Origin of the sequence: Limnobacter thiooxidans, from assembly GCF_036323495.1 — a bacterium.
Taxonomy (GTDB): Bacteria; Pseudomonadota; Gammaproteobacteria; order Burkholderiales; family Burkholderiaceae_B; genus Limnobacter; species Limnobacter thiooxidans.
This window is the reverse complement of record NZ_AP028947.1, coordinates 1260442-1318112: the sequence shown is the minus strand read 5'-3', so window position 1 is coordinate 1318112 and position 57671 is coordinate 1260442. Positions and strand designations below refer to the sequence as shown.

Here is a 57671-nt window from a genome sequence, read left to right as displayed (position 1 = left end):
TGTCATTGGACTGCTGGGAAATGGTGGTTCCTGCAGCACTTTGGTTGGCCACCTCAACGGCCTCCTCCTCTTGTTGAGCTTGCTGTTGCGCAGTGGGCGTGGGTGCTGTTGAACCCGGTTCGGTGTTGTTGGGCGGAGGGGTAAAGGCCTGGTTCAGGTTTTGGCCCACAGCGGAGTCAGCGTCACCTGTGGTTTGAATGATGGTTGAGTCTGGCAATGGGGTTGGCTCCACGGGTGGAGGAGGATTCAATGCAAATGTGGAAGTACTCATTTGCTGCATCGTACTGACTGGCATCACGACCGGTGGTGTGAAAGCGTACGATGAACTTGCTGGTGAATAAGACACGCTGCCAAACGAACCATTGATCGCGTTGGCTTGCAGGAAGGCATATTGACTTCCTGGTGCCAAACTTCCATTGGAAATGTCGATCAGATTCAACTGACCATCAAGGTTGGCTGAACCACCCACGACGATACAATCGAAATCCACGCCAGGCGTACCACCGTTGCCCTGAATTTCAATATCAAGGACACTGTTCGCATTCAACTCCAGGTTGCCGGTAACAGTCATCAAGCCTGGCGAGGCACCCGGCATAATCTGACCACCCTGTGCATTCAAGTTACCGTTGATGTTTGCAAAACCGCGTAAAGCACCACCATTGATATTGACGTTGCCCGTAAGCGTTGTACCCGGCTGCACGGTCAGGTTGCCACCCGTTTGGTTAAAACCAAGTGCGTTGAAGGTGAATACACCCCCATTGAACAGAACATTGGATGAGTTGCTGAAGGCGCCAGCAAACTGGATATTCTGATTCTGCCCGTTGAAATTCAAGACCCCCGTGCCGCCATTGGCGATTGCGTTCTGGAATAGGCCTGAACCAGTCAAATTGAAAGTGCCATTGTTGGTGAAATTGCCTGTACCGGAGAGCACACCACCAAAGGTGTAGTCGCCCGAATTGCTGAGACTGCCGCTGTTGACAATAGCGTTGGTAATCAAGCTGCCTGTGCCGTTGCTCAATACCAATGTACCGCTGTTGTTCAGGGTGCCCGTGCCGCTAAGCAAGCCACTGAGAGTGTAGTTGCCCTGCAATTCCAGTTCGCCATTGTTCTGCAAATCATTGGCAATGGTTTCATTCACCACGTTCATGCCCAGACGGACGGTAGAGCCCTGCGAGTTGACCAGTCTCTTGCCACTGACCAAATCGGCAACGGTGACGTTGTTCACGCCTTGCATGAACACAATTTCATCAGGAGTAGTCACCGCGAACTGCAAACCTGTCAAATTGGCACCTGCAACAAAAGCCACGCCGCTATTGGCCAGCGTAGGCTCTGGTGCACCCAAGCTGCTCATCACCATGCCGGAGAATGTCAGGGATTGTGCAACATCAAACTTGACGCAGAAGTCGTTGACCACGCAATTCACGGCATTCGGGTTGATGGAATCAGGTGAGCCATCAATCACAAAAGACGGATTTTGAAAACCTGAAAGGACCGTGGTCAGCGGAGTCGAGAAGCCACCAAAGTCGTCATACTCTGCAATGGCCACCGCCTCGGGGGTCAACTGCCCCACCAAAAACACGGGTCGATTCGGAGCTGTTATTTGCTGCAGCGAGTAATACAATGCCAAGCCCGGCGGCAAGCTGGGGGTGTTGCCCGTGACGTTCAGTCGAATGCCAGTGCCCACATTCAAGGTCATTGCATCAGGTGCCACTGAAACACTGTTGGAGTCGAACACACGTCGACCAGCCAAAATCAGGTTGCCTTGATGACCAGAATTGATGCTGGCGGTGCCATTCAAATTGGCAACACCGGCTGAATCAGACTCCACCACCAGAAATGAATCGCCACCCATGTTGATATTTGTGTTGTTCAATACCACGGGCGCAGTGGCAATACCATTTTCATCCTGTGCGCCAATCATCAAGGCGGCGGTAGGTGCCAAATCAATGGTACTTGTGACCTCCAGTATGGAAGGAGCTTCGCCTGTACTGCTGCGCAACAAGAGAAAGCCGTCGGGGGTCACTTTCAATGCATTTGAAGTGCCTGCACTGGACAACAAACCACCTGCAATTGTGAGGTCATCGCCGATGGTGATATCCCCTTTGGACAATGGGGATGCAGTAGCCACATTGCCTGAATTGACCGCGCTGTTGTCCCAAAAACCCTCTGCACCCAATCGACCACCCATGGTGCGATTCACAACCTGGAGATCAGCCGTGGTAAACCGACCTGCCAGCGTAATTTGGGAATTTGGTCCATTCACAGTCAAGTTGCCACCAGTAGTTGATACGGCAGCTCCTTCGAGACGGGCAGTTCCGCTGTTGACAGTCAAGGTGCCATTGAAGTCCAGATCCACCGTGGGCAATGAACCAAGGCCGGATCCACCCGACTCCGGACCGGGAGAAATCGAACTGACAAACTCCCCGATGCGCAATGCCTGCCCTTCACCACCTGAATTCACGCGAATGTCGGCAGCCTGAATGACCAGAGTTTCAATGGGTGTAAAACCCGACTCCGACCTGAAATCGGAATTCTCTGAGAATGTGGAGATGGCATTTGCGAATCCGTTTGACTCGATGATGATCGGGGCATCAAGTCTGCCATCCAACCCTGTGACATCCAGCCTTGCCCCACCAAAAACTGGAACAGTCACGCTTTGAGCAGCCTGAATGGGCGGCGGGTTGGAAGCGAGCGGTGATGCAGCACCGTTCAGCACAATTCTGGCACCCTGCTGCGCAACGAACTGCCCATTGGTACTGGACAACATGCCGCCTTCCAGTTTGGGCGTCACATCCACGGGCCCCAAGGAGGAACTGAACGCCCGCCCCAGTGCAAGCATGCTTCCTGTGCCCACCTGAATTTCAGAACCAGCAGTCATGCCCAACGATTGCAAATACACGAAATTGGAACCTGAGCTGATGTTGATCGAGCCATTCAAATCCGTGTCCACGCCATCAAGGAAAAATCCACCCCCATTGTTCGCAGCCATCACATTGAATGTTCCATTCAAACTGGCGTGTCCATACTGCATGTTGGCACCATCAAGATTGATGGTACTGCCTGACTCTGCGGTGATGTTTTGTACGAGGTGGCTATTCGAAGAGACCAAGGCCACCTCGGCGTTGTTACCAAATGTGAGTGTTCCGGCATCCACCAGCACGTCGGTGATGCTGCTGAAACCGCCGTTCAGAGCAACCGTTCCACTGGTCTGCAGCTTGTCCAGAAAAGTACTGGGGCTGATTTCAGCTGGATTGCCATTGGGTATGACACGGGTGAATGTGGACACTAAACTGCCAGCATCAACAGTCAAGGATTTCGCTTCCATGATGTTGTAGGACAGTTGACCTTGAACAGGTGCAAGTGAAACACGGTTGTCCGTTCCAACACGTACTTCACTTGCTGGTGAAGTCAAAGTCTCAAACGCATTGATGTGATTGACCTTCAGGTTCGCGCCCAACACGTTCAATTTGACCGGATTGGCCGGATCAACAAACAAGGGTTCCTGACCTTGACCAAAAGGATCAGTGGCCACCGCTGTGCTGACATTGATTCGGTTCAAGACCAAAGGCTCGCTGGAACCTTCAATGTTCATGCCGGATAAAAAATTCACGCCATCCAGCGGAAGCTCCCCGGGCGTATTGATCGGAAGCTGGCTGCCTTCAGGGACTTGATAGGGTGCCAAAGTCAGGTTGCCGTTGTTGCCCAAATACAAAGGCGCGTCAATGTACACAGGTTTCGCAATGTCATAACTCATCACTAGATCGAAACCGTCAAATGCCGTTTGACCTGGCATCAAGCCTACTTCTGCATTGATATTGATTGATCCCTTGGCCTCCAGTAACAGCCTTGGATTAAAGGATATCTGGCCGAGGTTTTGGTCGATCAGCACCGCGGCATCAATGGTCAAATTGCCATCACCAGATTGTGTACCCGAGGTATAAATTTCTACAGAGCCGTTGCTCTCGAGCCCCGACACCACGGTGCTGGCCAACAAGAATGAATCGGTCGGAGAAAACGAGGCTGAAATGTCATCGGTTGAAAAAACCGGGCCGCTGGATGTGTTGCCAAGGTTATTTTCCCCAGAAGGAATTTCATCCACAATGGTGAGGTTGGCCGGGTCGATCAGCCAAAGCCCCGACTGCCCTTTGGGTGCTGACGTATTGGCTGCTACATTGACTGCCAGCGCCTGCTTGCCCGACGTTTCAACACGGCCACCGTTTCCGCTTTGCGCGCCACCTTTGGCTTGTACCTCGGAATTCACCACAGTGCTACCGTCAGCCCAAACCACCACTTCACCGCCATCGCCATTTTGCGTGGCATTGGCCGATATCAGGGTATTGGCTTGAACCACGGTTTGCTTGGAATTGGCAATGCTTTCATCCTGACCTTTCCAGCCGCCACCCACATGCACGGTTCCACCGCCTGTTGCACCATCAGCAGAAATGTGTGCGCCGCTCAGTACCGCAACACGCTTGCCGGTGATATCAATTTCACCACCTTTTCCATCAGCGCTGTCCGCCTTGATCTGACCACCTGCAATCGCATCACCTTGTGCAACAAAGCGGATCACACCCCCCTTCCCAACTTGCGCGCCAGTGGCTTCTACAATTCCACTGTTTTTCACCAGGTGTGAAAACACGGACGCATTTTTGCTGACGATCTGACCCAGGTTCACAGCCTGCTCACCGTCTTTCACAACAACAGTGAGGCCAATGGTGGGGTGCTTCAAATCGACAATCGTGACACTGTGACCTGCAGCCAACAGCACTTCACCGTCCGCGTGAATAACTCCACTGTTTTCGATACTCGGTGCCAACAGTACAATCGAACCGCCAGAATGCGTAGTCAATTTGCCCTGGTTGACAATTGAACCAGCATTGCCGTTTGCATCCTTGAAACGCAGGTGACCATTCAGCAAATCGGTGTCAGAAGCCGCCAGTGTGCTGGCCAGAAAACCGGCCGTATCAATAACCGCACCCTGACCAAAAAACACGCCAGCCGGGTTGATCAAAAAAACCTGCCCATTGCTTTGCAATGAACCCAGAATTTGGGATACATCACCACCGGTAACCCGGTTGAAAACCTGGCTTGCCGCATTTTGCTGAATGAATTGGGTGGTTTGCCCCACATCGATATTGAACTGCTGCCAGTTCAATATTGCACCTGGCGTATTGGTAATTTGCATCAAATTGCCGATGGCTTGCGAAGTGGCTTGCCCGGCAACCACGGACAGGCCGGTGGGGTTTGCATAGACAGGGCTGGCAATGGCCATGGCCACACCAAAAGCCACGGCTTTGCGGCGAAACTGGAAACCAGCCGTGTTGTGTGAAAGACGATTCATATTCATGCTGTCTTTCCTTACAGAGAGGTGGCGAAGCTGACGTGCAACATCAGGTCACCATGGGGTTGAATGGGCACGCCTGAAACCACTTTGGCCAGGTCAACGCGAAACTGGTGCTTGGGCGAAAAGGCAAACCTTGCCCCCAGCCCATACGACATCAAATGGGGCTCGACAGGGTTACCTGCCACGGGGTTGTTGAACTTCAATTGCGCGGCATCCACGAAACCGACAAATTGAAAGCGCTCCAAAAAACCCGCCAAAGTTTTGGCTACATTCGGACCCATCAATTCAAGTGACTGGCGAAACCCGCGATCCCCTGAAATAACACGTTCCTCAAAGCCACGAACCGAATACACGCCACCTGCACCAAACTGTTCGCCCGGTATCAATGAATAATCGGTGTGTTGCGCATCCAGCTGTGCGGTCAAACGCCAACCAGGCGCCACTTGCTCGGACCAGCTGGCATTGGCTCGAAGAACATCAAAATTTGCCCTGGCTGCCGCATTGGTCATTTGGTACTGAGCAGTGGAGTTGTTGCCACCCGTGACATAATTCTTGAAATAGGCAAGCTGAAACGCGCGCTGTCGGGAGTCCTGCGCTTCAGACAGTGAATAGGACACACCAACAGGCCGACTTTCCAGAGCAGGGACCAGGCTGGGCCCAAACCCGTTCAACTGAACCTGGCTGACAAACTGTTTGATCTCATGCGAAAACGTCACCCTTTGATCGAAACCGGCAAGTCGGTCCAGCAGCTTGACCCAGCGTATCGCAGCGGTCGTACCCGCACCGGCTACCGACACCGAGCCCGCACCCACGCTCAAGGTACCTGCATCCACGTTGGAATCGCTGTAGGCCAATTCCAGCAATGAATTCTGCGAATAAAAAGGAATTTTGTAATTCAGGCCAAATACTTCAACATCTGACCAACGGCCGGGTGAGGTCACATACTGAAACGACGCCATGTGCCCTTTCTTGAAAGCATCGTTGTGTTGCAGGGCCACACCCATGCGGAAGTCACCGGTTGCATTGGTGCCCGAGTTATCGAGCGTGACATAGGCGGCCAAAGGATTCTGATCAGCAACCTGTACTTTTGCATCCACCAACCCTGGCTTGTCGCTGGGCTCCAGGCGAACCCGGACGATCTTCGCCGGGTTGTCATTGACCAGGCGAAGGTTTTTGTCCATTTCCACCGTGTTGATCAAGGCACCGGGCTGCAACACAACCAGGCTTTGCTGAATGGACTCGGCCGTGAAGTAATCATTGCCAGCCACGGTAACGACATCAAGCCGGGCATCTACAATTTGCAGCTTGAGCTTTTCTCCTGGTTGAATTTCCTGTTCCGGGATCAACACCCGCACCACTTCAAAGCCCGCCAGCGCATGAAGCTGTTCCACCGCGGTCGTGGCAGAACGCAAATCTGAAAAAGTGATTTCACGGCCTGCGAATCCGTTCAGGACAGACATGACCTGATCACGCGGCACCAATTCAGGCCCAACAACATCAAAACCCGACACATTGAAGCTGGGCTCTTGGTAACTATCCCCTCCCGAAGCACCCGGCGGTGTTTCCGGAGAAATGGATTGAGCATAGGCTGGGCGCAAGGGTGCGTTGACCAACAGCAGTACTGCACAAGCGACTGCGGAAAGCTTGAGTTTCATAAATTATGGGTACAACCGATTAGATGTTAAAAATCATTCCGGCCGAGAGAATATGCAGCGGCTGGCTTCCAGGATACTGCTGTAGTTCCTTTTTAATCTGGTGAATTTCCCTGGGTTTCAGGTGGCTAATCCAGATTTCACATGCTGCATTTAATTTTTGAAGCTCCCCGAACAACAAACTGGGGCACAGGTGTTTTGCCAAATCGGCAAGCCATTTTTCCTGATCAGGAAAAGCAGCCTCAATGAAGAAATAATCTACTTTTTTAGACTGGTTGATAAGTTCAAACAACCGGTCTGTCTGATGGGTATCACCCGAAAAGCACCAACCCCCGGTGGGCGTGAATAGAAACACACCCACAGCGGGCACCGTGTGGTCAACATCCACCGTAGTAATCCGGCGTTCGCCCAAAATCAGCTCTTCTTCGGGCTTGATCTCAACATACTCCATTACTGCATTTTCTGCATTTGGAATTTTTGAGAAGTCAGGCCATATTTCCTCATTAAAAATATGCTGCTGCAAGGCCCTGATTGTGGGGAGGGTGGCATAAACCTTTAATGGCTTTGCACGCCCTACACCAACGGTATCAATGAGAAATGGGAGACCACAGATGTGATCAAGATGGGAATGAGTGATGAAGACATGCTCGATTTGTTCGAGGCGAGAAAAATCCAGTTCACACAGGCCGGTGCCCGCGTCAATCAGAATGTCATTGTCAATCAGAAAGCAAGTCGTTCCTTGCCTGGGAATACCGATACTGCCGCTGCAACCCAACACCTCTACAGTAGAGTGTTTTTGCATCAAAACCTCGCAAGTATGACGACTGCATTGTTATGTATTGTTCTGAAGCATGGTCAGTATATCCGGTATTGCCTTCGACCCGGCTTCATACCCCAAAGCAATGATCTCTTCGCGCCGCTCGAACTCCATCAGACCGATTTTTTCGATGGCCGGCTGCACATACAGATCACTGATCACACGGGCCTGCCGTGATTTTTCAATTCCGCCAAGTTCGATAACCCGCATCAGGGACTTCATCATGGTGGGCATCTGCACGCTGCTGTCATCGAGCATGTGAGCAGTAATGTCCTCTTCCTGCCCAACATCGACAGTGAGAATTTTCCGCGCACCCTTCGCACGCATGCAGTCGACCGGCACATTGTTGACCAGCGCACCATCCACCATCACCTGTCGACCAGCCATGAAAGGCTCAAAAAACACCGGAATGGACGTGCTGGCGCGAACGGCTTTCCACATTGGTCCCTGCTCGAACAAAAACTGATTGCCAGTAGTCAGATTGCAACTGACCGCAAAAAACGGAATGGGCTGATCTTCGATCAACAGTTCACCAAAGGCATTGCGATACACCTCGTCCACGGCTTTGCTTTTGACAAATCCGTGTTTTGGAATCCAGTAATCCTTCAATTTGAAGGGCAGACCCTTTTTGAAACTCGTTGCAAGTGCCGTGTTGACCTCAAGCGATGTGCGACCCGATGAAATCAAGGCACCAACCAAAGCGCCCATGGATGTGCCCCCCACGGTATCCACCACAACTCCAGCCTCCTCCAGCGCCTGAAAGAAACCGGCGTGTGCGAAGCCTCGTGCACCACCGCCCCCCAACACAAGGCCCAAAGTCAAACCGAGAACATGGCGCACAGCACGGGCGTTGTCGGCATGGTGGCCTCGCCGAATGTGCAACAGGCGGAATCCTGTACCAAAGGTATCTCGAATGCGTTCTGCCACGGCCTGTTCAACCCACGCAGCCTCATGAACCAAAACCAACCAAACGGGCAAATCATCATCAGCCGACTTCAGTTGCGATTTCAGCAAACCACAGCTGTGAGAGTCGCCCAAGGTGCTGGCGCAGATCATCACCACCATGCAGTCCAGTTCTTCGACAAGGCGGTCGTCCAAGGTTTCAAGGGGCTGAGGCTCGATCATTTCAACCACCCGACTGGCCAAGGCGGCAGGTGTAGTTTTGGGGATGTCGCTCAAACTTTTCCAGCGTCGCAATTCGCAGTGGCGGGCCATGGCGGACTGAAAACCTTCAACAGCCTGTTGGCTGAAACCTTCCGGCCTGATGAGTGATTGAAACAGAATGAACTGATGCTGCTTCAAAGGACCGCTGTAACCCAATTCGCGCTTGAAACGGGATACCAGCATGCGAATCAGGTGGTGATAAACCGAACGGCTAAACTCGCCAAATTGTTCAAGGGCCGCTTGGTCAATTTCCAGCAGAATGCTGTCACGCCGGGCAGATATGGTAAGGGTGCGCGCAGCTTGGTCAAAAAAACCAAGTTCACCAATCATTTCACCGGGAAAAAAGGAAAGCGTCAGGTCGAGATAACCATCAGGCCGAATCCGCTGGCCCTTTAACTGCCCTTGCAACAGCATGTAGAACTGCTGACTTGAATCACCTTGGCGAAACAAGGTGTCGCCCCGATTCAGGTGGGTCAGCTTGGCCAGGCGAATCAACTGCTGGGCTTCTGCTGGCTGAATTTCAAGCTTCCTTGAAAGAAGCGCCACAGCGTAACTCAGCTCGATCAATGGCAAGTCGGTAGATTCAGACACACATTCACCATGGTGGGAGCAGACCGAATCGATGGTAACAAACTATTGCACGAGAGGGGACAACCCACATGGAGGTTTGCGAACCCCTGCCCCCTGGTGTTGATTGACTACACAGCTTGCATATCTGTTGCCTGGCTGATTTTACTCCACACGCTCGGACCCTTGGCTGCCTTTTCAATGTCAGCCAGATAGGCCTGGTGCAAGGCCAGTTCCTCTTCTGTGGGCTCTGGCTCTGGCAGACTCAAGGCGCTCAGCTTGATGCGCTCAACGCCATCGTCATCATGTTGCGCATTCAGGTCTATGACCAGGCTGTCCTGTCCACGGGTCATGGCCAGGTAAACTTCCGCCAGAATTTGTGAGTCCAGCAAGGCACCGTGCAACTGGCGGTGCGCATTGTTTACACCCAAACGGTCACACAATGCGTCCAGGTTGTTGCGCTTTCCGGGAAACATCTCGCGGGCCATACCGAGTGAATCGATCACCCCGTCGACGTAATCCGCCATCCTGCCCAAATTCAGACGGTTCAATTCACCGTCGAGAAAACCGATGTCGAAAGAGGCATTGTGAATAATCAGCGTACTACCCTGCACAAAGTCCAGAAAATCTTTGGCAATTTGCTTGAATTTCGGTTTGTCGGCCAGCATGTCATCTGAAATACCGTGCACCTGGAAAGCCCCCTCGTCCACCTCACGTTCAGGATTCACATACTGATGGAAATGGTGGTCGGTCACCTGCCGGCCATTGACCTCAATGCAGCCAATTTCGATGATACGGTGCCCCTGGCGCACTTCCAGGCCCGTTGTTTCCGTGTCCAGTACTACATATCTCATTGCTCACTCACCATTCAATTACCCTATCCATCACACGGTTCAATCCACTTTCGCGGCCATGGCCTTTTCCACACCCTGATTGGCCAATGCATCGGCCTTTTCATTTCCGGGGTTACCGGAATGGCCTTTCACCCAATGCCAGCGCACCAGGTGACGCACACTGGCTGCATCCAGGGTTTGCCACAAATCCGAATTTTTCACCGGTTTTTTGTCCGATGTTTTCCAGCCGTTCAGTTTCCACTTGGGCATCCATTCCAGCACGCCTTTGCGCACGTACTGCGAATCGGTGTACACGTCGATGCTGCAGCGTTTTTTCAAGGCGTTCAAACCTTCAATGACGGCAGTCAGTTCCATGCGGTTGTTGGTGGTATTCAGTTCGCCGCCGCACAATTCTTTGGCATGCTCTCCGGATTGCAGATAAACACCCCAACCACCGGGTCCCGGGTTGCCCTTGCATGCCCCATCGGCGTACATGATCACGCTGGCAATTCTCTGTTCTGTCAAAATCAAATCCTGTCGGGCTTATCCACGGTCGCCTATTGTAGGTGTTTTATTCAAGGCCTTATTGGCCACAGGCTTCAGTTGGTGTGCCGACATTTTTTTGTCCTTGAACGCAGGCCCAATCAAGCGCATTCCACGCACCCGCTTCACGGCGCAAACATAGTACACACCACCACACACCGGCCACCACCTGTCGCCCGCATGCTCCATGAAGCCCATGCGGCTGAGCCCTTTTTCAGTGAAGGAGGGAAATCGGTAACAACCAAAGCGGCCAAACTCTGGCTCACAAGACAGAAGTTTCAACCAGTCTTTCAGACGGCTCAAGTGAATGGGTTCGCAACCCTGCGGCCATACAGGCGCCCAGCGCTTTAATGCAGCATGGCGCAGGCCCCACAGTGACATGGGGTTGAAGCCAGTGATGACCACGCGGCCCTCGGGCATCAACACCCGTTCCACTTCACGCAGTAACTGGTGTGGATCTTGCGAAAACTCCAGCACATGGGGCAACACAATCATGTCCAGCGACTGGCTCTCGAATGGCAGTTCCTCAAACTCTGCGAAACAATCCGGACTGACCACCTCCAGGCCATCCGGTTTGCTGGCGACCAGGCCTTGTTGCACATATGCCCGGTGAGGAATGCGGCTTTCTTTCAAACCATCTACCAGGCGAGTGCCCAGCTGCACGGCCCGAAAACCGAACAGATCGGGCACCACGCTGTCGATCCAGGCCTGTTCACGGCTGGTGAAGTACTGGCCTGCCGGCGTTCTAAGCCATGCATCCAGTGCTAACATTTGAGCCTGTTGTGGTCTCAGGTCGTTCAGGGGTTCAGATGGAATCATTCAAGTCTTCTCAAGTTTCAAACTGGTCGGTTTACGGCATTCCGGCCTTTCAGGACAACTACCTTTGGGCCATTGTGCACGAGCCAAGCAAAGCCTGCATGGTAATAGACCCGGGTTGTGCAAAATCGGTTCAAGCTTTCATGGACGCGAAGGGCTATCACCTGGCTGGCATTCTTGTGACTCATCACCACATGGATCACGTGGGTGGCATAGACGCATTACTGAGACTAACCGGAAAAGACATTCCTGTGTATGGTCCCGCAACTGGGCGTGTGCCCCAGGTCAACCGCCCAGTCCGTGAAGGGGATACGGTTGATGTGCATTGCCTGGTGGCCCGTGTAGTGGAAGTACCGGGGCACACCAGCGACCACTTGGCCTATCTCATTGAACTGAAGGAAACCATGCAAAGTGACGCCGTGTGGATGTTCCCTGGCGACACCCTGTTTTCAGGAGGCTGCGGCAGGCTGTTCGAGGGCAGCGCCGAACAAATGCACACCTCCCTCCAAAAACTCGGTCAATTTCCTGCGCAAACACAGGTTTACTGCGCACACGAGTACACAGAATCCAATCTCCGATTCGCTCGGGCTTACGCGCCGGAATTGCAAGCTCTTGTACTTCGCGAACAAGAGGTTAAAGAAATTCGCAGTCGAGGGTTGAGCACCATTCCCACGACGCTGGAAATCGAACGACTATCAAACCTGTTCTTGAATGCCAAAAGTGCCGAAGAATTGAAATCAATCCGAACAGCCAAAGACAATTTTTGAAATAGCAGCTGGTTTTTTCCGGTTTCACTGGTTTGCTGGAATAAAACAACTCGGTGGGTATCACTACAACGGGGCGTGACCTAACCCTCAATTGACCCCCACTCAAAGTTGGTCATAGGATGCATTTTTCTCTGGCATTCAGCCCGTTCGGGCCAAGCAACCATTGACTGCTACTTTATCCAAGAACTTATTCAAACGAAAAACCAGATTCAGCCTTTTTAGCTGGCAACAGTGCGCGTGGTCTCTCCTTTTGGGCACTGCCCTACCCTCGCCAGCCGCTTGGGCGATGGCCCCTCACGAACAAATTGCACTGAATGCGTCAAACCAGCAACTTGACCTGTTCAACGTGACCTCACCCGACCCCGGACTGGTACTGAAAATGTCGGGGCCATCCGAGTTACTGAAACTTCAACTCGACGAAAAGGTTGAAGAAGACGTGTGGAGCGACATTCGCAAAAGCTTTGCAATCCCTGACCTTGAATCCAGACACGTCAGGGTTCGCGAACAGGCATTGCTGAAAAACACGCGAATGGTGAACGCACTGCTGGAGCGGTCCGAGCCCTATATCTACTTCATTGCCCAAGAGTGCGCCAAACGCGGCATGCCCGCAGAGCTGGCCTTGCTTCCATTCGTGGAAAGTGAATTCAACCCGCATGCCCGGTCTTCAGCAGCCGCCGTGGGCTTGTGGCAATTTGTTCCCAGCACGGGGCGACAATACTCCCTGAGGCAGAACAAATGGGTGGATGAACGTCGAGACCTTGTAGCCTCGACCCGCGCAGCACTGGATTACCTCGGCTACCTGTACAACATGCACGGCGATTGGCACCTTGCCCTGATCTCCTACAACTGGGGCGAGGGTTCTGTGCTCAAGGCCATGAAAAAAGCACAGAACGCGGGCCTTGCCCCGACTTGGGCCAATCTGGATTTGCCGCAGGAAACCAGGCAATACATCCCCAAGCTTCAGGCCCTGAAAAACCTGATTAAAGACCCACAGCGTTTTGGCATGACCTTGCCCGAATTTCCCAACAAACCTTATTTTGAAGAAATCAAGCGTAACGCAGATGTTGATCTGCGCGAAGTGGCGCGAATGGCGGGCGTTGATCTTGGCGTCATTCGGGAACTGAACCCAGGTTTGAACCAGCCCGTACTGTATGCGGCATACAGCAACAGCCTGCTGGTACCCGTTCAATATTCCCGGAAAATTCAAGCGGGTTTGGCGCATTACAAAGCCCCGAAACCCCTTCGCCAGTACACGGTCCGGAAAGGGGACACACTGGGTGAAATTGCAGAAAGATTTGACGTGAACACAAAAGACCTGGCTTCAATCAACGGGCTGGGCCAAAAGAAAGTCATCAAACCCGGTATGAAGCTGGCCATTCCAGCCTCACCCAAGGCAGAAGACAATTGGGCTGCCTTGTAAGCTCAACCTCTCCGGAAAAACTCACAGCATGGGCGCTGCGTTGATCAATTGACGCGTATAGGCATGTTGAGGGTTTGCAAACAGCAGTTCCGCCGAGCTTCGCTCGACCACCTCACCGTGCCGCAACACCACCACCTCGTCAGCAAGGTATTGCACTACAGCCAGATTGTGCGTGATGAATAACATCGCCACACCGGTTTCATTTTGCAAACGCTTGAGCAAATTCAGAATTTGAGCCTGAACAGACACATCCAGTGCAGACGTAGGCTCATCACAAATCAGGATTTTTGGCTCAGACACGAGGGCCCGCGCAATGGCAATGCGTTGGCGCTGCCCACCTGAAAACTCGTGCGGAAAGCGAGCCAAGGCTTCAACGGGCATGCTGACCTGTTCAATCACTTTTGCAATGCGCGCCTGGCGCGCTGGCGCATCCAGGTCAGGCCGCAAACTGATCAATGGCTCTTCAAGAATTTCCGCAATGCGGTGGCGTGGGTTCAACGAGGCAAAGGGATCCTGAAACACAAACTGAATGCGGGAACGCCACCCGTGTGGCCCACGTTCCGCCCATTGGCGAAGCGGCCTGCTTTCCATCAGCACATCACCGCCTACCTTGGCATTGCTGCCCAACAAACCCAACAAGGCGCGCGCCGCAGTGGTTTTTCCGGAACCTGATTCGCCAACAAGCGCCACCGTGCGGCCTTGCAACAGGGTCAAATCGAGTTTGTTCAACACCGGCTTGAATGATTTCTGAAACACGCCCTTTTTCTCAGGGTAAGCAACCGAAAGCGAGACAGTTTGCAATACCACTTTGGCTGCGGCAGCTGAAGAGATTGAATCGACAGTGGGCACAGCATCTGCGCCTGGCTTTTTAAACGACAAATCAGCGTGGTAAAAGCACCGCACGGTGTGGGTTTCGCTGGCTTGCAACAATTCAGGGGTGGTGACGCTGCAGTTCTCTTGTGCGTGAATGCAGCGGGCTTCGAACCGGCAACCCGGCTTGGGATTCACCAGCGAAGGCACCCGCCCCTCAAGCGCATACAGTGCATGACCGCGCTGGGCCTGGCTGGGCAGCGACTTCACCAAGGCGTGCGCATAAGGGTGCCGGGGGCGTGCAAAAAACTCGGCCACGCTGGCTTTTTCAACCAGTTGACCCGCGTACATCAAACCCACGGTGTCGGCCATTTGTTTCACAATCGCAAGGTCGTGTGTGATCAACAACATGGCCATGCCCTGCTCACGCTGCAGGGTTTTGAGCAAATCCAGAACCTGCGCCTGAATGGACACATCCAGCGCGGTGGTGGGTTCATCGGCAATCAGCAGGTCTGGCTTGACGCTCAAGGCCATGGCAATCATCACCCGCTGTTTTTGGCCGCCCGACATTTCAAACGGATACTGCTGCAAACGCTTGGCTGGTTCAGGAATACCAACCCGTTCAAGCCACTGTGCGGCTTCCTGCAAGGCCTGCTGCTTGCTTGCGCCGGTGTGCAGGCAAATCACCTCAGTCAGCTGATCACCCACTGTCATCACCGGGTTCAAACTGGTACCCGGTTCTTGAAAAATCATGGCAATGCGCTTGCCGCGCAAGGTGCGCATGGCGGTTTCGCTGATGCGCAACACATCGGTGCTTGTCGTGCTTGTTGAGCTTGAGCCTTCGCCTAAACAGACCCTTCCGGCGACAATCGCACCGCTGTCAGGCAACAGGCGGGCAATACTGAGTGCAGTCATGGACTTGCCACAACCCGATTCACCCACCAAGGCAAAGGTCTGACCTTTTTCAATGGCCAGGGACAAATCATCCAGCGCATGCACCCAGCCAGCCTCACTGGCCAAACGCGTGCTTAATCCATGGATGTCGAGCAGACTCATACGCTTACACCCTCACCAACGATTGTTTCAACTGGCGTGCCCGGGGATCGAATGCATCACGCACGGCATCGGCAAACAGGTTGGCCGACAACACCAGCAAGAGCATGAACACGAAAGCGGCCACAAGGCTCCACCACACCACGGGGTCGCGACTTAGCTCAAGCCGTGCGGCATTGATCATGGTGCCGTAGCTGAAGGTGCTGGGGTCAACACCCACGCCCACGTAACTGAGCACAGCTTCAGCCAGTACCAACCCTGAAAAATCCATGACCATGGCAATCAGGATCAGGTGCATCAGGTTGGGCAACAAATGCGAGAACAGAATTTTCACACTCGACACGCCACTGGCACGCGCAGCCAGAATGTAATCCTGTTCGCGCATCTTCAGCACTTCTCCGCGAATCAAACGGGCCAAGCCTGTCCAGCTGGTCAAGCCCAGAATGGCGCACAGGAAAAAGAGCCGCAAGTCAGCCTTTTCAACCGATGAGGCAAATGCGTCCGGGTTGGCATCCAGTGCCACCTGCAACATCAGCACTGTGGCGGCAATCAGCAACACAGAAGGAATGGAATTCAGCGTGGTGTAAATGTACTGAATGACATCATCAACCCACCCACGGAAATAGCCCGCCGCCAAACCCATCGCAATGCCCACCGGCAGGGTCAACAAGGTGGTCAACAGGCCAATCAACATGGCTGTGCGCAAACCTTTCAAGGCAATGTAGAACACATCTACACCCACCTTGTCGGTACCCAGCACGTGATAAGCCTCAGCCCATTTCGACACCACACCGCCAAGAATGCACAGCACGAACAGAGTCCACACCACCGCTTGGTAGGCACCGCTACCCGTGAAAACACCAATGCTGTTTTGCGCAACTGCCGGTGCCATGGCACGGCGAATTACCCACAGTGCAGCCAGAAAAAACGCCCACAACACAGCCCCACCCAAAGTGCCCTGATAGGCACGCAGAAGCAGGTCTTGAGCCTTGTTGCTTTCATCGCTCAAATGCACGCCCCCGAACTTCAAACGGGGGTAATCGCGAACCGGTTTGCCATCCACTTCCATGGATTCCTTGCTCAGGGCACGGGTCGCCAAGGGCGCTGAATACGATTTTTCACGCTCATAGGCCAAGGGACCCAGTGCCACATCCAGCACTGAAATAATGGGGCTGGCATAACGGCTTTGTTGCTCGGAATTCAAACGCAAGTGCACACTGTCGAGCAAAGTGATGACCACAGCCAACAGCAGCACCACCAAGCTGGCGCTGGCAATTTTTGATTGAAACACCAAGCCCCACGAGGCACGGGACAAGGGGTTTTTGATGACGGAACGGGCATAGGCCAACAGGCCGAACACCAGCAACCAGATCAATGCGTCAGTCAGTAAAAGTGTAGGCATCATGCTGGCTGGCGCTCCTCAGGCCAAACGGACCCGGGGGTCCGCAATGGTGTAAGCAATGTCAGTCAAAATCAGCCCGACGAGGTAAAGTGCAGAGCCAATGAACACCATGGCACGCACCACACCAAAGTCCTGCGACTGAATGGCCTCGATGGTGTAACTGCCAAGGCCGGGAATGCCAAAGAAGGATTCTGAAATCAGTGAACCCATGAACAGAAGCGGGATGACGGTGACCGAGCCAGTCAAGATAGGAATCAAGCCGTTGCGCAACACATGCCGACCCAACACCTGTACTTCCGACAAGCCCTTGGCGCGCGCAGTGCGAACATAATCCTTGTTGATTTCTTCGAGGAAAATGGTGCGATACCAACGCGTGCCACCACCCAAACCACTCACCACGCCGATGATGACCGGCAGTATCAAAAAGCGCCAGGCTTCAACACTGGCGTCATATCCGGAAATTGGAACCAGTGCCAGTGTTTTGGAAAACAGGTATTGTCCGCCAATGATGTAAAACAAACCTGAAATTGACATGGCCAACACGCACAACACCACGCCAGTCAAATCAAGGTAAGTGCCCCGGAAAAAGGTCAGCAACAGCGACAACACAATGTTCAAAAACAGGCCGAGTATGAACACAGGCACGGCGAGCGCCAAACTGGGGCCTGCACGCTTGGCGATTTCACCAGCAATGTTTCGACCGTCGTCTGAACTGCCAAATTCACCCACAAACATGGGCACGGATTTTTGAAAGAAAATAGTTTCGCCTAACTTGCCAACACCTTCTGCCTGGCTGTTGTAGAGCAATGGCAAATCGTAACCGCGTTCGCGCTTCCATTGATCAACTGATTCCTGTGCCACACGTTTGCCACCCAAGGCCATGCGCGCCATGTCGTCAGGGCTGTTGACCTGAAAAAACAGCACAAAGGTAATCAGGTTGACACCCAGCAACACCAACAAACCGTACAACACACGGCGCACCAAATAACTGCTCATCAGCGGTGCCCCCCTGCGACGTCAGCCAGTTCTTCACGAATTCCAATCGCCTGTTCACGGCGTTTCCACGCAGCCCATGCAGGCCAGATGAACAAGGCCAGGGCCAGCAGCAACACGGGGATGGGCCACCAGTCCGGCTTGTTCCATTCATTTCGCGCAGCGTCTCGCTTGGTGGTGTCAATGGTTTTGTACTTGATGCTGTTGCGGGCCAAATCGTTGGGCTTCACGTTGCCATGCCAGTCGTGAATCAAACCGAACTGCTTGGGCACGAAAGCAAACAACCACGGTACGTCGTCTTGCACCAGGTCAGTCATGGTTGAAATGATCTCCGCACGCTCGTCGTTGTTGGGCATGGTTTTCATGCGTTCAAACAGGGCGTCGTATTGCGCATTGGAATAGTTCGAGGCATTTTCACCCGCAGTTTTGGCGCGGCTGTTCGGCCCATACAGCAGGAACAAGAAGTTTTCCGGATCGGGGTAATCGGCATTCCAGCCCAAGAAGAACAGTTGCGCGTTGCCCTTGCGAATTTTTTCCTGAAAGCGGTTCCAGTCAGTGGCGCGAATGTCCAGCTGCATGTTCAGCTTGGCAAACTGTTTTCGATACCAGTCAAACCGGGCCTTGTCGCCGGGGCCGCCGCCAGTGGTGTCCAGTGCCAAGGTCAAGGGCTGACGGGTTTTCGGGTCCATGCCGTTTTCATAGCCCGCCTGTTTCAGCAAGGTCAGCGCCTCTTCAATCGGTTTGCGAACAGGCTTGCCATCCACAATGTTGTACACCTGCGTGTTGTAACCGGCCTCGCCTTCTTCGAAACCGAACAGGCCGGGCGGCACCGGGCCATGCGCGGGCATGGCGCGTCCATTGGTGAAAATTTGCGAGAATTCTTCCCAATCCACGGCAATGGCAATGGCCTGCCGAAGCAACTTGGCGCGGCGCGCTTCCTCCGGCGTATTTCCGGGCCCAACCACCGGGTCAAGCCAGTTGAACCCCAGGTAAAACAGGCTGGTGGCCAGTGAAGTTTCCAGGCGAATTCCCTTTTCTTCCATTTCCGGGGTCAGGGCGGCGTCACCGTCGGTACTGGCGCGAATGGCCTGGTCAAACGTGTCGGCGCTAACGCCCGAAGTGTCGTAATAGCCCTGCAGAAACTTGTTCCAGTAGGGAATGCCCTCTTTCTCGCGGGTGAACACCACCCGGTCTATGAATGGCATGGTTTTGCCCGCATCAGCCAACAGACCGCGGGCCACATCCTCGGGCTCGCCCTCAGAGGGATAAGGTTCACCCCGGTGATTCGGGTTACGTGACAGCACCATGCGGGAATTCGGATCATTCTCGGTCAGCATGTAAGCGCCGGTGCCCACGGGCCACCAGTCGAGTACCAGGTTGTTTTCCACAAAGCCTTTCTGGCTGTAAAACGCATCTGCTTCCCAGGGAATCGGGGCAAAAAATGGCATGGCCAACCAATAGACAAACTGGGGGTATTTGCCGTTGACTCGAATTTCCAGTGTGTGGTCATCAATTGCTTTTGCGCCCGGCAAATCGAACTGGCGCAAATCAAGCCATGGCAAGTCAGATGTGGCGGGCGGGAATGCACTGCCTGTGTCTTTCTGAATCTGCGCCTTCAAAGCTTTGTCGTGTTCTTGCAGGGTTTTGGACAGTTCGCCCAAGCCCACCACGTAATCACCCATGTGGCCGAGAATTGGCGACACAATGCGTGAGCTGGCCAGTCGCTTGATTTCGTACACGTAATCGTGCGCGGTCAGTTCACGGGTGGCTTGAACCTCAAACTGCATGGGGCTGTTGAACTTGCGCGCCTCGTCATCACCCAGCTGGTGGTAAAGAAAACTGCCCTGCCCGTCTTTCGCAAAAGCCGGGTGCGGCTGGTACCTGATTCCGGGCTTGAGTTTGATGGTGTAAACGCTGGTTTTGACCGAATCAATCGGGGCGTCCTCGGGCAAGGCGTTGCCCTGGGCATCCAGATACACTGGCACTGGCATTTCTGCGGCAGCCAAGGGCTCAAGCTGGTAAGGGCGTTTCAGGTAGTGGTATTGAAAAAGCGGTTCGTACACCTGATAGGTGAACTCGGCTTCATCAGAGGTGTAGGACTGTGCGGGGTCCAGGTGTTTCGGGCGCGCAGTAAAAGCGGTGTAGAGGGTCTTGGTCTGCTGGTCAGCCGCAGTTTCAACATAGGGGTTGTTGGGCGCCTTGCCACACGCAGCAAGTGACAGGCACAACGCTGTTGCGATGGTGAATTTACCCGCCTTGTAAGCCAACCCTGCCGATTTTGCGAAACGCTGGAAAACTGCCAAAAAACCACCCTCGCACTGTTGCTTTTTTAGATGGCTTTATTTAACCACGCCATTTGCGTTCCGGGCCAGTGTCTGCGTGAATCCAGCCACCTTTTGCACCCACGCGGAAATAGAAGCCTACCCCACCCGTGCGGAAACCTTCAACCAACTCACCCAACACTTTGGGGTGCAAGCCGGGCAAACGGAAATCAACCGCTTGGCCCTTCAGGTGCAGGGAATTGCGCGCGGCGGGCAAACCGGCCTCGATCAGGCGTGCATTGGTTTTCGGGCTGCGGTAACCCGATGTGATTTCAACAGGCGCAGAGAACCCGTAGCGGCGTACAAAGGCTTGGGCTGCCCACAGGGTGTCGATAATCTGGGTGTCCATGCGGAAAACCTGATTTGCTTGCACGTCTCGAAGCAAACCACAAATCTGTTCATACGCGATTGGGTTAAGATGTCCGTCTTTCCAGTAGGTAATGCTCAAGCGCTCGCCCGATTGCGGACGAACCATTTCCAGGGTGCGCGGCTGCAGCCAGAAGGTCAGGTCAACCAGCCCCGGATCAAACAAATCTGGGGGTGGAACCAGTTCAGACCCTGCGGCCAGCACGCCACGGTTCAGGAATGTATCCACTGAGCCAATAACGGCCAAAGTGCTTACTGCCTTGATGAATGATCGCCGGTCGAAGTTGTGCATTTCCATCACTTAAGAATTTACTCGAACTTATAATAAGAGTTCTTTGAAAAAAAGTCACTAATCCATGTCTACAGATCCTAAAATCCGAACAGTACGTACCCGTTTTGCACCCAGCCCCACTGGCTACCTGCATCTGGGAGGCGCCCGAACTGCCCTGTACAGCTGGGCATTTGCCCGCCACAACAAGGGGCAATTCATTTTGCGGGTTGAAGACACGGATGTTGAACGCTCCACCCCAGAAGCAGTTCAAGCCATCATGGACGGCATGGCCTGGTTGAACCTGGAATACGACGAAGGTCCTTATTTCCAGATGCAGCGCATGGACCGCTACAGGGCCATGATCGACAAGCTTCTGGAAAAAGGCGAAGCCTACCTTTGCTACTGTAGCCAGGAAGAAGTGAATCAAATGCGCGAAAAGCAACGGGAAAGTGGCCAGCGCATTCGTTATGACGGCACCTGGCGGCCAGAACCTGGCAAGGTATTGCCCACACCACCCGCAGGTGTTGCCCCGGTTGTGCGCTTCAAAAACCCGTCAACAGGCGTGGTGACCTGGGATGACCTGGTCAAGGGCCCCATTTCAATCAACAACGAAGAAATGGATGACTTGATCATTGCCCGGCAAGACGGCACCCCCACATACAACTTCTGCGTGGTGGTGGACGATTGGGAAATGGAGATCACGCATGTGATTCGTGGTGACGACCACATCAACAACACGCCACGCCAAATCAACATCTTGAAGGCATTGGGTGGTGAACAACCCATCTACGGCCACATTCCAATGATTTTGGGGCCAGATGGCGAAAAACTGTCCAAGCGCCATGGTGCGGTCAGCGTGGTTCAGTATCACGAAGAAGGCTTTTTACCCGATGCGATGATCAATTACCTGGCCCGCCTTGGCTGGAGCCACGGTGATGACGAGCTGTTCAGCCGTGAACAACTGATTCAATGGTTTGATTCCACCAACCTGTCGAAATCAGCTGCGCAGTTCGACCCTGAAAAATTGAAGTGGGTGAATGCGCACTACATGAAGCAGGCGCCAAAGGAATTGCTGCTTTCTGATTTGCAAAGCCGCCTGAACAAGGCGGGTGTAGATTCTGCAGAAGGCCCTGAATTGGGCGATGTACTTGATGTGGTACTGGAACGTGCTTCCACACTGGTTCAACTGCGTGATGAAGCCGCCCTGTTCTACCGTGTGCCACAGGTGAATGGCGAAGAATTGGCCCCGATGCTTGAAGAAGCGGGTGTACGTGCAGCCTTGGCAGAATTCAACGAGGGCTTGAACAGCGTGGAATGGAATGTGGAAGCCCTGAATGGTTTGGTGAAAGCCACCATCAAGAACCACGGCCTGAAAATGCCCAAACTGGCCATGCCTTTGCGATTGATGTTGACCGGCATTACGCAAACGCCTTCCATTGACAAGGTGATGAACCTATTGGGCAAGCACACTGTACAAACTCGCATTGCGCAAGGACTGCAATCATGAGCAACAAGAAACCCAAAGCAAACCCCGCGGAATGGGCCACAGCAACACAGGCCATTCGCGCCGGCAGCCACCGCACTGAATTTGGCGAACATTCTGAAGCAATGTTTCTGACATCCAGCTTCGTGTTTGACAGCGCTGCGCAGGCGGCCGCACGCTTTGCAGGCACGGAAGAAGGCAATGTGTATGCGCGCTTCACCAACCCCAGCGTGCAGATGTTCGAGCAGCGGCTCTCTGTGCTTGAAGACACCGAATACTGTTTGGCCACATCAAGCGGCATGGCGGCCATTACCACGGCCTGCATGGGCCTGCTGAATGCTGGCGACCACATCATTGCGTCGAAGGCCCTGTTTGGTGCAACCGTTCAGTTGTTCGTGAATATCCTTTCGCGTTTTGGCATTGAAACCACCTTCGTGGACGGTACCAGCATGGACGCTTGGGAAAAGGCAATCAAGCCCAACACCAAGCTGTTTTACAGCGAAACACCGTCGAACCCGCTGACCGAAATTCTGGACATGCGCGCACTCAGCGATCTAGCCAAGAAGCACGGCATTTATAACGTGGTCGACAACTGCTTCTGCACACCCGCGCTGCAAAAGCCGGTGGAATTCGGTACGGAAATCATTATTCATTCCGCGACCAAGTACCTGGACGGGCAAGGCCGTGTGCTGGGTGGCGCCATTTGCGGCCCCAAAGACCTGCTGAAAGACAAGATTCTGCCGGTGCTGCGCACTGCAGGCCCTACCCTGTCGGCATTCAATGCCTGGGTGCTGTTCAAAGGTTTGGAAACACTGAACATTCGCATGCTGGCGCAGTCTGCAGCAGCGCTTGAAATTGCCACCTGGCTGGAAGCCCACCCAGCAGTTAGCAAGGTGTACTACCCCGGCTTGAAAAGCCACCCACAACACGAATTGGCCATGAAGCAGCAAAAAACTGGTGGTGCCATTGTGTCGTTTGAAGTGAAAGCTGGCAGTGAAGACGAAGCCCGCGCCAAAGCCTGGCAAGTGATTGACAGCAGCCAATTGATGTCCATTACGGCCAACCTGGGTGACACGCGCACCACCATTACCCACCCTGGTACCACCACGCACGGGCGCTTGAGTCCTGAAGCGCGTGAAGCGGCAGGTATCAAGCAGGGCCTGATTCGGTTGGCGATTGGGCTGGAAGATGTGGGTGACTTGAAGAAAGACCTGGTACGCGGATTGGGGTGATTGGTTGCAAGGCAGATGCCTTCTTTGTTTGCAAGGCGCATGACTCTTCTTCGTTTGCAAGGCGCATGACTCTTCTTCGTTTGCAAGGCGCATGACTCTTCTTCGTTTGCAAGGCGCATGACTCTTCTTCGTTTGCAAGGCGCATGACTCTTCTTCGTTTGCAAGGCGCATGACTCTTCTTCGTTTGCAAGGCGCATGCCCTCTTCCGCCAGAAAGCCTGAATACCCCCTTTTTGAAGTTCACACTGACTCACCGGGGTTCGGCAAAAAGGACGGCCGAACCCCGGTGTCGGCTGAACGCCGAACGTTGCGTGTGAATTCAAAACGGGCAGACTTTCTTGAATGGCGGTGCGAGGGCAATGCAGCCTATGCAAACTCGAATGAGCTATGCCTGAAGCTCACGACCTGCGACCTGCGACCTGCGGCGTTCATTGAGGCATCAGCCCTTCACCGCGCAAGTTCGCAGCCTTCGAGGTGTTCGTTTGCTGCATCATCTTGCCGATTCAGGGCAAGGCTTCCCGGCTGATTCGCAGCGCGGGGCGATTGCGCCAGCAATCGATGCGGAGGCGCTTAAGCGTCCTCGCATGCCCCAAGCCAGAATCAACTAGACGGGAAATCAGCCTTGGCCAAGGCGAGATGAGCAGTAACGAACCGACCCAAAGGCCTGCGATACGAAAGCCGTGATGAGCAGCAACGAACGCCGACCCCAAAGCCTGCGAAAAAAAACCGCTGCTTGTATGCACAAGCAACGGTTTTTCGTGTGGCGTACCGAAGGGTTAGATGCGCATCTGGTCTTCAGTCAAACCCTTGGACAATGCATCTTTCATCCAGTTTGGGCGTTTGCCACGGCCAGACCAGGTCAAAGAAGAATCCTGAGGATGACGGAAACGAACCGGGGCTGGGCCCAACTCACGTTTGCCTTTGACTTTGCTGGCGCCCATTTCGGCAAACAGTTCTTCAAGCTTCAAACCTTTGGAAGCCGCCAGTTTCTTGACTTCTTCAATGGCTTGCAACTTTGAACTGCGATCAGTCAGTTCTTTCTCAATCTCTGACTTCAATTGTTGAAGTTCAGAAGCACTTAAAGCAGACAAATTCAATTTTTTCATATTATCTTTCTAAAAAATATTATTAACAAACCCTTGAAGTGTTGGTTTTAAAACCAATCGTGCTTTTAAAATAAATCGTTTACTTAATCAGGTCAAGTGCAAATTTGAAATGCTCATTTTCTGCACCCTCAAGCCACTCAAAAACAACCATTTCAGTAGTGACCAATTCGGCACCATTACCGGCCAATCGATCAAATGCGGCATCGCGATTCCTTTCCGTTCTTGAACCGCATGCATCGGTTACAACCCAAACTTCCATTTCATCATTCAGCAAATCCAATGCTGTTTGAAGTAAACACACATGGGCCTCGACACCTGCAATAACAATACTGGGTCTTTCGGAGTCCTGATTATTCTTTTGAAGGTGCTTAGGCAGGCTTCGTGCATTACCAGCCGGTGCTTTACTGGTCAGCAGATCCACCAAACCTTCTGGGCAGGCGCTAAACTGGGTTTTACGCATGGTGCCTTTGCACAAGGCAGCCAATTCAGGAATAAAGGAACCAATCTTCTCGGGTACATGTTCTGTGGCGTAGGAAGGGACGCGCATTTTCTTGGCCAAAGTCGCCAGTATCAATGCATTTCGATAAACCTCATCAGCTTGATGAATGGCTGGCATCAATTTCTGCTGGTAATCGACCAGGACGAGTTGGCTGGATTCTTGATTCAATAACATGTGTTCACAAAGCTCAGGTTGAAAGCTGAAGCATACTCGGTAATTCCCACGGATGGCACAGCCTGCCAACCAACAGCAGCCAAGATTGAATTAACACGATATGAACGTTCCAGTCTTCCCCAACTTATTGCGATTACCTCTGCAAACCTGGGGAATGATTGGCAAATGAGTTATTAATAGTAAAAAATCAACTATTTTAAAAGATAAAAAAATAAAAATTACACTCAAAACAAGCGATCCTTATCCCCCGAAAAGGTTAGATTATTTGAGGAATCCAAGACCACATAAAACGTTAATAATTTTCCAAAACAATTTTTAACAAAAGTCAATTGGACATTATGACCACATTCAGAATGAAGGGCTGAATCAACAAACGTTCTGCATGTGTACAATGTACAAAACACCAGACTACTTCGGACGATGACTTTCTTGTACAGAAACACTCGCATTCAGACCCCATCGATTTGCTCCCCTTTGAATATTTCTGGTATGTCCTAATGCTCGGAATTCTTGCTCTGGGTTTACTGATCGGTCTGATTATGGCGCTCACCGGCGCAGGTGGGGGTGTATTGGCGGTTCCATTGCTTGTGTTCTCCACCGGCCTGGCTGTGCAGGAAGTTGCGCCCATTGGTTTGCTGGCGGTTGGTTTGGCCGCAACCCTGGGCGCTGCCTTGGGTTTACGTGCAGGGGAAGTGCGTTACAAGGCTGCCATGTTGATGGGTTTTGTGGGTCTGCTTTTTTCGCCCTTGGGGTTTTGGATAGCCCGGCAAGTGGATACCCGAATTCTCGGCCTTGTATTTGCAACGGTTCTGGTCTGGGTTGCGTTCAATGCATTCCGCGGCAGCAACAATTCAGCACTAAACGCCATTGATGCCCCTCCGGAAGGCGCAATCAGCAATTGCCCCTGCGTTCGTAACCCATCCACAGGGCGTTTCATCTGGACATGGCCTTGTGCGCGGGCATTGATCGTATCAGGTGCAATTGCCGGGTTTCTGTCGGGATTGCTGGGTGTGGGAGGCGGCTTTGTACTGGTGCCAGCCTTGCAGCGCTTCACCAATCTAACCATTCAATCGGTTACGGTTACCTCTCTTGCCGTCATCGCGATTGTTTCAGCCGCAGGCGTGCTGAACAGTGCAGGAGCAGGCGAATTCAATGCTGAGATCGGTATCACATTTGCAGCTGCAGCTGCGATCGGCATGCTGGGCGGCCGGTTGATTTCAAACAGGTTGCCGGGCGCCCACCTGAAAAAAGCATTTGGCTTGATGTGCCTGGTGGTTGCCGTGTTGATGGTCATCAAAAATCTGTAGTCAGTCTAAAACTGCAGATACAAAAAAGCCCTCGATTGTGTTGAATCGAGGGCCTTGTTCACTGCGACCAGTCGTGTAGTAACGCAACAACCAGTTTACAGCGACCGGGCAATAATCTCTTTCATGATTTCACTGGAACCGCCGTAAATGCGCTGTACGCGCGCATCTGCATACATTTGTGCAATCGGGTATTCCATCATGTAGCCATAACCACCGAAGAACTGCAAGCACTCGTCGATCACCTTGCATTCCAGTTCGCTCAAGTGCAGTTTTGCAATGGAAGCCGTGGCTGCATCCAGCTTGCCTGCCACCAGTTTTTCAATCGAATTGTCGATAAATGCACGGGCTACAACAGCCTGTGACTTCAACTCAGCCATCTTGAAACGGGTATTCTGGAAATCAAAAATCGTTTTGCCGAAGGCCTTGCGCTCTTTTGTGTATTCCAGCGTGATTTCAATAGCCATTTCAATGGCGGCCATTGCGCCAACACCCAGCATTAAACGCTCGTAAGGCAATTCAACCATCAACTGCATGAAGCCCATGCCTTCCGCGCCCAGTACATTCTGGGTTGGAATGCGCACATTGTCGAAGAACAATTCGCAGGTGTCTTGCCCTTTCTGACCGAGCTTTTCCAGAATGCGGCCAACCTTGAAACCTTCAGCCTTCTTGGTTTCCAGCAACAGCAAGGTAGTGCCTTTGGCGCCAGCTGCAGGGTCAGTTTTGGTAACCAGGATGATGACATCGGCCAAGTAACCGTTGGAGATAAAAATCTTCGAACCGTTGACTACGTAGTGGTTGCCGTCTTTCACAGCGCTGGTGCGAATACCTTGCAGGTCTGAACCGGCGCCTGGCTCGCTCATGGCGATAGCACCAATCATTTCGCCGCTGGCCATTTTTGGCAAGAAGTACTGTTTTTGCTCTTCTGTACCGTGGTTCAGAATGTACTGGGCCGCAATCGCGTGCACATGCACACCGAAGGAACGATCGCCACTGTAAGCCAGTTCTTCAAACAGCACAGCCATGTGGGTGAAATCGCCACCCGCGCCACCGTATTCTTCAGGAATGTCAGCAGACAGCAAACCCATCTCGCCAGCCTTGTTCCACAACTCGCGATCCACGTGCTGCTGTTTGGCCCACTTGTGTTGGTTTGGCTTGATCTCGGTTTCCACGAAACGGCGAATATTTGAACGGTACAGTTCAAGGTCGGAATTCATCCAGCTTGGCTTGGGGTATCTCATTGTCTCTTCACACTCTCAAAGTTATAGGTCAACCGACCGGTTGCAGTGCATTGATTATAGGTCACATGACCGGTTTGTCAACAATGAGATCAATAATCAGGTTAAAGTAACGCCCATGAACACACACGCCACCACCGACAAGGGACAAATTCGTTCACAGGAAATTCTGGGGACAGCACAAGCCATATTGGCCAGCGAAGGCTATGCGGGTCTGAGCATGCGTGGGGTAGCTTCCCAGTTGGGAATCTCACTGAGTACCGTTCAGCACTACTACACCAACAAGGAAGCACTGGTTGAAGCGCTGTTGACCTATGTGATGGACAACTACCAAACCGCCGTGGCGCAGGTCATGAACGCCATGAGCGACAAAAGTCAGCTTGAACGATTTAAAACCATTGTTGATTTGATACTGATCGAGATTCGTCGGCCTGACACTTTCGGTGTACTGGCCGAGATTTATGCCCTGTCAAACCGTCTGCCATTTGCGGCCCGACTAGTGGAAGAAGTGTATGCGCGGGAAAGAAAGGAAATTTTCAAGCTGATTTACGGGCTGGAGCCAAAAATCAGCAAAGTAGAATACAAACTGCGGGCTGCCATGATCGTGGTGCAAATTCACGGGCTGGTTTCGCAGCTGGCGCAAGACAATGATCCAAGTCTTAGCCGCAAACAACTGGAACAAGCCGCGCGGCAAAGTTTCATGATGTTGGCCACGAAGGCCTGAAAACTAAGACCTGAAAACCAAAGCCTAAAAACCAAAGTTACGCTGCAGCAGCTCGAAACACAGACTCAAAGGGTGATCAGGTCAGGCATAAACATTCAGCTTGGTGCCTAGGTTACCGCTGCTTGCCAGTGGTGGCGGCTGGGGAACCGATTGAATCAACTGGGCGATCGAAGATTCAGCAATGTCCATTGACTTCTTGAACACAGCAATTTGACCCTGTTGCAGCGTTTGGGCCTGCTTCATTTGTACCGTGGCATTGACCATGGCGGCTGGGGAAATGTCCATTTTGGCGCTCCGTGTCGATACAAACCTTAACGGCAGCAAAATGAGAAACTTGAGTCTCCGGAATTCAAGTTACCCCGAACTGAAGCTGGCCAGAAAATTTCCTTTATTTCCTCGGAAACCCTGTCAGCGACCTTTTTTGGCCCTGTTCAAAATCTGTACGACCAGCTCGCTGCGAATCTGCTCCCCCTTTTCCACGCTTTGAGCATGCAGCAGCACATTTTCTTCAATCAGCTTGGCCATTGAACTGAGTAGTACGTAAAGCAGGTCTTCGGCCTTGAATATTGCCGCATTTTGAAGAATGGTCAGCGCGCCAAGACAACAGGAATGGCGCAAGGCCATTTCATCTACCGGCAGGTCGCCGTAATCCAGCGGATCCTCCTTGGCAACTTCATTGACCAACATCACAAGGGTGTTCAAATCAATTTCAATTTGATGCGTTGTTGCCATGGTGTTTCTCCGTGAGTTACACACCTTCGTTCTACCACGGTATGGCCTGACAAACCAGCACTGCAACAGGTGGGACTGAAGCATAAAATTACAACTATTTGCGTTTTTTACTATTTTGAGTAATTATGTTTCCACAATTCGCAGATCAGTCAGGAGCAAACGCTTTGAAAACCGCCAAAGAACTTCACACCACGGCCAGCATTGGCGAAACACACCGCGTGCACAATGTGGCCAGCGAACTGCACAGCTACAACCTGTTCACAACCGACGCGGCACTGCTTGAAGGGGTGAAACGCGAGGGTGGCGAGTGGGGCTTGGGTGAAATTTCTGCATTTGGCGACAAATGCGGCAAACCCGAATACCTCGAGCTTGGCTTTTTGGCCAACAAATACACACCGGAACTGGACACACACGATCGGTTCGGCAACCGGGTGGATGCAGTGCGCTATCACGGTGCCTACCATGAACTGATGAAATCGGCCCTGGAAGAAGGTTTGCACAGCCAGCCCTGGACCAACCCGCGGGAAGGTGCCCATGTGGTGCGTGGCGCCAAGGCTTTCATTCAAAGCCAGGTGGAAGCAGGCCACGGTTGCCCGGTGACCATGACCTTTGCGTCCATCCCCAGTTTCCGCTTGCAGCCCGAAGTGGCTGCAATTTTTGAATCGAAAATCCTGAATCGCGGTTACGACCCGCGCAATGTACCCTTTGATGAAAAACTGTCATTGACCGTGGGCATGGGCATGACGGAAAAACAGGGTGGGTCTGACGTGCGCGCCAACAGCACGCAGGCCACCCCGGTGAACCAACCCGGCGCGGGACAAATGTATTCACTGGTGGGTCACAAGTGGTTTCTTTCTGCCCCAATGTGCGATGTGTTTTTGATTCTGGCCCAGACAGATGCTGGCGTGTCGTGCTTTGCTGTACCCCGCTGGTTACCCGATGGCACCAAGAATGCATTGAACGTGATTCGCCTGAAAGACAAGATGGGCAACAAATCCAATGCATCGAGCGAAGTGGAATTTCGCGGCGCGCAGGGCTGGCTGATTGGCGAGGAAGGCCGTGGCGTGCCCACCATCATTGAAATGGTCAGCTTGACACGCTTCGATTGCATGGGTGCGTCAGCAGGCCTGATGCGCGCGGGCCTTGCAAATGCCATTCACCATTGCAAACAGCGGGGTGCTTTCGGTGCCAAGCTGATTGATCAACCGCTGATGCAGAATGTATTGGCCGACCTGCAACTGGAATATGAAGGCGCCATGGCCTTTTCCATGCGTATGGCCCGTGCACTTGATCTGAAAGACACGGATGAACACGAAGCCAACCTGGCGCGACTAGCCACAGCAGTGGGCAAGTACTGGATCTGCAAGCGTGCGCCCCAACACAGCTATGAAATCATGGAATGTATTGGTGGCAGTGGCGTCATGGAGAACTCGATTTACCCGCGCCTGTTCCGTGAAAGCGTCATCAACCCGATTTGGGAAGGCAGTGGCAATGTGCAGTGCCTCGATGTGCTGCGCGCGATTGGCAAAACGCCCGCCGTGCTCATGGCTTTCAATGCGGAACTGAACAAGGCGCGGGGCGGCAATTCGATTCTTGATACATACCTAGATGCACTGAACAAACAATTCATGCAATTGAACCCAACCGACATGCATGGCCTGCAGTACAGCGCACGCACCATGGTCGATCAAATGGCATTGGCGTTTGAGGCTTCTCTGCTGGTGCGTCATGCCCCTTCAGAGGTCAGCGAGGCATTTTGCTCCAGTCGCCTTGCAACACAAGGCATACACAACTATGGCGCCTTGCCCAAAGGCATGGCTGTGAAAACGATTATTGAGCGGGCAGACCCCGGAATTGAAAAAATGTAAGTGCCTTGCTGTTTTTTCAACGTTAGTTTGTAGCGTTTGTAGAAACCAAGTTGCACTCACTGAATGAAAAACCTTCAGAGAGAATCCACTGGGTTGGCTCTGCAATTTCTCTCGCTTTCACCGACAACTGATGCACCAAGTCATGAAAAGGTTTTCGCATGCGGGGTGTGGGCCAATACACCCACCCCTGCAAAGCGGGCTTTTCCAGCAACACCTGTTCAATGGCCGGAATACAGTCATTCCACACAAGCGCATTGGGCCAGATATCAGACGCCCATTCAATGCATTCCTGTTCAGCGAGCACCGAAGTAAAGGCCTCAGAAGGTTTGCTGTGCATTTGCATGACCGAACCGTTTTCCATGCACACCGCCGCCATGCAATACCGCCCCTGCCCTGCACCGGAAGCGTCCACCAACACATGCCGGCCCGTGTTAAAAACAGCTGGGCTGCGATTTTCCAACGCCACACGAAACGGCATTAGTGCAGTACCCAAGAAAAAGGCCAATCTTTCGGACTGGCCTTTTTGATTGCAATCAGTTCTTTTTGAACTGCCGCCTTTTGTGCACAGCGGCTTTGCTTGGTGGTTTTGCGGTGGGCACCTGCGCCACCCCGCACCTTGGCCTGAATGGCCACGTGGTTTCTAGGTTTCATGGCATGCTCCGATTGAAACACAGGGGAAGCGAATTATAGGAACAAGTTGTTGAAAATGAAAGGCAATATTTCGCCTCAGTATGAAATACACAACGAAACCCGCGGCTATTTAAACCCTCGAAATGCGACTTGAATGCGACTGAAAATTCGCTTTAGTCTGGGTACTTCTACAGCTCAACAATGTGCGACCATGACCCCAGGCGAACTCACCTCCCCATCCAGGCTTCGTGTATTCGCGCACACTCAAATCAACACGCCCTGGTGGGTACAAAAATTATTGGGGCGCGCCTTCGCACCCACCGCGGCCGAATACAGCCAACTGCAATCGGGTTTGTTTGAAGGCGACCCGGTTATGGACGCATATGTGCAGGCCCGCCTGGCCGAATCACCGGGCAAATCTGACTGGCGGGAATTTCACCAAGCTTTTAACGCCCCCGATCCACAGACCCTTGAAGGCAGCGATGCCTTGCACCACCTGTTGCGACAGGCTACAGCGCTTCCAGCCTGGGTCGACACCACCTTGATTAACGAAGGGGTGGATTTCATCCACAGCACCGGCCGCACAGCCACGGATGTACTGCGCGACATGGCCCTGATGGGCGGCTACCTCATGGTGGCCTTCAACAAAACCTTGATCCTGACCGGCGAACTGGAAAAAGGTGCAGCACCCAGGCTGGCAGGTACCGCGCAGTGGTGGCTCAAGGTGGTCAGCCACCAGGCCAACCTGCCGGGCAATCCGGGCCTTCACGCCACATTGCGGGTGCGTTGGGTACACGCGCTGGTGCGTCATCAATTGAAAAACAATGAGCAGTGGGATTCACAACAGTGGGGCTTGCCGATCAACCAGGTTGACATGGCCGCCACTTACCTGGGCTTCAGCGCAGTCATGCTGTTGGGTTTAAGAAAATGCGGCATTGTGGTCACCCCGCGCAATTCGCTGGCCGTGATGCAATTGTGGAAACTGATTGGCTGGCAGATGGGGGTCAAGGAAGAATGGTTGGTTGACACAGAACAACAGGCACTGGTCAGGCTTCGGCAGTTCCTGTTTACGCATTCTCCACCCGATGAATCCACCCACAGGCTGGCCGCTGCACTGGCTGGTGAACCATTAAGTCGAACCTATCCTCGCCTTGAAACCATTCGCCAGCGGTTCGCTTACCTGAAACACCTCAGCTCGTCGTGGTACCTGCTCGGGCCCGGCTTGTTCAGAAAACTTGGTCTGCATTCACCCACGGGTCCTTTGCTTGCCTTACTTTACGTGCCAGCTCAAGCGGTAGTTCACCTTGCACTGCGCAGCACCGGGCCATCGGCACAGCTTCAAATTCGCTGGGGTCGGCAAGCACAAGAACTTGCCGTGGCAGAGCTTCAACAAAAAACATTTCCAGAAAGAAAACCAACAATTTCCACCAATGCGAATTGAACACGAACAATATGTCATATTAAACTGAACGTTCGATTGAATTGATTCGCGGAGACACCATGGGAAGCTGGTCAGGTAAAACAGTGTTCATCACCGGCGGCAGCCGGGGCATTGGGCGGGAAATCATTTTGAAGCTGGCACAACTTGGCGCCAACATCACGATTGCCGCCAAGTCGGATACGCCCAACCCAAAATTGCCTGGCACCATTCACTCCGTGGCGCAGGAAGTGGTGGATGCCGGTGGTCAGGCCCTGCCGGTGGCCACCGATGCTCGCGACGAAACGCAATTGAAACGGGCCATTGAAGCAACAGTAGACAGATTCGGCGGCATCGACCTGCTGGTCAACAACGCCGGCTTTTTAGGGGTCACGCCATTGGCTTTGACAGACACCAAAAAGTTTGACCTGATGCATGCACTGAACACCCGCGCACCGCTGATCACCATGCGCGAATGCCTGCCCCACCTGCAAAAAAGCAAGGGCAGCGTGCTCAACCTGTGCCCGCCCTTGAACATGGACGAAGGCTGGCTGGGCGCATTCATTCCCTACACGTCCACCAAGTATTCAATGACCTTGCTCAGCATGGGTTTTCAACAAGAAGTAAAAGCCAAGGGCATTGATGTCAAAACCCTGTGGCCCGCCACGCTGATCGCAACCGCTGCGGTTGGCATGTTCAGCGGAGATGAAGGCCTGAGCGTATCCCGCAAAGCTGAAATCATGGCCGATGCTGCGCTGGCGCTGGTCAGCGACCGCGAACGTTTTGCATCCAAAGTATCGTGGCTGGATGAAGAGGTACTGCGCGAAACAGGCGTCACCGATTTCGCCTGCTATGCGAACAACCCGGAACGTGTTGCCGACATTCAGCGTGACTTCTACATCGGCAAGTTTTAAAGCCAGTCGGACATGCGAAAGATACCGCAACAGCAGCGCTCCAAAGCACTGGTGTCGCGCCTGGTTGAGGCAACGGCCCAGGCCATTCGCGAACACGGCATGGACAAGTTCACCACGCACCATGTTGCTGAACTTGCGGGTGTCAGTGTGGGTTCGCTTTACCAGTACTTTGATTCAAGGGAAGACCTTGTTGAGGCCCTGCTGCAGGATGTCACGGACAGCCTGCGGCAGGGTTTGAACACCCTGGTGCTGGAAAAAACAACCGAACTGCGCGACATGGTTGAAAGGTCAGTGCGCTACGGCATGGCATTTTTACGGGCTGATGACGGCCTCGCCGTGGAACTGGTGCGCAACTGGTATCGCCTTCCCACGCAGAATGTGGCAAGGCTTCTGCAAGACACGCTGCTGGATTTCATGCGCATGTACCTGCTCAAGAACCCGTTGGGCAATAACCCTCAGCGACTACAAATTCGCAGTTTCGTGATTGCCAATTCAATCGTATTCACGATGATCCGCGCGATCAGCGAACCCAGCCCGTTCATCACTGACGAAGAACTCGCCCTGGAATTAATCGAGATGGTGATCAGCTACCTGAACGCCTGACAATTGCGGTTTGTTTTCATCGTAAATGGTGCCGCCAAACTTCAACGCGGAGTCTGCCCGGCGAGACTGCACCACCGGAAAAAACATCTGGTGCGCCCAGTGTTCCTGCCCATGAATGCGGTCGTCCATCAAACCAATTTCACTGGGGTACTTTCGCGTAATGTGCGCCGTGCCAAACAGCACATCCCACAAAAACAGCATGTTGCCGAAGTTGCCTGTGTAGTGGCCAATGCCGTCCTTGTTGGTCAAGGCATGGTGCGCCCAATGGGTGGCGGGTGTGGAAATGGTGCGCTCCACTACCCACATCACAGGCCGCAAGGCGCGGATTTTGTATAGCGGTTCATCCCAGCGCCACGAGCAGTGTGCACCCAGAATGATGGTCAACTTCAAACCCAGATAAATGGCATACACCCAGCCGCCAAAACCCAAAAACAGCAAAGCGCCTGCAATCCACAAGCCGGGCATCATCAGGTAATAGAAAAAGTTGTTGCGAAAGGTCATGCGCACGCTCATGTACTGGGCGGAATGGTGCGCCCGGTGCAAAGGCCACAACAAGGGTGAATGGGATGCACGGTGCCACAGATACTGCGTCAAATCATCGCCCAGCAGCAACACGCCGAACATGGCCCACCACGGCCAGTCGGCCCACATCCCTTGCCACTGTGCAAACCATGTTGCACCAATGCCTTGCGTGGCCAGAATAACCAGAGGCTGGGTCAAGGCCACCAGGCTGACAAACATGAACAGCTCCAGCTTGGTGTCGTTGGCTGTGGCGTGCACCGTGGCTTGGTAGCGTCGGCTTGCAAATTCCATCAAGGCAAAGCCTGCAATGGCAACAAGTATCAACACGTTCTGAAACTGCGTGGGTTCCATGTGATCTGTCTCCGGTTTTTTTATGCTTATCGATTCAAATGTAGCCTTGCCCATGCTTTTCGTCCAATGCATAATCAATGCACTTTCAATGCACTGGATGCATTAACGATCATGAATTTGAATCAACTGGAGCACCTGCTCGCACTGGACGAAACCCGGCACTTTGCCAAGGCCGCAAACAAGGTGCATTTAAGCCAACCTGCATTCAGCCGCAGTATCCAGGCGCTGGAAAAACAGACTGGCCTTGTATTGTTTGAACGCAAAGGCGGAGAAATTCGCCCAAGCCCTGCGGGGCAGTTCCTGATTGAACGCGCACGCGCCCTGTTACTCGAATCGCGTTCCCTTGAACGTGACCTTCACCTGTTTCAACGTGGTGAGGTGGGTGATCTGGCTTTTGGTGTGGGTCCATTTCCTTGTGCCACACTGGCCGGCAATGCCATTCAGGCCATTCGGGAACACTATCCTGAAGTGTCAATTCGCACGGAAACCGGAAACCAGACCAGCCTGCTTTCACTGCTGCTGAAAGAGGAAATTGAATTCTTTGTGGCTGACACCCGAGAGATTACCGAAGCACCCTACCTGACCATCGAGACACTGATGCGCCAATACGGCCACCTGTATGCCCGTCAGGGCCACCCTTTGGCCAGAGGCGCCCACCGGCTGGAAGCCGCTTGGAGCTACGGCATTGCCACTGTCAAACTGCCAGATGCATTGAAAATACAGCTCGGCAAACTGCTGGGCCACGACGACAGAAAGCTGCCCCGGTTTGCACTGGAATGTGACGATGCAAACCTGTTGCACAAAGTGGCCCTGCAAACCGACACCCTGGTTGCATCCACCGACCTGGCAGCACAGCCCTGGCTTGAGTCTGGGGAATTGGTGACGCTGAATGTTACAGACTTTCCAAAACTGTTCGCGAATGTATCAATTGTCAGCTTGAGCAACCGCACACTGTCCCCTGTAGCGAGGCATGCAATGGAACAGTTCAGAGATCAACAAATCCAGATTGGCCGAAATTATTAAATATTGGCCGATGTGCCCTCTTCCACACCAACTTGCCTCAACCTAAGATTAAAAACAGATAAAAACAAATCGAGTGTGGGCTGAATGAACAATTACGATTTTGTGGTGGTGGGCGGCGGCTCAGCGGGCAGCGTATTGGCAAACCGCCTGACCGAGTGTGGCAAGTACACAGTACTGTTGCTGGAAGCCGGGCCGTCCGACAAGGGCAACCCCTTCATCCACATGCCGGCCGGTGTTGCTGCACTGATGCACAGCAACAAGTACAACTGGCGTTTCTGGACTGCACCGCAAACCCATTTGAACAATCGGGAAATGTTTCAACCCAGGGGAAAAGCCCTCGGTGGTTCCAGCTCAATCAATGCCTGCGTTGCCATTCGCGGCCATGCATGGGATTTCGACCATTGGGCGAGTCTGGGTTGTGAAGGTTGGGCTTACAACGATGTATTGCCGTATTTTAAAAAGTCTGAAACCTGGGCTGTAGAAAACTCGACCGCCATCGAAGGCCAAGTAAATCTGGAAAAATTTCATGGCTTGAGTGGCCCGCTGAACATCGTTAGTCCATCACATCGAAACCCGCTTACGAATGCATTTGTACAGGCCGGCGTTCAGGCGGGTTTTCACCACAACAGTGATTTCAACGGTGCGCAACAGGAGGGGGTTGGCCACTACCGTGCTTACCAGAAAGGCGGGCAACGCTGTAGTAATGCAAGGGCCTATTTGTGGCCAGTGCAGTCAAGGCCCAACCTGACCATCAAAACAGGCTCACTGGTACACCGGGTCATTATTCAAAACGGCCAGGCTGTGGGTGTGGAATATGGCTGGGAAGGCCAAAGTTGTAAGGCCACCGCCCGAAGGGAAGTATTGCTCAGCGGGGGCGCGTTCAACTCGCCACAACTGCTGCTTCTTTCCGGAATTGGCCCGGCAGAAGAACTCACTCAGCACGGCATACCCCTTGTTCATGAGCTCAAGGGAGTAGGCAAAAACCTTCAGGATCACCTTGATGTTTTTTTGGTGATGCGGACACGCAAACGCTGGCCAATTTCCCTTCACCCGCTGTCCTGGTTTCGGTGGCTTGTGCAGTTGCTGAAATACTTTGCATTTCGGCAAGGTGAATTAACCAGCAACCTGGCCGAGGCAGGTGGCTTCGTGCATTCCAGTCCCGATGAAAAAATACCCGACCTGCAACTGCACTTCGTTCCCCTTGCAGCCACAAAGCACGGCTTGAACCTGTGGCCACTGGTCAGGGAATATGCCTATTCAATCATGGTTTACGACTTGCGCCCGCTATCCAGGGGTACGGTCAGCCTGCGAAGCTCGAACCCGGAAGACGCACCTTGGATCGACCCCAACTATGGCGCCCACCAACGTGACATCAGCCGCCTTGTGAAAGGCATACGGATTGCCCGACAAGTTGTTGCCCAAAAAGCGCTCGCAGAGATGAACCGGGAAGAAATTTCACCGGGAGCCGAATTGCAGTCTGATACTGAACTTGAGCAATGGGTCAGGGAAACTGCTGAAACAGCCTACCACCCGGTGGGCACCTGCAAAATGGGCATGGATGAACACGCGGTGGTGGACATGGCGTTGAGGGTGCATGGCATTCATGGCTTGCGGGTGGTGGATTGTTCGATCATGCCCACCATTGTCGGGGGCAATACAAACGCCGCCGCAACCATGATTGGCGAGAAGGCCGCGGCGATGATACTCAAGGAGGCAGAGATCAAATCAACTTGACTGTTCGCGCCATTGCCGGGGCGAAACTCCGGCAACTTCCCGAAAGGCCAGGCTGAAGCTTGCCGTTTCCGAATAGCCCAACTGCTTTGCAATTCTTTCAATTCGCCAATCGGTTTCTCTCAAATGACGACAGGCCTCTTCATGGCGAACCTGTGCAAGCAGGTTCCGAAAGCTTTCGCCTTCCTCTTGCAAACGCCTGCGCAAACTGCGCTCCGACGTGGACATCTGCCTGGCCACCCATTGAATAGTGGGGCTCGCAGACAGATTTTGCACAATCAAGCCACGCACCAGTTGAGCCTGACTTGTCTGTTTCTGCAACAGCCGGAGCTCTTCGGCGCACTGTTGCTCCAGAACACCTTGATTCAGCCTGTCTGCAGTTTTTACGGGAACAGACAAAACCGCCATGGGATAAACGACACAATTGCGTGCCGCATTGAATCGCACTTCACCGGCAACATGGTGGTAAAAATCTTCAACGTATTCAGGCTGAGAATGCTGAAACTCAAGGGCACAAGGAAGATGACCTGATGGCAACAAGTTGCAAAGGTGATGCGCGATATGAATCACAATGGATTCGACCAACGCGGCTTTAAAATCTGCACTGCCTGCAGAAATCTGGATATTGATTGTGGCCTGGTGAGGACTCTCATCCAGCTGAATGTTCACCCAAGGGATGGCAATCGCCGTGAAGCGCTGGAGCATTTGAAGAATAGTACGAATATTCGGACTGACCAGAAAAGCAACACCCAGATTGCCATGGGCCGTCAGCGGAATTCGTTCACCCAACTTGATGAAAAACCCACCCAAACGCGGGTTCCTGTACACGCGCTCGTAGACCTTGGCCATGACCTCCGTGGGCACTCGTGGCACTTGGCGCAATTGCTCAATGTTGTCGACACCAGCCGCCTTGAACACAAACTCGCTGTCCTCACCCAGTTCACGCAGGTACTCATCCACGTAGGCCAAGTAGATACTGTTACTGGAAACAAGGTCGTGCAATTTGAACTCACCGGTGGGCAGCAGGCAAATTGATTGTACTGACTTGTGACTCAATCAAGTGAACAGGCCATTCGGGAACGCGATCCTTAAGTGTCTATTCGCACAGAAAGCGAAAACCACACCAGCCGGCTTTCGCTACTGCCGAAAGAGGAAATTGTCAGCTTGAGCAACCGCACCCTATCGCCTGTGGCCAGGCATGCAATGGAACAGTTCAGGGTTCAGCGGGCTGGCCATACAGGTCATTCTGCATGAATGTTTTTTTGTGCCTTACGTTAGCACGCCCAAGAATAGCCCGCATTGTGACTTCTGTTCCCGCCTTTACTTAACAAAAAAATTGCTACGCTGCTGTTTTGATGAAGTAACAAGGCGGGTCACTGACATGAAGGGCGTCATTTTCACAGAACTTTTTAATGTCGTGGAACAGTCACAGGGTGCCAACTTTCTGGACGACCTGATCGACGCATGCGATCTGCCCTCTTGCGGCGCGTACACTTCGGTGGGCACTTACGACTTTGCTGAAATGCAAACACTGGTCGCCGAGCTTAGCAAGCGAACCCACATACCGGCTGCGGCACTGCTGGAACACTTTGGCCAGCACCTGTTCAAACGTTTCCACGCGCTGTACCCCAACCTTTTTGCAGGCCATGACTGCCCATTGCGGTTTCTAATGGAGGTCGAGGTGGTGATTCACAAAGAGGTTCTGAAGCTTTACCCCGAGGCGGAGTTGCCCAGTTTCACCACCCTGGACCACACCCCGAATTCACTCACCTTGCTGTATGAATCCCGCCGAGGCCTGGCGCCCTTGGCGCTTGGACTTATCCGCGGCTGCCTGCTGCATTTCGATACCCTGGGCACAGTCAATATGGAGGCAGACCCAGCCGGTTTCAACAAGGCTGTTTTTACAATTCAGCTGAATTCATGACCGAACCGGATGAGATCACCCGACTGAAAAAAAGACTTGCCCGGGAAACCCTCGCCCGGCAAGAGGCGGAGCGTTTGCTGGAACAAAAAAGCCTGAGCCTCTATGAAAGCAACACCCACCTGGAAGCCCTCACCGACGACCTGGAAGCCCTGGTCAAAAAACGCACGGATGAATTGACCCAAGCCTTGCAGCGGTCAGAAGCCGGCATGCTCGCGCGGCAACAGTTTCTGGCCATGATGAGCCATGAAATTCGCACCCCGCTCCATGGCATGCTCGGATTGATTGACCTGCTAATGCTTTCACCGCTGAATGCCGAGCAGGCTGAACACACCCGGATTATTCGGTCCAGTGGCCGCTCACTGCTCCGCATCCTGAATGATGTCCTGGAGTTGTCCCGAATTGATTCGGGCGCATTTGACATTGAAATTGAACCACTAGATCTGAATAGTTTACTGAACAATGTCATGCAGCTTTACCGGCCGCTAGCCCATGCAAAAAAGCTTCAACTGTTATGGGACTCCGGACCAGAGCTCCCTACCGCCCTGCTGGGCGACGAATCCCGCATTCGACAAATCCTGTCGAACTTGTTGTCCAACGCCATCAAGTTCACCCACCAGGGAACCGTCACGCTGGTATCCCGGGCACTGGCTGAAGAAGATGGGCGCTGGCGCATTCAATTCACAGTCAAGGACACTGGCATTGGCATTGAGGCCACAGCCCTTCCCAACCTGTTCAATGACTTTACTCAAGCCAGTTTCAACATTCACAAGGAATTCGGCGGCACCGGCCTTGGCCTTTCCATTTCGCGCAAGCTGGTGGAACTTATGGGCGGCAGCCTGACAGCACGCAGTGAGACGGGATACGGCAGTCAATTTGAGGTTCAACTGAGCCTGGCCGAATCGTTGCAAAGCAGACAAGATATAGGTAGTCACGGTGCGGCCTTCGACCCCACACGGGACATGGCTTCATTGGTCGGCCTGCGGGCCTTGGTGGTGGACGACAACCTGGTCAACCGAACCTTGCTGGCTTCGTTCCTGAAACGCCTTGAAATCAATGCCGACATGGCCTGCGACGGCCCTGAGGCAATTCAGGCCGTCACAGCCCATAGTCCTTTCCACATTGTATTCATGGACCTGGTAATGCCCTGTATGGATGGACTTGAAGCCACGCGCCACATTCGCCAATTGCCGATTGCCCAGCCCTATATCTGCGGGCTAAGCGCCAACGCGTTTAAAACAGATCGGGAAAAATGCCTGGCCGAAGGCATGAACAACTTTCTTGAAAAGCCTTTGTCTTTCGACCGGTTTTGCGAATTCATGCGGGATGAAAGACACCGGATCACTCGTCAATGAGACAGCTCTTTACCAACATTTTCAACTGTACGCGTCTGAACTCCTCAATCGCAGCATTGATCAACATCCTGATGTCCTCGGCGTTCTCAGTTACTTTGCCATCCTTCATGAAGCTCAAGCCCAAACCGCGAATATCGGAGGCCACTTGATCTGCCCATTGCGCATGCGGCAGATCGAGCAAATGGCAACGCAACATGGCCCATTTGCTCTCTGACATGGCAAGGGCTTGTCCTACATGCGGCAAAGGGATGAACTTGTAGGGTGCGCCTTCTAGCGCAGCATCGCACAACACTCCAAAAACAGTTTGCGTCGCCTTGTTATCCAAGCCGCTACAGGTATTTTCAACAAACAAATGACGGCTATGCACCAACAAGCCCAGCGAGGCCATCAATCTATGAGCCTGTTGAATGTCCGGCCAATTGTTTTGAATTTCTTGAAAAGTAAGGCCTGCCGACGAACCTGCCACCTGTTTGATCAACTTGTTGTAAACCGTGCTTTGGTGCGACACTTCCGCTGATCCACCTTTGAACACAAAAGGCTGATCATCGGCTACTACCTCTGCGAGTGGGTTGACTACAAAGCGCAGATTGGCTCGCCCTGCTTGCAATTGCCCTGCCCAAGGCTTGACCCTTCCCTTGACATACAAATCGCGTCTGAAACTTTGGTTGGTCGCATAGTCGATCAACTGCTCGCGCACAACTGGATCATTCTGCTTTGAAATCAAATCCCTTAAAGGCTGCGACCAACTTGCCTCATTCATTTCCGGAATGCTGGCCGTACCCATGTAGCTGAGCTTGACCTGAGCCAATTCCTGCATCATTTGTGACACGTAGACAGGCTGCCAAAACTTGTTGTTGTATTCCTGAACCAAATATGCTGGCTCATGCTTGGCCATGCCTTCTACCCGGCCCATCAGTGCAGGCAATGCCTTCGTCATGCGGGGTGAATGCTGATGCAATTGCTTTATGGCTTCAATTGCGGTGTTCAAGGCGTCTTGGCCACTCATTTGATGCTGGTGTAGCGACACCAAATGCTGAAACGGCGATACACCCAACCAGCCTGGAAAAGTGTTGTAACTGTTGTAGAAAATACCCGCTGGCTTCAGTACAGCGCCTATTAATTTGAACAACTCTGCCCGCACCCCAGGCGAAATCCAGGTGCTTATGCCGTGGCACACCGCATAGTCAAACTCACCCAAAGCATTCGGGTGCTGTGCCAATTCGGTGAAATCTGCCTCAATAAAGCTGATATTGTTTAACTTCAAACGCGCAGCCAGAGCTCGACCATGGGCAATGTGTTCGGGCATGAAATCAATGCCGACAAATTCACTGTCCGGGTGATTGATGGCCGCGACAATAAGGTTGAAACCCTGCCCGCAACCAGCATCCAGATAGCGAAAACTCTCACGTGGTGCGAGGTATCCCTGCAATAGGGCAGCCAGATACAAACGACTGGGCATAGTCTCCTCGTAATAACCGTAGGTATAACCCGCCTCTGCAAAATAGCCGCGTTTCCAGTCCATATGCCACTCTATATTTGAATTGAATGAAATTAAACCATACCTTTCAGTAGGTACCATACCTTGGGGCTGTAGAATTTTGTCTATCAAATACACGATGTGTAGCCGTTGCTTAACGATTAGGTCAAACCATCCCACCTTTGCTGTTTGCGCATATCTGGCCTAAAGAACGATGTTTTCGATATTCTTGATTTGAACAAAGAAAATTTATTCAACGGAAAAACGTATTTACTGTCATGATCTGCCATGTCGATCACAATTTGATGCTGCAAGACAAAGCTCAATCAAATCTTGCAGCGTAAAACTGGGAGGTTTTACATAACTGAATTCAGCTCAATGCATGCAACTCAATGCATGCAATTGGCTCATGAGGTCACTTCAAGACTGGCACAAAGTTGCTGTTCTATTTTCTCAAGCAAGAAAGCAGAATCGCGCGCAACCCCCGAGAAGCGGCCTGATCCCCAGGTGTGCAACCACGGAAGCCCAAGGAAATACACGCCGGGTTCCCGACTAACTCCCCGGTAATGATTGGGATAACCCTTGCCATTGAAAATCGGTAAATCAATCCAGTCAAACGAGCTTTCAAACCCCACCGACCAAACAATCCCGGTCACGTTTTCTGCCACCAGGTCAATTAATGATTCGCCCCCCTTGGGTTGCCACACCGGTACATAACGCGCTTCTTGCGGAGCGGAAATTCCTTTCTCGGCAATAAACCCATCAATCATGTTCTTGATGTTCTCGCTGCTTTGGTCTGCGTTGTCCAGGTTCTTCACTAAATCATCCGCAAAATGCATCACACCATCCACGCAATCTGCAACGCGGCCGTGCAATTGCATGCCTTCTTTGGCGCGTATCCGCAGATCAATGTCTCGTCCACCATCACGCCCTGTCACATAATGGTTGGCCTTGCCACGCACGGCCTCCTTTTGCGGATGAAGCTCCACGGGCATGTCGTAGTGCCCCATGTCAGCCAACCAATCCACCACATCCCTGCCACGGTAGCGACGCGCCACGCGGGGTGCACTGCCCACCGCCAAGTGAACGCCCCGGCCTGCCAAGTGAAGGTCTTCGGCGATCTGGCAGCCGCTTTGACCCGAACCAATCACCAGAATATTTCCTTGCGGAAGCTGTGATGGATTTCTGTATTCCGAAGAATGGATCTGCTGAATATGCGAAGGCACTTTTTCTGCAATGCGTGGGATTCTGGGCTTGTGGTAACCACCCACGGCCACCACAACCTGGTTGACGGTGAATGTGCCCTTCGTACATTGAATTTCGAAAAGGCCATCGCTCAATTTTCGCAACTGTTTGACGGCAACACCTTCAAACACAGGCGGATTGAATGAGGCAGCGAATGCCTCCAGGTAAGCAACGATGTCGTCTTTTTTCATGAAGCCATGCGGCTCAGGCCCGGCATAAGGAAAGCCTGGCAATTTGCACTGCCAGTTGGGCGTGACAAGGCAAAAGGTGTCCCAGCGTTGCTGCCGCCAGCTGTGGCCAATCTGGTTTCGCTCCAGCACAACATGGTCAATCTCCTTGCTGGTCAGGTGATAACTCATTGAAAGGCCGGCTTGCCCCCCACCAATCACTGCCACCGAATAGTGATCCTTCAAATTGCGCGCATCCACATTCATCCTCTTTTCCCCTTTTTCCCTTTATCCCTTTTAATCCACTCGAAGCACTTGCACAGAGGCGGCGGGCTGCCCCCGAAAAGTGTCTGCCTTGGTCTGAATGATTTCCAGTTGGTCCGCTGCCGCAGAACAGGCATAGCCGTACACTTCCCGTACCCGATCACTGGCCTGGTTCAAACCAAGCTCTGCCATCGTCACAAATTCCAACAATGAATAAACCTCGCCCTCCTGGATGAAATTTCGAATCACAGTTGAGGGCGACAGGCACTTCATCACTGAAGAATCTGGCCACAACACATCAAACCGAACCACAGGCATACGCTTCTCCTTCAACATCATTGGCTTTATTCAACTGTTCACAACCCAGTAGTGGTGTTTCAGAAAAGTCCCACAACAACTCGCGTTCGGCGTCATCTTTCAACCAAACCTTTGAACCCTCAACAACTTGCCCAACTTCCTTGCAAAGCAAATCGCGGCTGTTAAAAAGTTGTTTCATCTTTTCAACTTGAGCAGGCGCTACACTGAACACGAAACCAAAGCTGGGGAAGGTTTGCATCCAGCGTTCCAGTGATACATCCTCGGGACGCGGAAAGGCCTCGGGAACAATTTCTGCACCGTAGCCAGAACATTCCAGCATCATCAGCAGAGTGCCCAAGGGGCCCGCCATGCTGATGTCCTTGCAGGCCACAGAAAGACCACTTTCGGCCACTAGGGCAAGCAACTCTAGGTCACCGCGCAAACGTTCTGCCGGCGCTTCGGTGCTCGCGTTCCAGTTATTGCCGGCCCCGCGATATTGGCCCCGCAAATCAATCACGCTCATCAACACATCACCGGGTTTGGCTTCAAAGCTGCTCAACACCGAGGTGGCTGTGCCAATGATTGACACTGCAAGTTGACTGCGGTCATTTCTCGCATTGGTGTGTCCACCCACAATGGGCACGCCGTAACGCGCAGAGGCAACGGCCATGCCTTGCAGAATCTGCTTCAACTGCACTGAATCAGATGTCCACACCGCGTCGACAACAGCCGTGGCACTTCCACCCATGGCGGCAATGTCACTCACATTCACCATCACGCCGCAATAACCGGCAAACCAGGGATCGTCCTGAACAAACTCATTCATGAAACCTTCAATGGCAAACAACAGGTAAGATCCATCCGCCGACTTCAACACCGCGCAGTCATCTCCCACCAGGGTTGATGATTGACACGGCTGCACACTAGCCAAGGCATTCATGCCAATCGCAATGTCCTTTTTGTGCGCAACGCCTTTGCTGTCGCGAACGGCTTGCACCAACTCGTGAAGCGAACTCATGCCCGCTCCCTGATCAATGCAGTACGCCCCGACTGCTTGAGAAGATGAACAAAACCGCAACATGGATCTTGCTCCACCGGATACAAACCCAAATCGGCCTGCATGAACATGTGCACCACACCGTGCACAGTCACCTCACCCACAGCCTGCCATCCCAGCTTTTGAAACAAGGCCACGTTCTGTACTTGAACATTCGCATAAAACGCTTTGCAGCCCCGAGCGCGTGCGCTGCCAATTGCCATGCGAATCAAGGCTTTTCCCAAACCTTTGTCGGCCCGAAATGAATGATCCACAGCCAGGCGTGAACCCATCCACACACCGGGCTCTTGCTGGTGAATTCGTACTGTGCCCACTACTGCATCAGGAATGCCCAGCATTCCGGTGGTGGCCACCAGGGTGTCCGCACTGCTGTCAAACAGATCATGGTCACTGTGCTGAAAAATGCCCTGCTCCACCACAAACACTTTTTTTCGCAAGGCCTGGGCTTGCTGCAATTCCCAGTCATCCACAGCAAGCTTGATGCGGCATTCGCTGTAGCTGAATTGACTAATATCCATTTGAACAAGATTCATTTCATCAACAAACATGTCATCACCTCGCAAATTGCTTCACGACTCAAAAGATTTCAACGTCGAGCAAGCACCGCACTTGCCGCAACCTGCCTTCATGTCATTGGACAGCATTCCTTCCTCTCGAAGCATTTGCCCCACAGGCTTCAACACCTCGAGCATGAACTGCGAACTGGGCACTGGGTGGCTTTCCAGGGGCGTACCACTGATGGGCACGAAGGGAACAATGAAGGGATAAACCCCGCGCTGAATTAACTGCCGGCTCATATTCACAATTTCATCCTGCGTGTCGCCAAGCCCTGCAATGATGTAGGTACTGACCTGTCCGCGACCAAACACCTTGACCGCCGCATCAAATGCCTCCATGTAATAACTCACAGGCACCTTTGCTTTACCAGGCATGATTTCCTGCCTAACCCGTTCTGACACCACTTCCAAATGCATACCCAGCGTGTCTGCGCCACTTCGCTTCAATTCCTCAAACCACTCGAACCGATCTGGCGGCTCGATCTGCACCTGGATGGGCAGGTTCACCGCTGCCTTTACGGCCACTACACTTTCAACCATGATTGCCGCGCCACGATCAGGCGTTGCAGGGGTGCCTGTGGTCATTACCATCTGCTTCACCCCATCGAGCTCGACTGCGGCCTTGGCCACTTCAGCCAATTGCTGCGGGGTTTTTCTTTCAATGGTTCGCCCGGCGGCCAAAGACTGGCCAATCGAACAGAACTTGCAAGTCTTGTTTCTGCTTTCATAGCGAATGCAGGTTTGAAGCACAGTGGTGGCCAGCACATCACTGCTGTGCAGCGTGGCAATTTGCTCGTAAGGAATGCCCTCTGCGGTTTTCAAACCATAGAATTTGGGCTGCTTCGGAAAATCAATCACGGCAATCGGAATGCCGTTTTTACGCAGCTCGCTTTTCCCGTTTGCATCGGGTTTGCTCGCCATGTAGGGAGAATCCCAAGCCGTGTGGGTGTGCACCGGAACCATCACGGTTTGCCCATCCACCAGCACAGCCTTGTGGTCTGAAGGCCCAGCCCCGCCGCGTCTGCTCTGCAGCCCGGCAGTGGGGTCTTCCAGCCTTAAACCAAAAGTTTGAAGATCAGTACTCAGCATGGTGCTCTCCCCGAACTGTTTTCATGGTGCTTGACGCCTCATCCCGTACCAGCAAACTCAACAACTCGGGCCTTGCGTAATGACCTACCGAGTCCATCATGCGTTTGCGCTTGGTCACCAATCCCATGTCCAGGTCGGCAACGACCATACCTTCACCTTGGGTAATTGGCTCGCCCAGCAACTTTCCTTCCGGGCTGACAATGGCGGTGAAGCAGCCACCCCGCAGGCCTTTCTGCAAAACACTGTCTTGCGAAATACTTTGAACTTGCTCTTCCGATAGCCATGCCGTGCTGTTGATCACAAAGCAACCCGACTCCAGCGCATGGTGGCGAATGGTCACTTCCATTTGATCGGCAAATATCTGCCCCACCAGTGAGCCGGGAAACTGCGCGCAATGAATTTCCTCGTGCTGCGCCATCAGGCAATAACGGGCCAAGGGGTTGTAATGTTCCCAACACGCAAGTGCACCCACGCGGCCCACTGCGGAATCAACCACCTTCAAACCCGATGCATCGCCCTGCCCCCAGATCATTCGCTCGTGGTAGGTCGGCGTAATCTTTCGGCGCTTCAACAGGATTTTTCCATCGCTGTTGAAAATAATCTGTGCGTTGTAAAGCGTCCCGTGGTCACGCTCATTCACACCCAAAACAACCACCATGTTGTGCTGGGCGGCCATGGCAGAAATCGCATCGGTTTCAGCGCCGGGCACAAGCACCGCATGTTCATACAGCCTCAAATGTTCCTTGCCCTGCTGGACAGGCGGCAACACATACGAGAAGTACGGGTAATAGGGCACCAAGGTTTCGGGGAACACGATGATTTGCACCCCCTTGGCAGCGGCCTCTTCAATGGTGCGGCAAACCTTTTCGGTTGTTCGGCTGGGCACCTGCAAATCCGGAGCGATCTGCGCTGCCGCGGCACGAATTGTCCTGGCTTGAGTCATGAACAATCTCCACTTCTACATCAATCAGGCGGGTCGCCACAGGGCGACCGCCGCCGTGCTCTTACAAAGTCCAGGTGTCAATAATCACAGCGCTGTCACGCTTGTGAATCAGCACCAGGTCCATCACATCCAGGGGATTGATTGGACGAATGCCTTCGATCAGGGAAGGCTCGCCGTGGCCATACAAAGCCTGCAAGGCAAAGCGGCAGGCGTAGACCTTGCCGCCTTCGCCCATGAATTTCTTGATCTGGTTGTTGAAATTCAAATGACCGGGAAATGCTTCATTTCCCAAGGTGGGGAAACCGCGCTGAACACCCAATGTCACGCCTGGGCCATATAGAAGCACCGATGTCTCGAAGCCCTTTCTCTGCAAACGCGTGGCCTGCAACAGGTTCACAAAACCAATCGAACCTTCAAAAGCAACTGTGTGAAAAGTCACCAGCGCTTTCTGACCCGGTTCAGCTTTCACGTCCTCAAATACTTTTTCTTCGTAATCAACAAAATAATCGCCATCAACGTGAGCGGGGTGATTTACTTTAGGCATTTCATGATCTCCAGAGTCATCAACAAATTGGCACCGTGAAAGTAATTTGCACTGTGTCGGCGCACGTTGATTGATCTGCAATGCCTGTACCAATTCATGCCAGGTCAATCCAATCAAGATCCGATCAAATCGATTTGATGCGGCTCTTCACCCATCCAAGCACTCATCTTCCTGAAAAACGTGCCCGCCACAACGGTTATTGCCTGCACCGGTAGAGTGCAAAAAAATGCAAAACATCGGGCGCGCAAGTTGCTTGCACAGGTATTGATTCAAACAAGCACAACGATTACGCATGCGAAACAGAGCAGATCTTTTGAACGACTGGAACAAGGCACTTGCAGACCGCAACAAACCGGCCTACCTGGCCATTGCTGAAGCGATTGAACTGGAAATACGGCAGGGCATATTGAGTCTGGATGACCGCCTTCCGCCCATTCGTGAATTGGCAAAGGGTCTGAGCCTGGACTACACCACGGTGGCCCGCGCCTATCAGGAAGCGCAACACCGCGGCTTGATCACCTCCAAGGCAGGCGTGGGCAGTTACGTCAGAATCCAGAGTTCAAGTCCGCGTGGAACAGAACCCACCCTGATTGAAATGACCATGAACATGGCACCCGAACCGCAAGAGCCCGAACTTCTTGCACGCATGCGGCAGGGTACACGCCATGTGATTGAACAAGGCAATTTTCACAGACTGACCCGTTACCAGGACTTCGGTGGAAGCGACAACGACCAGCAGGCAGCAGCCACCTGGTTAAGTGGTGTAAGCCCGCACCACGAAGGGCGCACTACGCTAGTCACACCCGGCATTCAAGGCACCTTGGCGGGCCTCATGACGGCATTGGTTGGTGCAGACAACATCCTGTGCGCAGAGGCCGTTACCTATCCGGGCGTCAAAGCCATGGCTGGCCAACTCGGCATTCGAACACTGGGCATACCCACCGACAGCGAAGGAATTCTTCCTGACGCACTTGAAGCACACTGCCGCATCAATGATGTACGTGCACTGTACTTGAACCCGACCATTCAGAACCCGACAACCCGAACCATTGGCGAACCACGGCGGCGCGAAATTGTTGGAGTAGCCAGGCACTTCGGCCTGAAAATTATTGAGGACGATCCTTACAGCAAATTGATGCGAACGCCCCCACCTTCGTTTGCAAGCTTGGCACCAGAATTGACGTACTACGTCAGCGGCTTGTCCAAAACCGTCAGTGCCGGGCTTCGAATTGCATTTCTGGTTTGCCCGAATGAACTTGAATCCAAACGAATTGCCTCATCACTTCGCGCCACACAAATTATGGCAAGCCCGGTGTGTTCAGCACTTGCGACCCAATGGATTCTCGACGGCACTGCCCAAATGTGCCTGGACAGTATTCGACTGCTGAGCCAAAAGCGGCAAATGATCGCCAAGCGCATATTGGGTGATTTCAACTACGAGACGAATCCCGAAGGGTTTCACCTGTGGCTCAATCTTCCTTCCACCTGGAATCAGTCCGCGTTTTGTGGCCGCTTGCTCAACCGTGGCATCGCGATTGCCAGCGCAGACATGTTTTGCCTGGAAGGAAACACGCCCAATGCCGTGCGACTTTCTCTGGGCGGCAACCTGAATGACGAGCGCATTGAACACACCCTGAGAATCATTTCTGAAACCCTCCACAGCTTTCCGCCAGCAAGCGCCCAGAAACAAAAGTAGATCAGAGGCCCAAGTCACTTAACCCAGGATGGTCCAGCGGTCGGGGGCCTTGTGGCCAATGAAACAACCGGTCCGCTTCAGCAATCGGGATGTCATTGATGCTGGCATGGCGAACTCTCATCAAGCCCCGGGAATCAAACTCCCAGTTTTCATTGCCGTAGCTTCGAAACCACTTTCCATCGGTGTCGTGCCACTCGTAAGCGAATCGTGCAGCAATGCGATTGTCGGTGTAGGCCCAAACTTCCTTGATCAACCTGTAGCCGTTTTCATGCGCCCATTTCCGGGTCAGAAAATCCACAATCGCAGGCCTTCCCTGAAATATCTCACTGCGATTGCGCCACTTGGAATCTTCGGTGTACGCCAGGGATACCGCCACAGGATCTTTCGTGTTCCAGGCGTTCTCCGCAGCCCTTGCCTTCTTGACTGCGGAGTCAAGATCAAACGGTGGCAGGGGTGGCTTAATTTCTGTACTCATTTTCTTGACCCTTATAAAAAGACATGAGCCGGCGTCAATGAGGTGGTGTGTACACAGGGAATAATTTTTGGCTTCAAGCCATTTTATGGATCCAATATACCTGCGCAATGCGGCCTGTCAAAGCTTGGCGTTGCCAAAAAACTCGATCAGCAGCGCGCTCACGCGTTCAGGCGCATCCAGTTGCAACCAATGCGACACACCCTCGATACACTCATAGCGCCATTCGGCTTGCACATATTGTGCAGAATCCTGCATCTGCTGCTCAATCAGATATTTGTCTCCTGTACTGAAAAGTCCCAACACGGGCATCTTCACAGATGGAAGATTTTTGACAAACAACATGTCCACATTGGCCCGGTAATAATTCAAACCTGCTGTCAGGCGGCCTGGTCTCGACAAACGCTGAATCACTTCCTCTTCATAATTGGGCAGGCCAAATACCTTGCGAAACAAACTCCAGTTATTGGCCTTGATCAAGAACTCGGCCAGGCCACGTAACTGGAAAAACAGCATGTACCAGCTGCGCAATTTCTGCGACATGGGCGCGCTGACAAACGCACAAGGATGTCCGACTGACAAGGCGGCGTAACGCGATACCCGTTCCGGATGATGGATGGCGAGCATCCAGCCAATGCCTGCGCCCCAGTCGTGACCGGCCACTGCAATCTGCTTGATCTTCAAAGCATCGAGCAGCGCGAGAAGATCTTTCACCAAATTGCTGACATGGTAATCGCGCACGCGTTTTGACAGCGCAGATTCTCCGTACCCCCGCATATCAGGGGCAATAACCTGAAAGCCCGCTTGCACCAGCGCGTCGATCTGATAACGCCACACGCTGTGGTCATCCGGAAATCCGTGAATCAGCAAAACAGGTTCGCCCTGCCCTGCAATCAGCACATTCAATACGGTGCCGTTCACTTCAAACTTCTTAAAGCTGCGAGTCATGTTTACCCTTTGAGATATTTACCTTTGAAGGTTAAAAATTTTTTGAAATTAGTGGGCCAGTTTCAGCGTAACCACGCCCGCCACAATCAGCAGTACACCGATGTACCTCATCAGTGTGGAAGGATCGCCATAAAACATCACGCCCACCAGGAAAGTACCCGCTGCGCCGATACCTGTCCAGATGGCATAGGCTGTACCCATGGGTATGTGGCGCTGCGCAAGCCACAGAAAAAAACCACTGCCCGCCATGAAGCTTACGGCAGTTGCGATACCCATCCATCGGGTAAGGGGTTCTTGTGCCATTTTCAAGCCCACTGGCCAACCAATTTCCAATAACCCCGCCACGACCAAATATATCCAGCTCATTTCCGCTTCCCTTCACCAAGATTAGATAACTATTTAGTTGCCACAGTGACAAATTGCCACTACGATGTTTAAATACGATCGTATTTTAAACACACAATGGAGTCAAGTCATGCCACGTCCTCGCACAATTGACCGTGAGCATCTGCTCGATGTCGCTGAAGAGTTACTCGCCAAGTCTGGTGGCAATGGTCTGTCGTTCGGCACTCTCGCAGCAGAAGCCAAACTTCCGAAAGCCAGTATCCAGTCCGCATTTGGCACACGTGAAAATCTCATTGAATCAATGCTCGATCGTTGGATCGCCGATGAACAAACAAGGTTTGATGAATGTGCAGGCCTTGACCCAGACAAGCAAAGGCGCGTTTTGGCGCACATACAAACCACCGAAGGGGAGTCGGATACATCATTGCGGCGTGTAGCAACCTTGTTGGCCGCCATGATGGGCTCAACCCAGCAGGTCAAACGCTCCATCGACTGGTATGCATCACGAATTGGTGATCTGAATGTAGTGAATGAGGAAGATCGTCGATTGCGTGCTGCATTTCTCGCCACTGAGGGCGCGTTCTTCATGCGCTACTTGATCGGGTTTGACGTTTCAGATGAAGTGTGGAGCGAGGTATTCAAGGACATCAAGCAGATGGTATTAGCCACGAAGTCATGAGGCTTGTTCGTGCCAGAAAAGCAAAAGGCCCACATTGCTGTGGGCCTTCTGGTATTTGGCTCCCCGACCTGGACTCGAACCAGGGACCTGCGGATTAACAGTCCGTCGCTCTACCGACTGAGCTATCGGGGAAAGAGCCGAGATTATAGCAGCGAAATTTTTTTGCGCAAGCCCAAAAACAAAAATAGGCCAAATGAATCACAAAAAGGCTTCGAACTGCTTAAACATTAATCAACCAAGCGCTTTTGCAATGCGATCGCAGGCCTTTTCAAGGTTGCTCATGCTGGTTGCAAATGAAATGCGGAAGTAACCTTCAGCACCAAATGCAGAACCGGGAACCACAGCCACGCCTGCTTCCAGCAGGTATGCGGTCAATTCCAGGTCGTTTGCAGCGCGAATCTTGCTTTCAGCTGCCAGCTTTTCAATGGCCTTGCGTGCATCCACAAACGCGTAGAAAGCACCTTCTGCTTTCAGACACTGGATAGTGGGTACTGCATTCAAAGCCTTGGTCACGAACTCATTGCGCTCGCGGAAAGCAGCAACCATGGGCTTCAAGCAATCCTGGTCACCATTCAAGGCCGCTTCGGCTGCCACTTGGGAAATTGAAGTGGGGTTGGAAGTGGACTGGCTTTGCAGGTTGGTCATCACGTCGATCAACTTGGCGGGGCCAGCGGCAAAACCAATACGCCAGCCGGTCATGCTGTAAGCCTTGGATACGCCATTCAACACCACGGTGCGGTCTTTCAGCGCTGGGCAGGCATTCAGAATGTTCACGAAAGGCACGCCAGTCAAATTGATGTGCTCGTACATGTCGTCAGTGGCCACGATGATGTTGGGGTGCTTCAACAGCACTTCACCCAAAGCCGCCAACTCTTCCTTCGTGTACACAGCGCCAGTGGGGTTGCTGGGGCTGTTGATCATGAACATCTTGGTTTTGGGGGTAATCGCGCCTTCCAGCTGGGCGGGCGTGATCTTGAAACCTTGCTCAATACCGGCCAACACCAGCTTGGGCACACCACCGGCAATTTCAACGATGTCGGCGTAGCTGACCCAGTACGGTGCAGGAATGACAACTTCGTCACCATCATTGATGGTGGCCAGGATCATGTTGAAAATACACTGCTTGCCGCCTACACCCACCACTACTTCATTGGCCTTGTAGTCCAGGTTGTTGTCGCGCTTCAGTTTGGCGATCACTGCGTTTTTCAGGCCCGGTGTGCCGCCCACGTTGGTGTACTTGGTGAAGCCGGCGTCAATTGCCTTCTTGGCAGCTTCCTTGATGTGGTCTGGCGTGTCGAAGTCAGGCTCACCAGCGCCCAGGCCGATAATGTCTTTACCCTCGGCTTTGAGTTGGGCCGCCTTGGCTGTCACGGCAAGTGTAGGGGAAGGTTTGATCGTAAGTGCGCGATTTGAAAGCATGATTCCGTTGTCTGGGAGTGAAAAAAGAAAAAGTCAAGTCTGGAAATAATTCCTGTTTCCGACCATAATGCACGATTGGCTTATCACAAATTGCTGTTGATATTTCACAGCACACAGCCTAATGATGCAACCTCGCAATTCTACGGCATTGGCCAAAAGGTTCAACCCGTTCGGGTGATCATTGGTCGAAACAGCTGTGGTTTGTGGTTGCCTCACATCATGCGTTGCAGTTTAACATGACCCCTGGATTTATCAGTTACCCCGACAGTCCGTTCGAGTTGTACCAGCCCTACCCCCCGGCTGGAGACCAACCCACCGCCATTGAAAAACTGGTGGAAGGCGTGAACGACGGCGAAGTGTTTCAAACCCTGCTGGGGGTAACCGGGTCGGGTAAAACCTTCACAATGGCCAACGTGATCGCCCAAACTGGGCGCCCTGCCCTTGTACTGGCGCCCAACAAAACGCTGGCAGCCCAGCTGTACGCTGAAATGCGCGAATTCTTCCCCAAAAATGCGGTGGAATACTTCGTCAGCTACTACGACTATTACCAGCCTGAAGCCTATGTACCCAGCCGCGACCTGTTCATTGAAAAAGACAGCTCGATCAACGAGCACATCGAGCAAATGCGGCTGTCTGCCACCAAGAGCCTGCTGGAGCGCCGCGACACCATTATTGTAGGCACGGTCAGCTGCATCTACGGTATTGGTAACCCGTCCGATTACCACGCCATGATTCTGAGCATTCGCCATGGCGACAAGCTCAGCCAGCGCGACATCCTCAAGCGCCTGATTGCCATGCAGTACAAGCGCAACGACTTAGACTTCACTCGTGGTACCTTTCGGGTGAGGGGCGACACCATTGACGTGTACCCCGCTGAACACTCCGAACTGGCCGTTCGAATTGACCTGTTCGATGACGAAATTGATGGCATCCAGTTGTTCGACCCGCTCACAGGCAAAATTCGTCAAAAATTACCACGCTTCACGATTTACCCCAGCAGCCACTACGTGACACCTCGCGGCACAGTGGTGCGCGCCATTGAAACCATCAAGGACGAACTGCGCGAACGGCTGGACTTCTTTGTCAAAGACGGAAAACTGGTTGAAGCCCAGCGGCTTGAGCAGCGCACTCGGTTCGACCTTGAAATGCTTGCGGAACTCGGTTTTTGCAAGGGAATCGAGAATTACAGCCGCCACATGTCGGGTGCTGCGCCTGGTGAACCGCCACCCACACTGATTGACTACCTGCCCAAAGACGGCTTGATGATCATTGATGAAAGCCACGTGACCTTGGGTCAACTCAGCGGAATGTACCGTGGAGACAGGTCCCGCAAGGAAACTCTGGTTAACTTCGGCTTTCGTCTGCCATCTGCCATGGACAATCGCCCCTTGCGTTTCGAGGAATTCGAGTCCAAAATGCGGCAAACAGTGTTTGTTTCAGCCACGCCCTCGAATTACGAGAAAGAGCACTCCGGTCAAGTGGTTGAACAAGTGGTGCGCCCTACAGGGCTTATTGACCCTGTAATAGAGGTGCGCCCTGCCACCACCCAGGTCGATGACCTGCTTAGCGAGATTCACGAACGAACTCGCGCTGGCGATCGAGTATTGGTCACAACGTTGACCAAGCGCATGGCCGAAGACCTCACTGATTACCTCAGCGACAATGGCGTGCGCGTGCGGTATTTGCATTCTGACATCGACACCGTGGAACGCGTGGAAATCATTCGCGACCTCCGTTTGGGCGAATTTGACGTGCTGGTTGGTATTAATTTGTTGCGTGAGGGCTTGGATATTCCGGAAGTGTCCCTAGTTGCTATTCTGGATGCCGACAAGGAAGGCTTTTTGCGCAGCGAGCGCAGTTTGATTCAAACAATTGGCCGCGCCGCCCGAAATTTGAACGGCAAGGCCATTTTGTACGCAGACCGGGTCACCAATTCCATGGAACTGGCGATAGGTGAAACAAGCCGCCGCCGCAACAAGCAGATTGAATTCAACACGGAAAATGGAATTACCCCGCGGGGCGTGAACAAGCAGATCAAGGAACTTATTGATGGCGTGTTCGATCCAAACGCTTCCAAGCAACGCAAGGCTGACAAGGCTTTGGAAGTTGCACCGTTGGGTGAAAAACAGTTGGCCAAGGAAATCAAGCGACTTGAGAAGCTCATGCTGGAGCATGCGAAGAATCTTGAATTTGAAAAAGCAGCCCAAGCACGCGATCAGCTGGGCTTGCTGAAAGAACAGTTGTTTGGCAGCAAGGGCGACTCGAATGTTTCTTCGCTGGATGCCAAACGCAGCGCATAAGCGGGCTGCACAGGTTTCAAGAGTTTAATTTTAATGGGTTCAGGACATAGGAAGCCAATATGAAAAGCAAAGTTTTGTTTGTGTGCATGGGTAACATCTGCCGCTCACCAACAGCGGAAGGCGTTTTCAGGCAAATGGTAAGCGAAGCGGGTCTTGACCATGAAATTTCCGTGGAATCGGCTGGTACACACGCCTACCACCTCGACA

The 57671-nt window shown here is 52.8% G+C and carries 51 protein-coding genes and 1 tRNA gene (2 of these 52 only partly in view); 18 read left to right on the top strand and 34 right to left on the bottom strand.

Going from position 1 to position 57671, the window contains the following annotated elements; translation table 11 throughout:
* The 7 genes from RGQ30_RS06020 to RGQ30_RS05990 form a co-directional block, all read right to left on the bottom strand.
* A protein-coding gene (locus RGQ30_RS06020; protein WP_130556782.1) for a two-partner secretion domain-containing protein crosses the window boundary here: on the bottom strand, positions 1-5347 show its 5' portion. 56 nt of this gene lie to the left of the window's left edge; only the first 5347 of its 5403 coding nucleotides appear in the window; the start codon lies at positions 5345-5347; the stop codon falls past the left edge of the window.
* Positions 5348-5358: 11 nt separating this feature from the next.
* The gene (locus tag RGQ30_RS06015; RefSeq protein ID WP_130556783.1) at positions 5359-6999 is read right to left on the bottom strand and encodes a ShlB/FhaC/HecB family hemolysin secretion/activation protein; all 1641 of its coding nucleotides are present in this window, start codon (positions 6997-6999) and stop codon (positions 5359-5361) included.
* A 19-nt stretch (positions 7000-7018) separates the two neighbouring features.
* Positions 7019-7798 (bottom strand): 3',5'-cyclic-nucleotide phosphodiesterase, encoded by a 780-nt coding sequence (locus RGQ30_RS06010; protein WP_130556785.1) that lies wholly within the window; start codon positions 7796-7798, stop codon positions 7019-7021.
* Between the two features lie 30 nt (positions 7799-7828).
* Positions 7829-9568, bottom strand: a complete 1740-nt coding sequence (locus tag RGQ30_RS06005) for a patatin-like phospholipase family protein (protein ID WP_130556786.1) — start codon at positions 9566-9568, stop codon at positions 7829-7831.
* 107 nt (positions 9569-9675) lie between these two features.
* Entirely contained in the window at positions 9676-10398 is a 723-nt protein-coding gene (dnaQ, locus tag RGQ30_RS06000; RefSeq protein WP_130556788.1) for a DNA polymerase III subunit epsilon, read from the bottom strand.
* A gap of 39 nt (positions 10399-10437) precedes the next feature.
* Positions 10438-10887, bottom strand: coding sequence for a ribonuclease HI (gene rnhA / locus RGQ30_RS05995; protein WP_338284879.1), 450 nt, complete (start codon positions 10885-10887; stop codon positions 10438-10440).
* A gap of 33 nt (positions 10888-10920) precedes the next feature.
* A complete protein-coding gene (locus RGQ30_RS05990; RefSeq protein WP_130556790.1) occupies positions 10921-11739 on the bottom strand; it encodes a class I SAM-dependent methyltransferase in 819 nt (272 codons plus the stop codon).
* Between RGQ30_RS05990 and gloB the strand changes: the two genes are divergently transcribed.
* On the top strand, positions 11730-12503 hold the full coding sequence (gloB, locus tag RGQ30_RS05985) for a hydroxyacylglutathione hydrolase (protein WP_130556791.1): 774 nt from the start codon (positions 11730-11732) through the stop codon (positions 12501-12503). The two genes, RGQ30_RS05990 and gloB, sit on opposite strands and share 10 nt — an antisense overlap.
* A gap of 286 nt (positions 12504-12789) precedes the next feature.
* Positions 12790-13923, top strand: a complete 1134-nt coding sequence (locus RGQ30_RS05980; RefSeq protein ID WP_130556792.1) for a transglycosylase SLT domain-containing protein — start codon at positions 12790-12792, stop codon at positions 13921-13923.
* A gap of 21 nt (positions 13924-13944) precedes the next feature.
* Here the strand turns inward: RGQ30_RS05980 and RGQ30_RS05975 are convergent, their stop codons facing one another.
* From RGQ30_RS05975 to RGQ30_RS05955, 5 genes are all read right to left on the bottom strand, one after another.
* On the bottom strand, positions 13945-15789 hold the full coding sequence (locus RGQ30_RS05975; RefSeq protein ID WP_130556793.1) for an ABC transporter ATP-binding protein: 1845 nt from the start codon (positions 15787-15789) through the stop codon (positions 13945-13947).
* Between the two features lie 4 nt (positions 15790-15793).
* Positions 15794-17191 (bottom strand): ABC transporter permease, encoded by a 1398-nt coding sequence (locus RGQ30_RS05970; protein ID WP_130556794.1) that lies wholly within the window; start codon positions 17189-17191, stop codon positions 15794-15796.
* Between the two features lie 15 nt (positions 17192-17206).
* Positions 17207-18184, bottom strand: a complete 978-nt coding sequence (locus RGQ30_RS05965) for an ABC transporter permease (RefSeq protein WP_130556795.1) — start codon at positions 18182-18184, stop codon at positions 17207-17209.
* Complete coding sequence (locus RGQ30_RS05960; RefSeq protein WP_130557008.1) at positions 18184-20448, bottom strand: ABC transporter substrate-binding protein; 2265 nt, start codon at positions 20446-20448, stop codon at positions 18184-18186. The genes RGQ30_RS05965 and RGQ30_RS05960 overlap by 1 nt, the downstream gene beginning before the upstream one ends.
* A 76-nt stretch (positions 20449-20524) precedes the next feature.
* Positions 20525-21160 (bottom strand): peptidoglycan L,D-endopeptidase MepK, encoded by a 636-nt coding sequence (locus tag RGQ30_RS05955; protein ID WP_130557009.1) that lies wholly within the window; start codon positions 21158-21160, stop codon positions 20525-20527.
* Between the two features lie 64 nt (positions 21161-21224).
* Between RGQ30_RS05955 and gltX the strand changes: the two genes are divergently transcribed.
* Both gltX and RGQ30_RS05945 read left to right on the top strand, forming a co-directional pair.
* Positions 21225-22646: a glutamate--tRNA ligase gene (gltX, locus tag RGQ30_RS05950; protein WP_130556796.1), complete on the top strand. Its 1422-nt coding sequence runs from the start codon at positions 21225-21227 to the stop codon at positions 22644-22646.
* Entirely contained in the window at positions 22643-23854 is a 1212-nt protein-coding gene (locus RGQ30_RS05945) for an O-succinylhomoserine sulfhydrylase (protein ID WP_130556797.1), read from the top strand. Before gltX ends, RGQ30_RS05945 begins: the two co-directional genes overlap by 4 nt.
* 775 nt (positions 23855-24629) lie before the next feature.
* On the opposite strand, the gene RGQ30_RS05940 is transcribed toward RGQ30_RS05945, so the two are convergent.
* Entirely contained in the window at positions 24630-24959 is a 330-nt protein-coding gene (locus RGQ30_RS05940) for an H-NS histone family protein (RefSeq protein WP_130556798.1), read from the bottom strand.
* Between the two features lie 79 nt (positions 24960-25038).
* Positions 25039-25632, bottom strand: coding sequence for an isochorismatase family protein (locus RGQ30_RS05935; protein ID WP_130556799.1), 594 nt, complete (start codon positions 25630-25632; stop codon positions 25039-25041).
* 497 nt (positions 25633-26129) lie between these two features.
* On the opposite strand from RGQ30_RS05935, the gene RGQ30_RS05930 reads away from it, so the two are divergent.
* A complete protein-coding gene (locus tag RGQ30_RS05930; RefSeq protein ID WP_130556800.1) occupies positions 26130-26939 on the top strand; it encodes a sulfite exporter TauE/SafE family protein in 810 nt (269 codons plus the stop codon).
* Between the two features lie 95 nt (positions 26940-27034).
* Here RGQ30_RS05930 and RGQ30_RS05925 read toward each other — a convergent pair whose 3' ends face one another.
* A complete protein-coding gene (locus RGQ30_RS05925) occupies positions 27035-28177 on the bottom strand; it encodes an acyl-CoA dehydrogenase family protein (RefSeq protein ID WP_298217590.1) in 1143 nt (380 codons plus the stop codon).
* Between the two features lie 115 nt (positions 28178-28292).
* On the opposite strand from RGQ30_RS05925, the gene RGQ30_RS05920 reads away from it, so the two are divergent.
* The gene (locus RGQ30_RS05920; protein WP_130556801.1) at positions 28293-28898 is read left to right on the top strand and encodes a TetR/AcrR family transcriptional regulator; all 606 of its coding nucleotides are present in this window, start codon (positions 28293-28295) and stop codon (positions 28896-28898) included.
* An 81-nt stretch (positions 28899-28979) separates the two neighbouring features.
* Here RGQ30_RS05920 and RGQ30_RS05915 read toward each other — a convergent pair whose 3' ends face one another.
* Both RGQ30_RS05915 and RGQ30_RS05910 read right to left on the bottom strand, forming a co-directional pair.
* Positions 28980-29183: a YjfB family protein gene (locus RGQ30_RS05915; RefSeq protein WP_130556802.1), complete on the bottom strand. Its 204-nt coding sequence runs from the start codon at positions 29181-29183 to the stop codon at positions 28980-28982.
* A 123-nt stretch (positions 29184-29306) separates the two neighbouring features.
* Positions 29307-29630, bottom strand: coding sequence for a hypothetical protein (locus RGQ30_RS05910; RefSeq protein ID WP_130556803.1), 324 nt, complete (start codon positions 29628-29630; stop codon positions 29307-29309).
* Between the two features lie 164 nt (positions 29631-29794).
* Between RGQ30_RS05910 and RGQ30_RS05905 the strand changes: the two genes are divergently transcribed.
* Positions 29795-31498, top strand: a complete 1704-nt coding sequence (locus RGQ30_RS05905) for an acyl-CoA dehydrogenase family protein (protein ID WP_338284840.1) — start codon at positions 29795-29797, stop codon at positions 31496-31498.
* A 22-nt stretch (positions 31499-31520) separates the two neighbouring features.
* Here RGQ30_RS05905 and RGQ30_RS05900 read toward each other — a convergent pair whose 3' ends face one another.
* Together RGQ30_RS05900 and RGQ30_RS05895 are read right to left on the bottom strand one after the other, a co-directional pair.
* A complete protein-coding gene (locus RGQ30_RS05900) occupies positions 31521-31976 on the bottom strand; it encodes a hypothetical protein (RefSeq protein WP_130556804.1) in 456 nt (151 codons plus the stop codon).
* The gene (locus tag RGQ30_RS05895; RefSeq protein WP_298217601.1) at positions 31976-32149 is read right to left on the bottom strand and encodes a hypothetical protein; all 174 of its coding nucleotides are present in this window, start codon (positions 32147-32149) and stop codon (positions 31976-31978) included. The genes RGQ30_RS05900 and RGQ30_RS05895 overlap by 1 nt, the downstream gene beginning before the upstream one ends.
* A gap of 133 nt (positions 32150-32282) precedes the next feature.
* Here RGQ30_RS05895 and RGQ30_RS05890 point away from each other — a divergent pair, with 133 nt between their 5' ends.
* Genes RGQ30_RS05890 through RGQ30_RS05880 form a run of 3 tightly spaced genes read left to right on the top strand, consistent with a single transcriptional unit; the run spans position 32283 to position 35062 of the window.
* A complete protein-coding gene (locus RGQ30_RS05890) occupies positions 32283-33569 on the top strand; it encodes an oxygenase MpaB family protein (RefSeq protein WP_130556805.1) in 1287 nt (428 codons plus the stop codon).
* Positions 33570-33628: 59 nt separating this feature from the next.
* Positions 33629-34459, top strand: coding sequence for an SDR family oxidoreductase (locus tag RGQ30_RS05885; protein ID WP_130556806.1), 831 nt, complete (start codon positions 33629-33631; stop codon positions 34457-34459).
* A gap of 12 nt (positions 34460-34471) precedes the next feature.
* Positions 34472-35062: a TetR/AcrR family transcriptional regulator gene (locus RGQ30_RS05880; protein ID WP_130556807.1), complete on the top strand. Its 591-nt coding sequence runs from the start codon at positions 34472-34474 to the stop codon at positions 35060-35062.
* Here the strand turns inward: RGQ30_RS05880 and RGQ30_RS05875 are convergent.
* On the bottom strand, positions 35027-35935 hold the full coding sequence (locus RGQ30_RS05875; protein WP_130556808.1) for a sterol desaturase family protein: 909 nt from the start codon (positions 35933-35935) through the stop codon (positions 35027-35029). The two genes, RGQ30_RS05880 and RGQ30_RS05875, sit on opposite strands and share 36 nt — an antisense overlap.
* Positions 35936-36046: 111 nt before the next feature.
* Here RGQ30_RS05875 and RGQ30_RS05870 point away from each other — a divergent pair, with 111 nt between their 5' ends.
* Together RGQ30_RS05870 and RGQ30_RS05865 are read left to right on the top strand one after the other, a co-directional pair.
* Positions 36047-36958, top strand: coding sequence for a LysR family transcriptional regulator (locus RGQ30_RS05870; RefSeq protein ID WP_338284839.1), 912 nt, complete (start codon positions 36047-36049; stop codon positions 36956-36958).
* Between the two features lie 84 nt (positions 36959-37042).
* Positions 37043-38692 (top strand): GMC family oxidoreductase, encoded by a 1650-nt coding sequence (locus tag RGQ30_RS05865; RefSeq protein WP_130556809.1) that lies wholly within the window; start codon positions 37043-37045, stop codon positions 38690-38692.
* Here RGQ30_RS05865 and RGQ30_RS05860 read toward each other — a convergent pair.
* Entirely contained in the window at positions 38684-39745 is a 1062-nt protein-coding gene (locus RGQ30_RS05860) for a helix-turn-helix domain-containing protein (protein ID WP_130556810.1), read from the bottom strand. The two genes, RGQ30_RS05865 and RGQ30_RS05860, sit on opposite strands and share 9 nt — an antisense overlap.
* A 142-nt stretch (positions 39746-39887) precedes the next feature.
* Between RGQ30_RS05860 and RGQ30_RS05855 the strand changes: the two genes are divergently transcribed.
* Positions 39888-40613: a heme NO-binding domain-containing protein gene (locus tag RGQ30_RS05855; RefSeq protein ID WP_130556811.1), complete on the top strand. Its 726-nt coding sequence runs from the start codon at positions 39888-39890 to the stop codon at positions 40611-40613.
* On the top strand, positions 40610-41965 hold the full coding sequence (locus RGQ30_RS05850; RefSeq protein WP_130556812.1) for an ATP-binding protein: 1356 nt from the start codon (positions 40610-40612) through the stop codon (positions 41963-41965). The genes RGQ30_RS05855 and RGQ30_RS05850 overlap by 4 nt, the downstream gene beginning before the upstream one ends.
* Here the strand turns inward: RGQ30_RS05850 and RGQ30_RS05845 are convergent.
* The 8 genes from RGQ30_RS05845 to RGQ30_RS05810 form a co-directional block, all read right to left on the bottom strand.
* The gene (locus RGQ30_RS05845; RefSeq protein ID WP_338284838.1) at positions 41952-43487 is read right to left on the bottom strand and encodes a class I SAM-dependent methyltransferase; all 1536 of its coding nucleotides are present in this window, start codon (positions 43485-43487) and stop codon (positions 41952-41954) included. The genes RGQ30_RS05850 and RGQ30_RS05845 overlap by 14 nt on opposite strands.
* A 362-nt stretch (positions 43488-43849) precedes the next feature.
* Complete coding sequence (locus RGQ30_RS05840; protein ID WP_130556814.1) at positions 43850-45121, bottom strand: MSMEG_0569 family flavin-dependent oxidoreductase; 1272 nt, start codon at positions 45119-45121, stop codon at positions 43850-43852.
* A gap of 30 nt (positions 45122-45151) precedes the next feature.
* Positions 45152-45436, bottom strand: coding sequence for an MSMEG_0570 family nitrogen starvation response protein (locus RGQ30_RS05835; protein WP_130556815.1), 285 nt, complete (start codon positions 45434-45436; stop codon positions 45152-45154).
* Positions 45417-46433, bottom strand: a complete 1017-nt coding sequence (locus tag RGQ30_RS05830) for a sll0787 family AIR synthase-like protein (protein ID WP_130556816.1) — start codon at positions 46431-46433, stop codon at positions 45417-45419. Before RGQ30_RS05830 ends, RGQ30_RS05835 begins: the two co-directional genes overlap by 20 nt.
* Positions 46430-47020: an MSMEG_0567/Sll0786 family nitrogen starvation N-acetyltransferase gene (locus tag RGQ30_RS05825; RefSeq protein ID WP_338284837.1), complete on the bottom strand. Its 591-nt coding sequence runs from the start codon at positions 47018-47020 to the stop codon at positions 46430-46432. Before RGQ30_RS05825 ends, RGQ30_RS05830 begins: the two co-directional genes overlap by 4 nt.
* Before the next feature lie 21 nt (positions 47021-47041).
* Positions 47042-48118: an MSMEG_0568 family radical SAM protein gene (locus RGQ30_RS05820; RefSeq protein WP_130556818.1), complete on the bottom strand. Its 1077-nt coding sequence runs from the start codon at positions 48116-48118 to the stop codon at positions 47042-47044.
* Positions 48105-49061: a Nit6803 family nitrilase gene (locus RGQ30_RS05815; RefSeq protein ID WP_130556819.1), complete on the bottom strand. Its 957-nt coding sequence runs from the start codon at positions 49059-49061 to the stop codon at positions 48105-48107. Before RGQ30_RS05815 ends, RGQ30_RS05820 begins: the two co-directional genes overlap by 14 nt.
* Positions 49062-49122: 61 nt before the next feature.
* Entirely contained in the window at positions 49123-49605 is a 483-nt protein-coding gene (locus tag RGQ30_RS05810) for an MSMEG_0572/Sll0783 family nitrogen starvation response protein (RefSeq protein WP_105029808.1), read from the bottom strand.
* Positions 49606-49897: 292 nt separating this feature from the next.
* Here RGQ30_RS05810 and RGQ30_RS05805 point away from each other — a divergent pair, with 292 nt between their 5' ends.
* Positions 49898-51301 (top strand): aminotransferase-like domain-containing protein, encoded by a 1404-nt coding sequence (locus RGQ30_RS05805; protein WP_130556820.1) that lies wholly within the window; start codon positions 49898-49900, stop codon positions 51299-51301.
* A gap of 1 nt (position 51302) precedes the next feature.
* Here RGQ30_RS05805 and RGQ30_RS05800 read toward each other — a convergent pair whose 3' ends face one another.
* The 3 genes from RGQ30_RS05800 to RGQ30_RS05790 all read right to left on the bottom strand — a co-directional run bounded on the left by RGQ30_RS05800 (position 51303) and on the right by RGQ30_RS05790 (position 53087).
* Positions 51303-51776 carry a nuclear transport factor 2 family protein gene (locus RGQ30_RS05800; RefSeq protein ID WP_130556821.1) on the bottom strand — a complete coding sequence of 158 codons (474 nt, stop codon included), beginning with the start codon at positions 51774-51776 and terminating at the stop codon, positions 51303-51305.
* A 117-nt stretch (positions 51777-51893) separates the two neighbouring features.
* Positions 51894-52721, bottom strand: a complete 828-nt coding sequence (locus RGQ30_RS05795) for an alpha/beta fold hydrolase (RefSeq protein ID WP_130556822.1) — start codon at positions 52719-52721, stop codon at positions 51894-51896.
* Between the two features lie 48 nt (positions 52722-52769).
* Complete coding sequence (locus RGQ30_RS05790) at positions 52770-53087, bottom strand: DMT family transporter (RefSeq protein WP_130556823.1); 318 nt, start codon at positions 53085-53087, stop codon at positions 52770-52772.
* A 109-nt stretch (positions 53088-53196) separates the two neighbouring features.
* Between RGQ30_RS05790 and RGQ30_RS05785 the strand changes: the two genes are divergently transcribed.
* Positions 53197-53745: a TetR/AcrR family transcriptional regulator gene (locus RGQ30_RS05785; RefSeq protein ID WP_298217632.1), complete on the top strand. Its 549-nt coding sequence runs from the start codon at positions 53197-53199 to the stop codon at positions 53743-53745.
* A gap of 56 nt (positions 53746-53801) precedes the next feature.
* Here RGQ30_RS05785 and RGQ30_RS05780 read toward each other — a convergent pair.
* Together RGQ30_RS05780 and RGQ30_RS05775 are read right to left on the bottom strand one after the other, a co-directional pair.
* Positions 53802-53877: transfer RNA gene (locus tag RGQ30_RS05780), tRNA-Asn, on the bottom strand.
* A 99-nt stretch (positions 53878-53976) separates the two neighbouring features.
* On the bottom strand, positions 53977-55164 hold the full coding sequence (locus tag RGQ30_RS05775; RefSeq protein WP_130556825.1) for a pyridoxal phosphate-dependent aminotransferase: 1188 nt from the start codon (positions 55162-55164) through the stop codon (positions 53977-53979).
* A 236-nt stretch (positions 55165-55400) separates the two neighbouring features.
* On the opposite strand from RGQ30_RS05775, the gene uvrB reads away from it, so the two are divergent.
* Positions 55401-57464: an excinuclease ABC subunit UvrB gene (gene uvrB / locus RGQ30_RS05770; RefSeq protein WP_130556826.1), complete on the top strand. Its 2064-nt coding sequence runs from the start codon at positions 55401-55403 to the stop codon at positions 57462-57464.
* A gap of 59 nt (positions 57465-57523) precedes the next feature.
* On the top strand, positions 57524-57671 hold the start of the coding sequence (locus RGQ30_RS05765) for a low molecular weight protein-tyrosine-phosphatase (RefSeq protein ID WP_130556827.1). Its footprint extends 344 nt past the window's final position; 148 of the gene's 492 nt are visible here — the first part of the coding sequence; it begins with the start codon at positions 57524-57526; the stop codon falls past the right edge of the window.

What these genes read in the sequence shown, in the direction of transcription:
- RGQ30_RS06015 (WP_130556783.1), bottom strand. Translation starts at nt 6,999, where the DNA reads ATGAAACTCAAGCTTTCCGCAGTCGCTTGTGCAGTACTGCTGTTGGTC.
- RGQ30_RS06010 (WP_130556785.1), bottom strand. Translation starts at nt 7,798, where the DNA reads ATGCAAAAACACTCTACTGTAGAGGTGTTGGGTTGCAGCGGCAGTATC.
- dnaQ (WP_130556788.1), bottom strand. Translation starts at nt 10,398, where the DNA reads ATGAGATATGTAGTACTGGACACGGAAACAACGGGCCTGGAAGTGCGC.
- gloB (WP_130556791.1), top strand. Translation starts at nt 11,730, where the DNA reads ATGGAATCATTCAAGTCTTCTCAAGTTTCAAACTGGTCGGTTTACGGC.
- RGQ30_RS05990 (WP_130556790.1), bottom strand. Translation starts at nt 11,739, where the DNA reads ATGATTCCATCTGAACCCCTGAACGACCTGAGACCACAACAGGCTCAA.
- RGQ30_RS05980 (WP_130556792.1), top strand. Translation starts at nt 12,790, where the DNA reads ATGGCCCCTCACGAACAAATTGCACTGAATGCGTCAAACCAGCAACTT.
- RGQ30_RS05975 (WP_130556793.1), bottom strand. Translation starts at nt 15,789, where the DNA reads ATGAGTCTGCTCGACATCCATGGATTAAGCACGCGTTTGGCCAGTGAG.
- RGQ30_RS05970 (WP_130556794.1), bottom strand. Translation starts at nt 17,191, where the DNA reads ATGATGCCTACACTTTTACTGACTGACGCATTGATCTGGTTGCTGGTG.
- RGQ30_RS05965 (WP_130556795.1), bottom strand. Translation starts at nt 18,184, where the DNA reads ATGAGCAGTTATTTGGTGCGCCGTGTGTTGTACGGTTTGTTGGTGTTG.
- RGQ30_RS05955 (WP_130557009.1), bottom strand. Translation starts at nt 21,160, where the DNA reads ATGCACAACTTCGACCGGCGATCATTCATCAAGGCAGTAAGCACTTTG.
- gltX (WP_130556796.1), top strand. Translation starts at nt 21,225, where the DNA reads ATGTCTACAGATCCTAAAATCCGAACAGTACGTACCCGTTTTGCACCC.
- RGQ30_RS05945 (WP_130556797.1), top strand. Translation starts at nt 22,643, where the DNA reads ATGAGCAACAAGAAACCCAAAGCAAACCCCGCGGAATGGGCCACAGCA.
- RGQ30_RS05940 (WP_130556798.1), bottom strand. Translation starts at nt 24,959, where the DNA reads ATGAAAAAATTGAATTTGTCTGCTTTAAGTGCTTCTGAACTTCAACAA.
- RGQ30_RS05935 (WP_130556799.1), bottom strand. Translation starts at nt 25,632, where the DNA reads ATGTTATTGAATCAAGAATCCAGCCAACTCGTCCTGGTCGATTACCAG.
- RGQ30_RS05930 (WP_130556800.1), top strand. Translation starts at nt 26,130, where the DNA reads ATGCTCGGAATTCTTGCTCTGGGTTTACTGATCGGTCTGATTATGGCG.
- RGQ30_RS05925 (WP_298217590.1), bottom strand. Translation starts at nt 28,177, where the DNA reads ATGAGATACCCCAAGCCAAGCTGGATGAATTCCGACCTTGAACTGTAC.
- RGQ30_RS05920 (WP_130556801.1), top strand. Translation starts at nt 28,293, where the DNA reads ATGAACACACACGCCACCACCGACAAGGGACAAATTCGTTCACAGGAA.
- RGQ30_RS05915 (WP_130556802.1), bottom strand. Translation starts at nt 29,183, where the DNA reads ATGGACATTTCCCCAGCCGCCATGGTCAATGCCACGGTACAAATGAAG.
- RGQ30_RS05910 (WP_130556803.1), bottom strand. Translation starts at nt 29,630, where the DNA reads ATGGCAACAACGCATCAAATTGAAATTGATTTGAACACCCTTGTGATG.
- RGQ30_RS05900 (WP_130556804.1), bottom strand. Translation starts at nt 31,976, where the DNA reads ATGCCGTTTCGTGTGGCGTTGGAAAATCGCAGCCCAGCTGTTTTTAAC.
- RGQ30_RS05895 (WP_298217601.1), bottom strand. Translation starts at nt 32,149, where the DNA reads ATGAAACCTAGAAACCACGTGGCCATTCAGGCCAAGGTGCGGGGTGGC.
- RGQ30_RS05890 (WP_130556805.1), top strand. Translation starts at nt 32,283, where the DNA reads ATGCGACTGAAAATTCGCTTTAGTCTGGGTACTTCTACAGCTCAACAA.
- RGQ30_RS05885 (WP_130556806.1), top strand. Translation starts at nt 33,629, where the DNA reads ATGGGAAGCTGGTCAGGTAAAACAGTGTTCATCACCGGCGGCAGCCGG.
- RGQ30_RS05880 (WP_130556807.1), top strand. Translation starts at nt 34,472, where the DNA reads ATGCGAAAGATACCGCAACAGCAGCGCTCCAAAGCACTGGTGTCGCGC.
- RGQ30_RS05875 (WP_130556808.1), bottom strand. Translation starts at nt 35,935, where the DNA reads ATGGAACCCACGCAGTTTCAGAACGTGTTGATACTTGTTGCCATTGCA.
- RGQ30_RS05870 (WP_338284839.1), top strand. Translation starts at nt 36,047, where the DNA reads ATGAATTTGAATCAACTGGAGCACCTGCTCGCACTGGACGAAACCCGG.
- RGQ30_RS05865 (WP_130556809.1), top strand. Translation starts at nt 37,043, where the DNA reads ATGAACAATTACGATTTTGTGGTGGTGGGCGGCGGCTCAGCGGGCAGC.
- RGQ30_RS05855 (WP_130556811.1), top strand. Translation starts at nt 39,888, where the DNA reads ATGCAATGGAACAGTTCAGGGTTCAGCGGGCTGGCCATACAGGTCATT.
- RGQ30_RS05850 (WP_130556812.1), top strand. Translation starts at nt 40,610, where the DNA reads ATGACCGAACCGGATGAGATCACCCGACTGAAAAAAAGACTTGCCCGG.
- RGQ30_RS05845 (WP_338284838.1), bottom strand. Translation starts at nt 43,487, where the DNA reads ATGGACTGGAAACGCGGCTATTTTGCAGAGGCGGGTTATACCTACGGT.
- RGQ30_RS05840 (WP_130556814.1), bottom strand. Translation starts at nt 45,121, where the DNA reads ATGAATGTGGATGCGCGCAATTTGAAGGATCACTATTCGGTGGCAGTG.
- RGQ30_RS05835 (WP_130556815.1), bottom strand. Translation starts at nt 45,436, where the DNA reads ATGCCTGTGGTTCGGTTTGATGTGTTGTGGCCAGATTCTTCAGTGATG.
- RGQ30_RS05830 (WP_130556816.1), bottom strand. Translation starts at nt 46,433, where the DNA reads ATGAGTTCGCTTCACGAGTTGGTGCAAGCCGTTCGCGACAGCAAAGGC.
- RGQ30_RS05825 (WP_338284837.1), bottom strand. Translation starts at nt 47,020, where the DNA reads ATGTTTGTTGATGAAATGAATCTTGTTCAAATGGATATTAGTCAATTC.
- RGQ30_RS05820 (WP_130556818.1), bottom strand. Translation starts at nt 48,118, where the DNA reads ATGCTGAGTACTGATCTTCAAACTTTTGGTTTAAGGCTGGAAGACCCC.
- RGQ30_RS05815 (WP_130556819.1), bottom strand. Translation starts at nt 49,061, where the DNA reads ATGACTCAAGCCAGGACAATTCGTGCCGCGGCAGCGCAGATCGCTCCG.
- RGQ30_RS05810 (WP_105029808.1), bottom strand. Translation starts at nt 49,605, where the DNA reads ATGCCTAAAGTAAATCACCCCGCTCACGTTGATGGCGATTATTTTGTT.
- RGQ30_RS05805 (WP_130556820.1), top strand. Translation starts at nt 49,898, where the DNA reads ATGCGAAACAGAGCAGATCTTTTGAACGACTGGAACAAGGCACTTGCA.
- RGQ30_RS05800 (WP_130556821.1), bottom strand. Translation starts at nt 51,776, where the DNA reads ATGAGTACAGAAATTAAGCCACCCCTGCCACCGTTTGATCTTGACTCC.
- RGQ30_RS05795 (WP_130556822.1), bottom strand. Translation starts at nt 52,721, where the DNA reads ATGACTCGCAGCTTTAAGAAGTTTGAAGTGAACGGCACCGTATTGAAT.
- RGQ30_RS05790 (WP_130556823.1), bottom strand. Translation starts at nt 53,087, where the DNA reads ATGAGCTGGATATATTTGGTCGTGGCGGGGTTATTGGAAATTGGTTGG.
- RGQ30_RS05785 (WP_298217632.1), top strand. Translation starts at nt 53,197, where the DNA reads ATGCCACGTCCTCGCACAATTGACCGTGAGCATCTGCTCGATGTCGCT.
- RGQ30_RS05775 (WP_130556825.1), bottom strand. Translation starts at nt 55,164, where the DNA reads ATGCTTTCAAATCGCGCACTTACGATCAAACCTTCCCCTACACTTGCC.
- uvrB (WP_130556826.1), top strand. Translation starts at nt 55,401, where the DNA reads ATGACCCCTGGATTTATCAGTTACCCCGACAGTCCGTTCGAGTTGTAC.